This window comes from Streptomyces sp. NRRL F-5630, from assembly GCF_000719475.1.
Classification (GTDB): domain Bacteria; phylum Actinomycetota; class Actinomycetes; order Streptomycetales; family Streptomycetaceae; genus Streptomyces.
The window spans coordinates 1-56714 of sequence record NZ_JOGO01000069.1; the positions used below are offsets into that span (position 1 = coordinate 1).

Genomic DNA, 56714 nt, shown 5'->3' on the forward strand with positions numbered 1-56714 from the left:
CGCGGGGCGGGCGGAGGCCGGGGAGACGGGGGCGGAGGGGCCGGGTGACGTGGAGCGCGGTGCCGAGGCGCCGGGCGGTGCCGGGCCGGGCGGTGCGCGGCCGGGCGCTGGGGAGCCTGGGGCGAAGGCGGCCGGTGCGGCAGGTGCGGGGGCCGGCGGGGAAGCCGGTACGGAGGAAGAGTCGGGCACGGCGTTCGGGGAGGACGCGATGACGGACGGGACGGGCAGGACGAGCGGGACGGGCGAACAGCCGGAGGACGAAGGGCCGGAGAGCGCGCGGTCGGCGGAGCGGCCGGAGGGACCGGAGGAACCGGAGGGCGCGGCCACGGCTGAGGGGGCGGACAACGCGGAGGCGGCGAAGAGCGGGGACGACGCGGAGCCTGTGGAGCCTGCGGAGGCGTCGCGGGCCGAAAACGCGGCAGGGGCCGAGGGGGCCGAGGCCGCCGATGCGGGGGAGGGTGCGGGGGGCGATGCGCCGCAGGGCGCCCATGCGGGGGACGGCGCAGGGACCGGTGCCCCGGAGGCCGCTGACGCCGCTGACGCCGCGAAGGGGGAGGCCGTAGATGCCGGGGACACGTCCGCCTCCGCCGACACCGCGGACTCGGGGGACACGTCCGAGTCCGGTGACGACGACCTCCTCGGCATTGTGCCGGACACCCCCGCCTCCGTCTTCGAGACCGATGTCCCGCCGTCCTCGCTGGGCCGCGACGAAGCACGGCTCGGCGCCGAGGAGGGGGAACCACCGGCCGAGGCCGCCCATGCCCGCCGGACGATGATCGGCCGCAGCGCGGAGGAGGTCGACCACGCGCCGCCCCGGGGCCGGTACGCGCCCGAAGCGGTCGGTGGCGCGGGTTCCACCGCGAACACGCTGCGGTGGGCCGCCCCGGTGGCGGCGCTCGTCGTGGCCTCGGTGGTGGTGGCGGGGCGTGCGCTGCGTCGCAGGCACTGAGGGGTGAAGCGCGGGGCGCGGGCGCGGGAGCGCTGCGCGCGGGCGATCTCCTCGGTGCCCCGCGCCCCGCGTAAGGTCACCCCGTGACCACCGCACATGAGACGACGCTGACCACCCGCACTTCCTCCCTCACCGTGCGCCCGGACCTCGGCGCCCGGCTCGGTTCGCTGAGGGTGGGGGAGTACGAACTGCTGCGGCCCGGCGATCGCTACGGCTCCTTCCCGATGGCCCCGTTCTGCGGGCGCACCCGGGACGGGCGCTTCACCAACGGCGGGACGACCCATCAACTCCCGCTCAACGACGATCCCCACGCCATCCACGGCACCGCGCGCGACCACCGCTGGTCGACGGCGCCGGCCCCGGAGAGCGAGGACGGCCGGCCCACGGCCGCGTTCACGTACGACCTGGCCGAGCCGTGGCCGTACACCGGGCGGGTCACGCAGACGATGGAGCTGGGCGAGGACGCCCTCACGCTGCGCATGGGCATCGAGACCTACGGGGACTCGTTCCCGGGCCAGGTCGGCTGGCACCCGTGGTTCCGGCGGAACCTCGGCAAGGGCGGCCAGGACGTGAGGATCGATTTCCAGCCGGGCTGGCAGGAGGAGCGCGGCGCGGACCACCTGCCGACGGGCCGCCGCATCGACCCGTTGCCGGGGCCGTGGGACGACTGCTTCGGGATGCCGGACGGCGTGACGGTCCTGCTCACCTGGCCGGGCGAGCTGGAGCTGACCGTGACCAGCCCGGAGAAGTGGGTCGTGGTCTACGACGAACAGGCCGACTGGGTCTGCGTGGAGCCCCAGACCGGCCCCCCGAACGGCCTCAACACGCACCCGCGCCTCATCACCCCGATCGACCCGCTGGAGGCGTCGACGACCTGGAGCTGGCGACTGCTCTGACCCGGGACGGGGGGCGGGCCCCGCGCGGCGCCCCGTACCACCCCTCACCGTGGAGCGCCCCCGTCCCGTGCCCCCACCGTCGTGCCAGCCGTACCGCCCCCAGCGTGGAGCCAGCCCTACCGCCCCGCACGTGGGGCCCCGTCCGCCCTCCCCCGTGGAGCCAGCCCCACCGCCCCCACCATGCGGCGGCGCCTCGCCCTCCGGTGCCCCTCTAAGCTCGTGCCCATGACTGACGCACGTTCCGAGCTGCTCCAGCAGATCAAGGACAAGGCCGTGGTGCACGGCAAGGTGACGCTCTCCTCGGGCATCGAGGCCGACTACTACGTCGATCTGCGCCGGGTCACGCTCGACGGGGCCGCCGCGCCGCTCGTCGGTGAGGTCATGCTCGACCTCGTCGACAACCTCGACTTCGAGGCGGTCGGCGGGCTCACCCTCGGCGCCGACCCGGTCGCCGACGCGATGCTTCACGCCGCGCACGCGCGCGGGAAGCGCGTGGACGCCTTCGTGGTGCGCAAGGCCGCGAAGACGCACGGGATGCAGCGCCGGATCGAGGGCCCGGACATCACGGGACGGCGCGTGCTCGTCGTCGAGGACACCTCCACGACGGGGGGTTCGCCGCTCACCGCCGTCGAGGCCGTGCGCGAGGCCGGTGGCCACGTCGTCGCCGTCGCCACGATCGTGGACCGCGACACCGGCGCGGGCGAGAAGATCGCGGGCGAGGCGGGCGTCCCGTACCTGTACGCCTACGCGCTCAACGAGCTGGGCCTCTGAGGGGCCGAGCCTCCGACGAGCCGGTCTCCGCGGGCGTGTCCCGGAGGGCGATCGGTCTCCGGTGAGCACGCCGTTCATCTGACGAGCGGGCCCTCCGTGGGGCCCTCGGGCCCCTGACCTCCGCTGCTCGCCGGAAGGCGGTGTTTCGCGTGGAAAACACCGGGCCCCTCATGTTTCACGTGAAACATCGCCTTCGTCGTCTCACGCCACCGCTCCTCGCTGGGAGCAAAACGGTACGTCTGGAAAGATGGACCCGGCCGACACCGGCGTCGCCCCCAGGTCAGGGTCACTGCACACACCCGCACATCACAAGGAGCGGACACATGCCCATCGCAACCCCCGAGGTCTACAACGAGATGCTCGACCGGGCGAAGGCAGGCACGTTCGCCTACCCGGCCATCAACGTGACCTCCACGCAGACCCTGCACGCGGCGCTGCGCGGCTTCGCCGAGGCCGAGAGCGACGGCATCATCCAGATCTCCACCGGGGGTGCGGAGTTCCTGGGCGGTCAGTACAGCAAGGACATGGTCACCGGCGCGGTCGGTCTCGCGGAGTTCGCGCACGTCGTCGCCAAGAAGTACCCGGTCACCGTGGCGCTGCACACCGACCACTGCCCGAAGGACAAGCTCGACGGCTACGTCCGCCCGCTGCTCGCGATCTCCGCCGAGCGCGTCAAGGCCGGTCAGAACCCGCTCTTCCAGTCGCACATGTGGGACGGCTCCGCCGAGACCCTCGACGACAACCTGGCCATCGGGCAGGAACTGCTCGCGCTGGCGAAGGCCGCGAAGATCATCCTGGAGGTCGAGATCACCCCGACCGGTGGCGAGGAGGACGGGGTCTCGCACGAGATCAACGACAACCTCTACACCACCGTCGACGACGCGATCCGCACGGTCGAGGCGCTCGGCCTCGGCGAGAAGGGCCGCTACCTGCTCGCCGCCTCCTTCGGCAACGTGCACGGCGTCTACAAGCCGGGCAACGTCGTGCTCCGCCCCGAGCTGCTCAAGGACCTGAGCGAGGGCGTCGCCGCCAAGTACGGCAAGCAGCAGCCCTTCGACTTCGTCTTCCACGGCGGTTCCGGTTCCACCAAGGAGGAGATCGAGACCGCGCTGGAGAACGGCGTCGTCAAGATGAACCTCGACACGGACACGCAGTACGCCTTCACGCGCCCGGTCGCGGACCACATGTTCCGCAACTACGACGGTGTGCTGAAGGTCGATGGCGAGGTCGGCAACAAGAAGACGTACGACCCCCGCACCTGGGGCAAGCTCGCCGAGGCCGGTATGGCCGAGCGCGTCACCGAGGCGGCCCGCACGCTGCGCTCGGCGGGGCACAGCCTGAGCGTCTGACCCGGCGGTGACGGGCGGGCCCCCGTCCCTGCGGCTTCGGTCGTACGGGACGGGGGCCCGTTCGCGCGTGTACGGGGGCCGTTCGCGGGCGGACGGGGCCCGTTGCCGGGCGTACGGGCCCGTTCGCGCGTGTACGGGGCCCGTTCGCGGGCGGACGGGGGCCGCCGGGGCGGGCGGGGCCGCGCCTTCCGTCAGGCAGACTGGAAACCATGGCCATTCACCAGAACCTGCTCGGGGACGTGCCCCCGACCCATCTGCCCGAGGAGCCGGAGCCGCGTGAGCTGCTCGCCTCCGGGACCCCCGCCACCGAGGTCGCCGCGAAGTTCCCGGCCTCCTCGCTCCCCTGGGCCCTGCTCGCGGACGAGGCCTTCGAAGCGGGCGACCCCGTGGCCTCGTACGCCTACGCCCGCACCGGGTACCACCGCGGCCTCGACGCGCTGCGCCGCAACGGCTGGAAGGGCCACGGCCCGGTGCCGTGGGAGCACGAGCCGAACCGTGGCTTCCTGCGTGCCCTGCACGCCCTCGCCCGCGCCGCCCAGGCGATCGGCGAGAAGGAGGAGTACGAGCGCTGCACCGACTTCCTGCGCGACTCCTCGCCCACCGCGGCGCAGACCCTCGGCTGACCTCCCGGCGGCCTTTCTTTCCGGTACGGGCCCTCCCGCCTTGCCGTCCCCCGCCCCGGGGACGGAGGATGCGGGTGGGCCCGTCCGCGTACCGGACACGCGTGCCGGACGAGCGGAGCACGGGCCCGAGGGGACCGGAGCCCTCCGCCGGGACGCCGTACGACGACGGCGGGCGCGCAGCGCGGGCGGGGGCGGACCGCTACCCGGCAGCCGTCTCCACCGGAGAGATCGATGTCGTACGACCCCCTGAACACCCCGAACGACCCGCACACCGCGGACGCCGCGAGCCCCGTCACCGCCTCGGACGCCGCGACCGCCTCCGATGCCGCGAGCCCTGTGACCGCTTCGGACACCGCGACCGCCTCGGACACCGTGACCCCCGCCGGCCGCACGGACGCCGCGGGCACCCCGGACCCCCGGGACAACGCCCCCGAAGCCCCGCACCTCGACTTCGCGGGCAGCACCCCGTACGAGGACTACGTCCACGCCGACGTGCTCACGCACCTCCAGGAGCTGCGCTCCGAGGACCCCGGCGAGATGGTCTTCCTGGTGACGACGCAGGTCATGGAGTTGTGGTTCACCGTCCTCGTGCACGAGTGGGAGACCGCCGCGCGGGTGCTGCGCGAGGACGACCTGCCGCGCGCGCTCGACGCGCTGCGCCGCTCCCGCCGCGAGCTGGAGGCGCTCAACGCCTCCTGGCTCCCGCTCGCCGGGCTCACCCCCGCGCAGTTCAACAGCTACCGGGGCGCGCTCGGCGAGGGCTCGGGCTTCCAGTCGGCGATGTACCGGCGCCTGGAGTTCCTGCTCGGCGAGAAGTCCGCGGCGATGCTCGTCCCGCACAAGGGCACGGCGCGCGCGCACGCCGAGCTGGAGAAGGCGCTCCACGAGCCGGGCCTCTACGACGAGGCGCTGCGCTTCCTCGCCCGGCGCGGCCACCCCGTGCCGCCCTCCGTGCTCGACCGCGACCTGAGCCGCCGCTACGAGCCGTCCGACGAGGTCGAGGCGGTGTGGGCGGAGATCTACCAGGGCGACCAGCGCGGTGAGGAGGTACGGCTCGGCGAGGCGCTCACGGACGTGGGCGAGCTGGTGTGGCGATGGCGCAACGACCACCTGACGGCGACCCGCCGCGCGATGGGCTCCAAGCAGGGCACAGGCGGCTCGGCGGGCGTCGCGTGGCTGGAGAAGCGCGCCGCGAAGAGCGTGTTCCCCGAGCTGTGGACGGCGCGCGGCCGTGTCTGAGCACCCGCACCCCGACCCCACGGACACCGGGACCACGGGCACCGACCCCAGCACGGGCGGCACGCCCACGAACCCCCGGAACCCGGACACCGAGACCACGGAACCCGAGCGCATGACCGTCGAGAGCCCCCACGCCGCCCAGCTCCGCGCCACCGCCCACCGCCTCGACGCCGAGGACGCGCTGCGGCCCGTGCGCGAGCGGTTCACGCTCCCCGAGGACGTCGTCTATCTCGACGGGAACTCGCTCGGCGCGCTCCCCAGGGCGGTGCCCGCGCGCCTCGCCCACGTCGTCGGGCACGAGTGGGGCGCGCTCGGCATCCGCTCGTGGACGGAGAGCGGTTGGTGGGAGGCGCCCGAGCGGGTCGGCGAGCTGATCGCGCCGCTCGTCGGCGCGGCGCCCGGCCAGGTCGTCGTGGGCGACTCGACGAGCGTCAACCTCTTCAAGGCGCTCGTCGCGGCCGTCCGGCTCGCGGGCGCGGGCCGCGACGAGGTCCTGGTCGACTCCTCGGCCTTCCCGACGGACGGCTACATCGCGGAGGCGGCGGTACGGCTGACGGGTCACCGCCTCGTCCCCGTGCTGCCCGCCGAGGTGCCCGGCCGGCTCGGTCCCCGTACCGCCGCCGTGCTCCTCAACCACGTCGACTACCGCACCGGGCGCCTGCACGACCTGCCCGGACTCACCGCCGCCGTGCACGAGGCGGGCGCGTACGCCGTCTGGGACCTGTGCCACAGCGCGGGCGCGCTGCCTGTCGGGCTCGACGCGCACGGCGTCGACCTGGCCGTCGGCTGCACGTACAAATACCTCAACGGCGGACCGGGTTCCCCGGCCTTCCTGTACGTGCGCGCCGCGCACCAGGCGGCCTTCGACTCGCCGCTGCCGGGCTGGAACTCGCACGCGGAGCCCTTCGGTATGCGGCCCGCCTACACGCGTGCGGACGGTGCGACGGCGGGGCGGGTCGGGACCCCCGACATCCTGTCGCTGCTCGCCCTGGAGGCCGCGCTCGGCGTGTGGGAGGGCGTGGACCTCGCGGCCGTGCGGTCCAAGTCGCTCGCGCTCACGGACTTCTTCCTGGAGTGCGTCGACCGCTATGTGCCGCCCGGGCGCCTGGAGTCCGTCACCCCGGCGGCGCACGAGGAGCGCGGCAGTCAGCTCGCGCTGCGCACCCCGCTCGCCGCCGAGCTGATGCCCCGCCTCATCGCGCGTGGCGTCGTCGGCGACTTCCGGCCGCCGGACATCCTCCGCTTCGGCTTCACGCCGCTGTACGTGGGATTCGCGGACACGGAGCGCGCGGCGCGCATCCTGGCGGAGGAGCTGGGCGCGGCGGGCTGAGCCCGGGGGGGGCGCGTCGGACGGCTTGGCTGCACCCGGCGGAGGGGAATCGGTCGGCGGGGCGGCCTGCGGCGGGGGCACGCCGAGCGGCGGGTTGACGTCCGGCGGGGGCTCCGTGGTGTGGAGGGGCGGGGCCCCGCCGGGGAATCCCGCGCCGCGTACCGGCTTCGGCCCGCCGATTCCCCCCTTTCGGGTGGATTGCCGCAAGGCTGAGGTTTGCCCCGCTCTCCTGCGGTCAAACGGTCTCGTGCTGTTCCCGTCCGTGCACGGTGTGTGCGCGAGGCCGCCGTGCGCGGCGGGAACGGCACCAGGGCGGGCCCCGAGCCCGCAACGATCACCTCACACCCGTATCCGCGCACGTCACCCGCCTGATAGCGTCCCGGCCGGTCGGAGGGGGCCGCCCGTGAGGCCCCGGGATACCCGTGGACGCGCCTGGGGCACGGGAGTCCGTGGGCCAGGACCGTGGACCGCGAACGCTGAGAGGTCGCAGATGCCGGACGACGCCGTTGCCCGCGAGGCCGCCGAGGCCGACTCGCTCTTCGCGCATCCCGCGGTACCGCCCGAGGCCACGCTCCCCTACGGCGAGCACCCCGACCAGCTCGTCGACTTCTACGCCCCGCGCGGCCCCGGGCGTCCCGGCGGCCACCCCCTCGTTTTCGTCCTGCACGGCGGCGCCTGGCGGGCCACGTACGACAGGGCGCACCTGACGCCGTTCGCCGGGCTGCTCGCGCGGCGCGGCTTCGCGGTCGCGCTCGCCGAGTACCGCAGGGGAGCGGGGCTGCCGGGGCAGGGCGCGAAGGCCCGCCCCGGGCGCTGGCCGGAGACCTTCGACGACATCGCGACGCTGCTCGACGCGCTGCCCCGACTCGCCCGCGAGGCACTCCCGGCGGCGGACCCCGCGCGCACGGTGCTGTGCGGGCACTCCTCGGGCGGGCACCTCGCGCTGTGGGCGGCGGCGCGCCACGTCCTCCCGGCCGACGCGCCGTGGCGCCGCGCCGAACCCCCCTCGCTGCGCGGCGTCGTGGCGCTCGCACCGCTCGCCGACCTGGCGCTCGCGCGCGAACGAGGCGTGTGCGAGGGCGCCGCTGAGCCCTTCCTCGGTGGTCCGGCGACGTTCGACGAGCGCCTGCCGTACGCCGATCCGGCCCGTCTGCTGCCGACCGGCATCGCGACGACACTCGTGCAGGGCCGCGACGACACCGAAGTCCCCTCCGCCGTCGCCGAGTCCTTCGCCGACGCGGCCTCGGCGGCGGGCGAACCCGTGGGCATGACGCTGCTCGAAGGCATCGGCCACTACGCCCTCGTCGACCCGGCTGCCGACGCCTCGGCGGTCGTGGCGGAGGAGATCGCTCAACTCGCCTGGTGAGAGCGGGGGTTGGGGGCGCGCGAGACGGAGCGGGTCGCTCGTCCGGGGCCCGCCTCCCGCCGGACTCGCAGGAGCCCGCCTCCCGCCGGGCGTACGCGCCGCCAGGCTCCGTCCGGGTCTGTTTCCGGGGCCGCCCCGAGGCGGACCGGTGGGGTGACGCGTCGGGCGTGATCCCTCCCAAGTCGCCCGGGTCCTCCTTGAGGGGGACGGCGGAAGGGGATACGTGCGAGGGACGTCCCAAGACGCCTGGCGCCCTAGCGTGGGGGGCATGAATGAGACTTCGGCTCCGGACGGGAGGAGCGCCGCTCCCGGCCTCGCGACGGAACGGCGCATCGCCGAGTTCGTGACACGTGTCATGCGGGAGGACCTGATCGCGGATGCCTTCGCGTTCCGGCCACTGCCCGTGCGCGAGGTGCCGGGGCGGTCGGCGCGCTGGGCGTGGACGCGCTGGCTGCCGCAGGCGGTGGTGGGGTTCGCGGCGCTCGTGTGCTTCGCCATCTCGGCGACCGCTCCGTACGGCGCCTTCCTGGGCCCCGTCGGCGCGTGCCTCGTCCTGCTGGCGATGTTCCGGCCGGTCGGCGCCTGGTGGCTGTCCCTTCCCCTGTGCCTGCTGCCGGCTTCCCTGGATCTCTGCCTGGAGGCGTTCGGCGCCGCCTTCGTGACCCTGGTGGTGGGCGCCTGGCAGGCGCGGCCCCGCACGGCGTTGAGCATGTGGCTGGTGAGCGCGTTCCTCGCGTTCGGGCTCAACGGCGTGCTGAACAGGGGCAACGAGGGGAACATCGGCGCCTACCTGTTCCTGAGCGCTCTCGCGCTCCTCGTCACGGCCTCGCTGCGGGGCTGGTGGCAGGCGCGCCAGCAGGTCGCGGTGAAGGAGGCGGAGGTCGCCGAGAAGGCGGCCGAGGTCGCCCGCAAGGAAGAGGTGACCCTCGTGGAGCGCTCGCGCCGCACGCTCCTGGAGGAGCGCACCACGATCGCCCGCGAGCTGCACGACGTCGTCGCGCACCACATGTCGGTCGTCGCGATCCAGGCCGAGGCCGCGCCCTACCGGGTCGTCGACCCGCCGCCCGAACTCGTCGCGGCCTTCGCGACGATCCGGGAGAACGCGGTGGTCGCGCTCACCGAACTGCGGCGCGTGCTCGGCGTCGTACGGGCCGAGGACGCCGAACTGCCCCACACCCCGCAGCCCTCGCTCGCCGACCTCGACGCGCTGCTCGACAACGTGCGGGGGGCCGGTCTGGAGGTGACGAAGCTGGTCACGGGCCGGGTGAGGGAACTGCCGCAGGGCGTCGAGCTGTCGGCGTACCGCATTGTGCAGGAGGCGCTCAGCAACACCCTGAGGCACGCGCCGGGTGCGGAAGCGGTGGTCGAGTTGTCGTACGTGCTCGGTGGCTTCGGGCTGCGCGTCTTCAACTGGGCGCCGCCCGTCCGCCCGGACGGGGAGGGCGCGTGGGACGAGGAGACCCGGGGGGAGGCAACGGCTCGTGCGGACGGGCCGCTTTCCGCGCCGGCCTCCGCGCCGGTCTCCGCGCCGGTCTCCGCGCCGGTCTCCGCGCCGGCCTCCGCGCCGGTCCCCGCGCCGGTCACCGGCGGCAGCGGGCACGGGCTCACGGGGATGCGCGAGCGCGTCGCGATGCTGGAGGGCGAACTGACGGCCGGGCCCACGGAGTCGGGGGGCTTCGAGGTCGCGGTGTGGATTCCCGTCCCGGCGGAACCCGAGGCGGAACGGGTGCCGGAGAAGGCGCCGGAGGCGGGACGACCGGCTGCGGAGCGGACCTCTCGGCAGGGGCCGGGAGCAGGTGCGGGGCGAGAGCAGGGAACGGGCCCGGCGCAGGGCGTGGAGGCGGGGCCCGGTGGGACGCGGACCCCACCGCCTCCCCCCGCCGCTCGTCCCACCTCCGCGCCCGGCGCGTGGGACGGGGCGGGTGACCGGGCGGCGGCGCCCACGCTGTCGTTCCGCAAGGACTCGGCGCCCAGGGAGGGCAGCGGATGAGTATCACGGTGCTGATCGCCGACGACCAGATGATGGTCCGGGAGGGCTTCTCGGTCCTGCTCGGGGCGATGCCGGGCATCGAGGTCGTCGGCGAGGCGGTCGACGGGCGCGAGGCGGTCGAGCTGACCGCCCGTCTCGCCCCGGACGTCGTCCTCATGGACATCCGGATGCCACGGCTCGACGGCATCGGGGCGACCCGCGAGATCGTCGCGAGCCCGGCGGGGACGAAGGTGCTCGTCCTGACGACGTTCGACCTCGACGAGTACGTGTACCAGGCGCTGCGGGCCGGGGCCTCCGGCTTCCTCCTCAAGGACGCGTCGGCACGTCAGCTCGCCGAGGCCGTGGAAGTCGTCGCCCGGGGCGAGGCGCTGCTCGCGCCGAGCGTGACCCGGCGGCTGATCACCGAGTTCGCCCGGGTCCCCGAGACCGTCCTGCGCGGCCCTGTGAGCCCTCATCCGGGGGGCGCCTACGGGGAGTTGACCGAGCGCGAGACGGAAGTCCTCGTGCATGTGGCGCGCGGCCTGTCGAACCAGGAGATCGCCGAGAAGCTCTACGTGGCCGAGTCCACGGTGAAGACGCACGTGAGCCGGATCCTGGTGAAGCTCGGCCTGCGGGACCGCACCCAGGCGGCGGTGTTCGCGTATGAGAACAGGCTGGTGGAGCCGGCATAGGGGGCGTCCGGGCCACGGCGGCGGGGCCCCGGCGGGCCGCTCGGGCGGCTCGCGCGGGCCCCGTGGTGCGGGGCTCAGGTCACCACGATGCTCCATATCCCTCGCCGCACCGTCCAGGTGCGGCTGCGGACGGGGCCGGCGGGGGAGCCGTCGACGAGGTAGTGGAAGTCGGGGCCCGAGACGGTGACGGTCCGGGCGCGGGCGAGGACGGGATCGGCCGCGCCCGCTGCGGGGACGAGGCGGACCCCGGCGTAGCCGGTGGTGTCGGTGCGGGGGGCGGCCGAGGTGGCGCCGACCGGGCCGAGCGGGGCGCGGGCGGGGGAGGGGGTGACGGTGAGGGAACGCAGCGGGGTGGCGAGGTCGGCGAGGAGTTCCCCGTCCGCCTCGACCCGCAGCCCGGCCCGTGCGGTGGCGCCCGGGACCTGGTCCGGGGCCGCGCGCAGCCCCGGTATCCGCCGCCACCAGCCGCGTCCCCCGTCCGGCCGCTCCGGCTCCGTCTCCTCGCCCGGCGGTGTCCCGCCCGTCCCGGAGCGGGGGACCTCCGTCTCGGACCGGGGCATGGCACCGGCGACCGCCCCGCCCGTGGCCCGCACCCCGAGGCGCCGCAGTGCGCCGCTCCTGCCGCGCGGGCCGGGCACGGGCAGAACCAGGGCCCCGAGGACGACGCCGTCGCTGTCGTCGACCAGCAGGTCGCGTGCCACCGGCCGTCCCTCCAGCACCGCCCGCGCCGCCGCGACCGGATCGGCGGGTACCCCCAGCGCGCGGGCGAGCGCGGCCCCCGCGCCGTCCCCGGCGGAAACCGGTACCCACCCCACCACCTGCTCCCGGCCCCGTCGGCCTCCCGCCCGGCGGCCCTGCGAGCTCCCGCCGCCCTTGCCCAGCAGCCGCCCCCGGTAGAGGACCCCCACCGCCCGGACCAGTGCCGTCTCGTCGCCCACGACGACCACGGGTCTCCGGCCCGCCCGGCGGACCGCGTCCGCGTACTCCTCCGTCGTTTCGGGAAGACAGACCTTCACTTCCGCTCCCGCGTTCAGGACGTCGCGGGCGATGCGGACGGACTCGCCGTCCGTACGGCGGGCTGTGGGGTCGATCACGAGCAGCAGGGAGGGGCTTGCGTACGCCGAGGGCTCCGGAGCCGGCACCGCTGTCCTTCCTCGGGTAGTCGGGTAGCATCTTTGTGCAAGAGCCCCTTGCGCTATTGCGCCAGGGGCTTCGTCTATTCCGGGGCACCGGTCCGACGGCTCGCGGCCGATGACGGTCGCCGGTACACGCCCGCGCACTCTCCGGCGCGGCACGTACCGGAAGACGGTGTACGTCGTAACCACGTACGCCCCGACCATGGACATGCCCCACCCGGAAGGGGTGTACGCCTGTGCCCGCACTTGTGCTGCTCGGTGCTCAGTGGGGTGACGAGGGCAAGGGGAAGGCGACCGATCTGCTCGGCGGCTCGGTCGATTACGTGGTGCGCTACCAGGGCGGCAACAACGCCGGCCACACGGTCGTCGTCGGCGACCAGAAATACGCGCTCCACCTGCTCCCCTCCGGCATTCTCTCGCCCACCTGCGTGCCTGTCATCGGCAACGGTGTCGTCGTCGACCCGGCGGTCCTGCTCTCCGAGCTGAGCGGGCTGAATGAGCGCGGCGTCGACACGTCGAAGCTCTTGATCAGCGGAAACGCCCATTTGATCACGCCCTACAACGTGACGATGGACAAGGTCTCCGAGCGCTTCCTCGGCAAGCGGAAGATCGGCACGACGGGCCGCGGCATCGGTCCGACGTACGCGGACAAGATCAACCGCACCGGTATCCGCGTGCAGGACCTGTACGACGAATCGATCCTGCTCCAGAAGGTCGAGGCGGCCCTCGACATAAAGAACCAGATGCTCGTCAAGCTCTACAACCGCCGGGCGATCGACGCCCAGCAGATCGTGGGGGAGCTGCTGGAGTACGCGGAGGCGCTGCGGCCGTACGTCACGGACACCTCGCTCGTGCTCAACAAGGCGCTCGACGAGGACAAGGTCGTGCTCATGGAGGGCGGTCAGGGCACGCTCCTGGACGTCGACCACGGCACGTATCCCTTCGTGACCTCGTCGAACCCGACCGCGGGCGGTGCCTGCACCGGTTCCGGGATCGGGCCGACGAAGATCAGCCGCGTGATCGGCATCCTGAAGGCGTACACGACGCGCGTCGGCGCGGGGCCGTTCCCGACCGAGCTGTTCGACGAGGACGGCGAGGCGCTGCGCCGCATCGGCGGCGAGCGCGGTGTGACGACGGGGCGCGACCGGCGCTGCGGCTGGTTCGACGCGCCGATCGCCCGCTACGCGACCCGCGTCAACGGCCTCACGGACTTCTTCCTCACGAAGCTCGACGTGCTCACGGGCTGGGAGCGCATCCCGGTCTGCGTGGCCTACGACATCGACGGCACGCGCGTCGAAGAGGTCCCGTACAACCAGACCGACTTCCACCACGCGAAGCCCGTCTACGAGTACCTGCCGGGCTGGAGCGAGGACATCACGAAGGCGAAGTCCTTCGCCGAGCTGCCGAAGAACGCGCAGGCGTACGTGAAGGCGCTGGAGGAGATGTCCGGCGCCCCGATCTCCGCGATCGGCGTCGGCCCGGGCCGCGACGAGACGATCCAGATCAACTCGTTCCTGTAGGACGCCAAGGCCCAGGGGCTTCCTCCACGAGGTGGGCGCGGTGCGCTCGGCTCGCGGAGGGGCCCTTCGGCCTCTTCCGAGGGAGAGCGGGACCGCTTGCCCGCTTGCCCTGCTCGCTCGGGAGGGTTACGCCGATTCGAGCAGCTCCTTCAGGCGGGCCAGGTCCGCCGTGACCATCTCGGCGTCGCGCTCGAACTCGGCGTCCGTCGCCCCGGCCGGGCGGCGGAGGGTGAAGACGACGAGGCTGCCCGTGCCGTCCGTGATGACGCGCAGCGGGTTGTTGAAGACCTCGCCGTCCGGGAGGGTCACGTCGTGGTCGAGGACGCCCAGGTCGTTGGGCGGGACGAAGGCGACCGTGACGCGGCCCATCGGGGCGTCCGACGCGACCCACTCGTCCCCCTCGCGGACGAGGGAGCCACCGAGGCCTAGAGCCCAGGCGGGCAGGTTCTCCGGGTTCGAGGCGAAGGCGTAGACGTCGTCGCGGGTGCGGTCGATGTGGATGCTCAGGTGGCGGATGCTGTCAGTCATGGCGGCGACGATAGCGCCGGCGGGTGGGGGACTTGAGCGCGTCGGACGCGGCGGGGCGGGGCGCGGGACGGTCGCGCGCCCGGGGATCGCCGCCTGCCGTACGGAGCGCGTCGCGCTGCTCGACGCGCACCCGCCGTCGGGACGGGCCCCGGCCCGACGGCGGCCGCCCGTACGACACTGTGTCGCCCCCGCCGCCCGCCCCGGCGACGCATCGCCCGTACCGGCCGCCCGCCCCCGTCTCCTAGCCTGGCGGCATGACCGCTCAGCAGCCGCAGCAGCTTCCGCAGGCACAGGCCCCGCAGGCGCCCTCCGTCCCCCGGCCCGACCCCGCGCGGGGCGCCGCCGTCAAGGCCGCCGACCGCGCGCACGTCTTCCACTCGTGGTCCGCGCAGGAACTCATCGACCCGCTCGCCGTCGCGGGCGCGCGGGGCTCGTACTTCTGGGACTACGAGGGCCGCCGCTACCTCGACTTCACCAGCGGCCTCGTCTTCACGAACATCGGCTACCAGCACCCGAAGGTCGTCGCGGCGATCCAGGAGCAGGCGGCGGCGCTGACGACCTTCGCGCCCGCCTTCGCGATCGAGGCGCGCTCCGAGGCGGCGCGGCTCATCGCGGAGCGGACGCCCGGCGACCTCGACAAGATCTTCTTCACCAACGGCGGCGCGGAGGCGGTCGAGAACGCGGTCCGCATGGCACGGGTGCACACGAAGCGCCCGAAGGTCCTGAGCGCGTACCGCTCGTACCACGGTGGGACCGCCGCGGCGATCAACCTGACGGGGGACCCGCGCCGTTGGGCGAACGACCAGGGCTCGGCGGGGACCGTCCACTTCTGGGCGCCCTTCCTCTACCGCACCGCGTTCTACGCCGCGAACGAGGCCGAGGAGTGCGAGCGCGCGCTCCAGCACCTGGCCGACACGATCGCGTACGAGGGCCCCTCCACGATCGCCGCGATCGTGCTCGAAACCGTGCCCGGGACGGCGGGGATCATGGTGCCGCCCGCCGGATACCTGCGCGGGGTGCGGGAGTTGTGCGACCAGTACGGGATCGTGTTCGTGCTCGACGAGGTGATGGCGGGCTTCGGGCGTACGGGCCGGTGGTTCGCGGCGGAGCACTTCGACGTCGTGCCGGACCTCCTGACCTTCGCGAAGGGCGTGAACTCGGGGTACGTGCCGCTCGGCGGAGTCGCGATCGGGGGGCGGATCGCGGACACCTTCGCGCGTACGCCGTACCCGGGCGGCCTCACGTACTCCGGGCACCCGCTGGCCTGCGCGGCGGCGGTCGCGACGATCGGCGTGATGGAGGAGGAGGGGATCGTCGAGGGGGCCGAGCGGCTCGGGCGCGAGGTCGTCGGGCCCGCGCTGCGGGACCTCGCCGAGCGCCACCCGAGCGTGGGCGAGGTGCGGGGCCTCGGCATGTTCTGGGCGCTCGAACTCGTACGGGACCGCGCGACGCGCGAGCCGCTGGTCCCGTACAACGCGAGCGGTGAGGCGGCGGCCCCCATGGCGGCCTTCGCGGCGGAGGCGAAGAAGCACGGCCTGTGGCCGTTCGTGAACATGAACAGGACGCACGTGGTGCCGCCCCTGAACGTGACGGAGGAGGAGCTGAAGGAGGGTTTCGCGGCCCTGGACGCGGCGCTGCGGGTGGCGGACGGGTTCGTGGGCTGAGGGTGGTCCCCTCCTCCCTGATGGTTCGGCTCGCCGTCCGGGGCGGAGTGGACGGAGGGGGCGGGAACCGAGAGCGGTCGCGTGGACGACCAGGGGTCACGGCAACGCCGGAGGAGCCCATCTCTCCGGCGAGTCTCACGGCGGCTCCCGCCGCGAGTCCACGGCGGCTTCCCGCTCAGGGCGCCGGGTGGCGCGGGTGGAGATCTTCTCCGGGAAGACCCGCGTCACCCCCGTCCCGGCGAGGGAGCCGAGCGGTGCGTCGAGGGGCTGCCGGGCAGCCGAGGCCGGGTCATGGCCGAGGCGGACGACCTCTCCGGTGCCATGCCCTCCGTGACGCTCAACTCCTGGGTGCCCAGGACAGACAGCAGTTTTAGCTGCTCGGCTCCCGGGCTTCCGGGCTGCGCGGTGAACCACAGCAGACGCTGCCGTCCGTCCTCACTGAGGAGGTTGTAGCAGTCGAGTGCGATGACGCCCAGCATGGGGTGGACGATCTTCTTGTGGTCCATGCGGCGCACCGCGACGTCGTGGGTGTCCCAGAGGGCTGCGAACTCCTCGCTGCGGCGGCGTAGCGCGGCGACCATTTTCGCGACCTCAGCGTCCCGGCCGCGCCGGGCGGCCGCTGCCTGGAGGTGGGCCACGAACACCCGGGAGTGGTGCGGGTGATCCTCCTGCGGGTACCTCTCGCGTGCCCGCGGATCGGTGAACCAGCGGTACACGAAGCTCGCCGCCGGCCCGCGCTGTGCCGGGGACTTGCCGAGCAGGGCCAGGGCCAGGTCGTTCTCCACCAGGGTTTCGTGCAGGTCCGTGATAACGCGCGCGGGGGTGTTGGACAGCCGGTCCAGGAGTCCGAGAAGCGCGGGCTGGGCCGTTCGTGTGGTCCGGACCTGGCTCCCCGCCCGCCGTCTTCGCTGTCCTGACCTCGCTCGTTCCCATGTGAATTCATGCGGGGGCGGTGCCCGCGGGTAGGGTGACCGGCGTGTCATGACGGGCTCCGGCAGGGGGGCCGGGTGGGAAGGACGTGGGATGCGCGGTGGTGAGGGCGCGGGCGTGGTCACGCGCAGCACGCTGCGGCAGCAGATCGCGGACGCCTTACGGGACGAGGTCCTCTCGGGACGGCTCGCTCCCGGGCAGGAGTTCACCGTCAAGGAGATCGCCGAGGGCTTCGGGGTCTCCGCGACGCCGGTGCGCGAGGCGCTCGTGGACCTCTCCGCGCAGGGGCTGCTCGACTCCGTGCAGCACCGGGGCTTCCGCGTGCACACCTTCTCGCTCGACGACTTCCGCACCATGATCGAGGCGCGTTGCCTCATCTCGGACGCGGTCTTCGGCGGGAGAGCCGCCGAGGCGCTGCTCGCGGCCGCCCCAGGCGTCCTCGCCTCCGTGCGGCGCAGGGGCGAGGAGGCGCAGCGCGCGGCGGCGGCCGGGGACCTCGACGTGCTCATCGGCTACGACCTGCGGTTCTGGCGCGAGCTGAGCGCCGTCTTCGGCAACGCGTACCTCACCGACTTCCTGCACCGTCTGCGCGTGCAGTCCTGGGTCAGCACGGTCCCGTTCCTGCGCCGCCAGGACGACCTGCGCGGGCTCCTGTGGACCGGGCACGGCCGCCTCGTCGAGACGCTGCTCGGCGGGGACGTCCAGGCGGCCCGCGAGATCATCGCCACCTACAACCAGGAGTCGCTGCGGCTCGTCGAGACGCTCGCGAGCGGCGGGACGGGCAACGGGGTGCGGAAGTAAGGGTTCTGAGGGGACGTCACGGCGGTACGGGTGTGAAGCGGGTGTCGCACGGGCCGGTGGTCGCCGGTGTCTCGCCGGTGCGGGCGGATCGCGGGGCCCGGGGCACGGGACGCCCCGTGCCGCACTACGCTTGCGGGACCCGCCCGCCCGTGGAGAGCGAGGAGACGTCTCTTGGCCTGTGACCTGTGGCTCGTCCCCCTGGTCGACGTGCTGTGCCACAGCCCCGACAACCCCTTCGCCCAGGAGATCGCGAGTTACGACAAGGCGCTCGGCGAGGCGGGGCTGCCGCCGGTCCCCGTGTACGCCTACATGCCGGGCCTGAGCGGGGACGTCGCCCCGGTCGCGGGCTTCGACTACGAGGCGCTGCACTTCCTGCGCCGCGCCTACCTGCTGAAGCTGTGCGGGCTCGAAGTGACGCCGGTCGACGAACTCGGCGGGGACTACGAGCAGTTGCTGGAGATGTTCGAGGAGGCGGCGCAGCAGTCGCACCTCGTGTGGCACTACGACCACGCGGGGGCGTACGTGCCGCTCGACTTCCCGGCCCCGCTGGCGAACGACGAACTCCTGGCGGGCGGCGGCCCGTTGGGGTCCGCGCACGGACTTCTGCGTGAACTGGAACTGGTCGGCCCCGACTTGGGCATCGACCCGGCCAACCCACCGGCCCCGCCCCCGCCGCCCCCGGGCCCGACGGACCTGGAGGAACCGGCCGCGCCCCCACCTCCGGACGACAGCCCCTTCGCCCGCGAACGCCACGTGTGGCTGGGGCTGCACACGGCGGCGACGAGGAGCCTGGCGCAGGGGTCGATGATCGTCTTCAGCTGACCCCCTCGCAGGGGCGTCGGCCGAGCCGGGGGCTGCGCCTGTCCCCTCGCAGGGGCGGGCCGAGCCGGGGGCTGCGGCCCCGAGGCCCCGGTTTCGGGGGCTGCCGCCCCCGGGCCCCGGTTCTTGAGGGTCCCCCCGCGCCTCCGGGCCCGCTCTGCTGCTTCTCCCGGCGCCGCTCCGGGGCTGGTTTCCCCGGCTCTTGTCGGGTGCCCTGCGGTGGCTCTCGCGGGGCCGTTCCGATGCCCGAGTTCCGCTTCGGGGTTTCGGTCCGGCTCTCGACGCCGAGGGCGTTCCCGGGAGCGTGCTGGCGGGGCTGCCTTCCGGGGTCGGCGGGTTCGGCTTCCGCGGGCCGGGGGCCTTCCGGCGCGGGCGTCGCTCCGCCTTCTACCTCGGTTCCGGCGGCCGTTGCCTCGGCATGTTCGGCCTCGCTCCCGGGGGGAGGGGGAAGCGGCCCTGCGGCAGGGGGTCCGGCCGTCCGGCCAGGGGGCCCGCGCCCGGTGCCGACTGCGTGGCGAGCGGGGTCGGTCCCGTGCCGAACTCCACCATCCAGTCCGCCGTCTCCGCCCGCACCAGCTCCGTCACGTCCTCCGTGAAGCGCCGCAGGACCGACAGGCACCGCTCCGTCGCCTCCGAGGCCGTGCCCTCCGCCGGGCCCAGTACCTCCCGGACGCTCTCCGAGGCCCAGTCGAACTGGAGGATCTGGAGCCGGCGCTGCACCGCCTGCGCCGTCGCCACGTCCCGCATCCACCCCGAGCCGAGCCCGAGGTACCTGTCGAGCCCCACGCACCCCGCCGCGAGCAGCAGCGCCAGGTACCCCCACGGCGCGAGCCCCGTCAGCGCCCCCGCCAGGTCGAGGATGGGCAGCGCGGCCCCCGTCATGACCCCGAGCGCGGCGGCGAGGCGGAGCAGCCGGGCCAGGTGCCGCTTCCAGTAGCGGTCGTGCAGGTACCACTCGGCCGTCGCGAGTGCCCCCGCCTCCACCCACTGGTACAGCTCGTCGAGCCGCTCGGCGGGCTCGCCCCAGTCCCCGAGCGGGAAGGGCCGCCCGGTCAGGTCGGGGCGGGAGGCCGTGGGGCCCCCTCGCCCGGCCCGCCGCGCTCGGGGGTCCTGGGGGGGACCCTCGGGCTGCATGTCCGGCTGACTCACCCGTCCACTCCCTCTGCCTGCGGTACCGCGCCGCGTTCCGCGGGCGATTGGTGCGATTGGTGCAAGGCTCCTTCCTACCGCCGGGCGAGTGGCGAGGAGCGCCGATCCAAACCTTTTCCGCCCGGACGAGCGGTCTGGTCAGGTAGAGGACCGTGTCGGGGATCACTCGAAAGAGTGCCGGGGCATGGGGCACGCTGCTCACGTAGGCTCGGGGCGGGTGGAACCGGCGGCGGTGGTACGCCGATCGCGAGCGCCGCACGAGTCCGCCCTGTCAGCCGTACGACCCCGTACGGGCCGTGCGACCGCACGGCCCGACCCAGCAGCCAGGAGAGCTGATCGTGATTCCCGGTGGTGGCCAGCCCAATATGCAGCAGCTGCTCCAGCAGGCCCAGAAGATGCAGCAGGACCTCGCCCGCGCTCAGGAAGAGCTGGCGGCGACCGAGGTCGACGGGCAGGCGGGCGGTGGCCTCGTGAAGGCCACGGTCAACGGCTCCGGCGAGCTGAAGGGCCTGGTCATCGACCCCAAGGCGGTCGACCCGGAGGACACCGAGACCCTCGCGGACCTCGTCGTCGCCGCCGTGCAGGCGGCGCACGAGAACGCGCAGCAGCTCCAGCAGCAGAAGCTCGGCCCGCTGGCCCAGGGGCTCGGCGGTGGCGGCATCCCCGGCCTGCCCCTCTGAACCCGGGGAAACACCGGGGGTGATTCAGGGATACCCCTGAGGTCTCCTCAGGGGTCCACCCCGAAGGAACCCGGATCTTCACCGAAGCGGGTTCCCCCGGGCCCTCCGGGCCCCCTACCGTGAGACACGACCGTCCGCTCCGGACCGGCGCGCGACCACCGCGTGCCCCGGCGCGGACACAGGAAAGGCGATCCGTTGTACGAAGGCGTGGTCCAGGACCTCATCGACGAACTGGGCAGGCTCCCCGGCGTCGGTCCCAAGAGTGCGCAGCGGATCGCCTTCCACATCCTCCAGACCGAGCCGGCCGACGTGCGCCGGCTCGCGAACGCGCTGATGGAGGTGAAGGCGAAGGTCCGCTTCTGCGCGGTCTGCGGGAACGTGGCCCAGGAGGAGCGCTGCAACATCTGCCGCGACCCGCGCCGTGACCCCGCCGTCATCTGCGTCGTGGAGGAGCCGAAGGACGTCGTCGCGATCGAGCGGACGCGCGAGTTCCGGGGCGGGTACCACGTGCTCGGCGGGGCGATCAGCCCCATCGAGGGCGTCGGCCCCGACGATCTGCGCATCCGCGAACTGCTCGCCCGTCTCGCCGACGGCACGGTGACCGAGCTGATCCTCGCGACGGACCCGAACCTGGAGGGCGAGGCCACGGCGACGTACCTCGCCCGCATGATCAAGCCCATGGGCCTGCGCGTCACACGGCTGGCGAGCGGCCTCCCGGTCGGCGGTGACCTGGAGTACGCGGACGAGGTCACGCTCGGCCGGGCCTTCGAAGGGAGACGACTCCTCGATGTCTGAGACCACGAGCAGGCCGGAAGCCGGCGCGCCCCTCGCACAGGTGGTGCGCGCGGACGGCTCCGACCCCGCCGACTTCTCCACACAGATCGCCGACCAGATCGAGAGCTTCCTCCTCGCGGTCACCGAGATCGCCAAGGGCGACGACCCGGACAGCGCCGTCCCCTACCTCCTCCTGGAGGTCTCGCAGCTTCTGCTCGCGGGCGGCCGTCTCGGCGCGTACGAGGACATCCTTCCCGACGAGCGGTACGAGCCCGACCTCGGCGACGAGCCGGACAGCGACCGGCTCCGCGAGGGCCTGGCCGCGCTCCTCGACCCGGTCGACGTCTACTCCGAGGTCTTCGACCCGTACGAGCCCCGCAAGGCCCCGGTCGCGCACCGCCTCTCCGACGACCTCTCGGGCATCGTCACCGAGCTGCGCCACGGCCTCGCGCACTACCGCGCCGGGCGGGTCTCCGAGGCGCTGTGGTGGTGGCAGTTCTCGTACTTCACCAACTGGGGCCCGAGCGCGTCCGCCGCCCTGCGCGCCCTCCAGTCCCTCGTCGCCCACGTCCGCCTCAACCAGCCCCTCACCCCGCTCGACGGCCTCGACACGGACCAGGAGCTGGTCGGCGAGGACGAGCTGGCGGAGGAGGCGGGTCGCGTGATGCGCGCGGAGATCCTGGGCCACGAGCTGCGCTGAGCGGTGGAGGCGGCGGGCGCGCCCGCCCCACCGGTCCCGTGCCACCGCCTCCCCACCCGTCGAGGTGGGCGGGGCGAGCGGCCTCAGAGGCGGCAGCCCGGTGGCACCTCGCCGGGCGCGGCGGTCACCTCTCGGCCGGTTGCGCGAGGCGCCGTGTGGCGGTGGCGAGGCGCCGGTCGAGGAGCGGGAGCGGCTGCACGGGGTGGACGGTCCACGTCCACAGCGCCTCGGGTCCGCCGAGCCGCAGCGCGTACGGGAGCCCGGCCCGCAGTGAACGCCGGTCCGCCTCCGTGCGCCGCCAGTGGTCCCCGAGCCACGACCACGCCCGGTCGAACTCCTCGGCCGTCAGCTCCGCGACGACGTCCCGTACGCCCTCGCGCACCCACTCCAGCGCCTCCCCCGGCGTCAGTGCGAGAATCCCGCGCGGCGCCGAGGGCGCCGGCGTCCGCTCGCACCGGCACCAGTACCGGAGGGGAAGAGTGGCGGCCAGCATGAACCCTCCAGCGGGGCGGGCGAGTTGGCGGAACGGGGAGCCTTCCGCGCTTACGAGAGTGGACCGTACCCATTCCCTGAGGCAAGTTATTCCGCCGCACTCATCACTCGAAGGGATGAGTTGGCCACGGGGCCTTGTGGCCCTGTGAAACAGCAGCTCATCATGTCGCCATGGCTCAGAGCGACATGCCGACGATGCGCAGCCGCCGCCTAGGCGCCGAACTCCGCCGCCTCCGCCTGGAGGCCGGGCTGAAGGTCAACGACGTGGCCGCGGCCCTGGAATGCGGCCAGCCCAAGATCAGCCAGATCGAGAACGGGAAACGCGGTATACGACCACTCGATCTGACGACCTTCTTCAATCTGGTCGGCGTCGAGGACGAGCAATACCGCAATAACGTTCGGAGGCTGGCGAAGCAGATCCACAAGCGGGACTGGTGGTCGGGAGAGGGGCCGTTGCTCTACGACACCCTCAAGGACTTCCTGACCCTGGAGGCGGACTCGGAGCAGATGCGCTCCTTCGAGAGCAGCGTCCTGCCCGGCCTGCTCCAGACCGAGGCGTACATGCGGCAGATCTTCGAGGCGAACAACCGGCCGGTCAGAGCGGAGGACCTGGTGCGGGTGCGCCTGAAACGCCAGGAACGCCTGAACGAGGAGCTGGACTTCCGCTTCCGCGCGGTCATCGACGTGTCGGTCCTGCACCGCATCACGGGCGACCGCGAACTCGTCGTCGGTCAGCTGGCGCATCTCGTCCAAGCCGCGGACCGCCCCAACGTCACGCTCCAGATCCTCCCGCTCGAAGCGTCCCTCCCGACGAACCAGCACGTCCCCTACAACATCTTCAGCCAGCGCGGCGAACCGCCCGTGGACGTCGTGTGGTTGGAGCACCTGACCGGTGGTAGCTTGCTCGAACGCCGATCCGACGTCGAGGTGTACCGCTCCTCGTGGGACGAGCTGACAGCGGCGGCGCTGCCCCCTGCGGCCTCACGGCGCTACATGCAGGACATGATCAAGGAACGAGAGCGCGATGACGCGGGAATCCCGCCCGGTGGCCCCTGTGACCGAACTGGACGGCCTTGCCTGGCACAAGAGCACGTACAGCGGTGCTGACAACGGCTGCGTCGAGCACGCCGCCACCCCCACCGGCTCGGCCGCGGTCCGCGACACCAAGGACCGCTCCCGCGGGGCGCTCCTCTTCTCCGCCACGAGCTGGACCCGCTTCCTGCGCGCCACCGTCTGACGCCCCGGACGGCCACCGGCGCCCAGGAGGGCACGGCGGGGGGCTTCGTCGCGGGGTACGGGGTGACGTGTCCGTGCTGTACGGCCTCCAGGCGCGGGCTGCCGGAGGATGTGGTCAACCCGCCGTCCGTGCCGTTCACCTTTCCGGTGGAAGCACGGAGTGGCTGGTCGGGCGATCGCGGCCTGGGGGCCGCCGGTCCGGCGGCCCCCAGGCTCCGCTACTTCTCCGGTGCGTCGTCCAGGCGGGCGATCCGGTCGGAGACGTCGCTCGCGAGGCGGGACAGGAGGCGGGTCAGCTCGTCGCGGTCCTCTTCGGGCCAGTCGGCGAGCACGTCGGTGAACCAGGAGAAGAGGGAGGCGCCGTAGCGCTCGATGCCCTCGCGGCCCGTCGGGGTCAGCTCGATGAGGCTCGCGCGGCGGTCCTCCGGGTCGGTCACGCGGTGCACGAGGCCGCGCTTCTCCAGTACCTGCACGTGTCGCGTGACGTGCGGGCCCACGACCGCCATGCGCTCGGCGATCTCGCCGATGCGCAGGGCGCGGTCGGAGGTGCGCAGGGTGAAGAGCACGCCCATCGCCGGCTTGTCGAGGTGCAGTCCGGACGCCTCGGCGGCCCGCTCGGGGAGCCTGCCCTTGGTGAAGGCCGCGTTGAGCTGCGTGAGCCTCGGCAGGGCGAAGACGAAGCCGGAGATCGCGGCGGACTGGGGAGGGCCCGCGCACCATTCCGTTCCGCTCGCGGCGGGCGCCCCGGGGGACTCGGGGGTCATGATCGCCTCCATTTGCATACCTGAGTTACGTATCTATAGTGTGGGGAGGCCGAGCGGGGCAGCGGTCCCGTGCGGCTGACATAAGGATACCTAAGGTACGTATCTTCTGCCGGAAGGGTGCGACATGCCGCCGTCCTCTCCCCGCCGCGTCCTCGTCTCCGGCGCGGGCATCGCCGGGTCCGCGCTGGCGTACTGGCTCGGCCGTCACGGCTTCGACGTGACCGTCGTCGAGAAGGCCGCCTCCGCCTTCGCGCCCGGTCGCGGACACGCGGTCACGCTCGGCGAAGCGGGGCGCGAGGTCGCGGAGCGGATGGGCCTCCTCCCCGCCCTGCGCGCCGCGCACGTCGGGCAGCGGCTGACCACGCGCCTGGACGCGGCGGGGGAGGTGCGCGAAACGGTACGGCCCGTCGGCGGGGAACTCCGGGTCCGGCGCGGGGACCTCCTCGCCGCGCTGCGCGGCGCGCTCGAAGGGAGGGCCGAGGTCCTGGCCGGTGACTCGGTCGCGACGCTCGACGACGACGGCGAGGCGGTCCATGTCGCCTTCGACAGCGGCGACTTCCGCACGTACGACCTCGTGATCGGAGCGGAGGGCCCGCACTCCAACACGCGGCGTCTCGTCTTCGGCCCCGAGCGCCCCTTCCACCACTACTCCGGCCAGGTCTTCGCCGGTTTCTCACTCCCGAACGACTTCGGGCTCGCGCACGAGACGGTCGAGTGGGAGGCCCCGGGCCGCCGCGCGCGCCTCACCGCCTACGGACCGGGCGAGCCCGCCCACGCCTGTCTCACCCTCACCCGTGAGGACCCGCCTTACACGGTCTTCGGCGACCCGTGGGCCCAGCGCGAGCTGGTACGGGGGTACTTCCCCGAGCAGGTGTGGCACCTGCCCCGGCTGATGCGAGCGATGTGGCGGGCCGATGACCTGCACGTCGACGTCGTGGGCGAGATACGGATACGGGCGTGGTCGCACGAGCGGTTCGCGCTGGTGGGGGACGCGGCGTGGGGCGGCTCGCTGCTCGCCGGTGAGGGGGCCGGAAAGGCGCTGGCCGGCGCGTACGTGCTGGCCGAGGAGCTGGCGGTGGGGGGTGCGCACGAGGGGGCGTTCGCCCGGTACGAGGAGCGCTTGCGCGCCGGTGCGGAGAAGCTGTCTCCGCCGCGCGGGTGAAGCGCTACGAGGAGGGGCCGGAGTCCGGTGTCCGCGCCGAGACGATCGTGCCCTGGGCGACCGCCACCAGGGTCTCCTCCCCGTCCTCCTCCAGCGACCACACCTCGCAGCGGCACACCGCCTGCCTCCGGCTCGTCGCCACCGCGTCGGCGCGGGCCGCGAGGACCGAACCCGTCGCCGGGCGCACGTAGTTGACCTTGAACTCGGCCGTCAGGGCGTCACCGCCCAGGGCGAGGCCGCCCGCGAAGGTGAGGGCGTTGTCGGCGAGGTAGCTGAGGACTCCGCCGTGCACGAATCCGTGCTGCTGCCGCAGGTCGGGGCGGTTGGCGAGGCGGATCTCGGCGGCGCCCGGCGCGGCCGAGACCAGTTCGGCGCCGAGGAAGCGGGTGAAGGGCTGCGCGGCGAAGACCCGACGGGCGAACTCCTCGGGCGGGACGGCGTCTTCGGTCATCCCGCCACGATAGCGGCGGGCGCGCGGCCCCTCACGGTGTCCGGCGCCGGTCCCGGCCGCCGCCCGGTCCCGCGCCGCCGCCCCGGTCCGGGCCGGGCTGTCGCGGGCGCCGCTCCCCGAGCGCTGTTCCGCTAAGTGCACACGTCCGGCAGGTTTGGGTGGACAGTTTGTCCGTCCCCGACCCCGGGTGACTGGGCAAGGTGAACAGGGTGCCCACTCGTGGGCGCGTCCTCTTGCCGCGCCCCCCGCGCGAGGGCTGTCCTGGCCCGTATGAGCATCCAGGACACCCTCACCGACCAGGAACGACTGGCCGAACTCGACCTCCCCCAACTGCGCAAGCTCGTCGGGCTCGTGGAGTACGACGACAACGCCGACCCGTTCCCGGTCACCGGGTGGGACGCCATCGTGTGGGCGGTCGGGAACGCGAGCCAGGCCGCGCACTACTACCAGTCCGCCTACGGCATGGAGCTGGAGGCGTACTCGGGGCCCGAGACGGGCAACCGCGACCACCACTCGTACGTACTGCGCAGCGGCGCCATCCGCTTCGTCCTCAACGGCGCCGTGGACCCCGCGAGCCCCGTCGCCGACCACCAGCGCGCGCACGGCGACGGCGTCACCGACATCGCGCTCGAAGTGCCCGACGTCGACCGCTGCGTCGCCCACGCCCGAGCGCAGGGCGCCCGCGTGCTCGAAGAGCCGCACGACGTCACCGACGAGCACGGCACCGTGCGGGTCGCGGCGATCGCCGCGTACGGCGACACACGGCACAGCCTCGTGGACCGCTCCGGCTACGACGGCCCCTACCTGCCCGGGTACGTCGCCCGCACCTCCACCCACGTGCGGCGCCCCGGCGCGCCCAAGCGCGTCTTCCAGGCGCTCGACCACGTCGTCGGCAACGTCGAACTCGGCCACATGGACGAATGGGTCGACTTCTACAACCGCGTCATGGGCTTCACCAACATGGCCGAGTTCATCGGCGACGACATCGCCACCGAGTACTCCGCGCTCATGAGCAAGGTCGTCGCCAACGGCAACCACCGCGTGAAGTTCCCGCTCAACGAGCCGGCGCCCGGCAAGAAGAAGTCGCAGATCGACGAGTACCTGGAGTTCTACGGGGGCGCGGGCGCCCAGCACCTCGCCCTCGCGACCAACGACATCATCGCCTCCGTCGACGCGATGCGCGCCGAGGGCGTCGAGTTCCTGGACACCCCGGACTCGTACTACGAGGACCCCGCGCTGCGCGCCCGCATCGGCGAAGTACGGGTGCCGATCGAGGAGTTGCAGAAGCGGGGCATCCTCGTGGACCGCGACGAGGACGGCTACCTGCTCCAGATCTTCACGAAGCCGCTCGGTGACCGGCCGACGCTGTTCTTCGAGATGATCGAGCGGCACGGGTCCCTCGGCTTCGGGAAGGGGAACTTCCAGGCGCTGTTCGAGGCGATCGAGCGGGAGCAGGAGAAGCGGGGGAACTTCTAGGCCCTGTCTTCCATCTCGCCTCTGCCGCGCGACGCCCGGTACGCACTCTCGCCGCACCGGCCGAAATCCCAAGTACGCCCAGTACGACGGATTCCGGCCGGCACGCCGAGAGCCCCGTTCGCGTCGCTCCGCCCCGCGCCCCGCTCCTCCATCGCCGGAGGGGCTTGATCTCTGCCCCGTGGCGTCGGAGTGAGCTGTCCCACAATCCGAGTGCTCGGCGGTGGCCTGGGCAAGGTCGGTAGGGAGTGGCACCGGGTGCCGTGTGCGGTTCGGGGGCTGGGCAGGGCGTCTCAGCAGCCGATACGTACCGGGTGAAAACCGGCCGCTCGCTAAACTGAGCCGATCGCAGGACTGACTACCGAGGAGCGCGCACGTGGGCCTTGTCGTGCAGAAGTACGGAGGCTCATCCGTTGCCGATGCCGAAGGCATCAAGCGGGTCGCCAAGCGGATCGTGGAAGCCAAGAAGAACGGCCATCAGGTCGTTGTCGTGGTGTCCGCGATGGGTGACACGACGGACGAGTTGATCGATCTCGCGGAACAGGTGTCCCCGATGCCTCCCGGCCGCGAGATGGACATGCTGCTGACCGCGGGAGAGCGGATCTCCATGGCACTGCTCGCCATGGCGATCAAGAACCTGGGGCACGAGGCGCAGTCCTTCACGGGCAGCCAGGCCGGGGTGATCACCGACAGCTCCCACGGCAAGGCGCGCATCATCGACGTCACGCCCGGCCGTATCCGTACGGCCGTGGACGAGGGCAACATCGCCATCGTGGCCGGTTTCCAGGGCGTGTCCCAGGAGAAGAAGGACATCACGACGCTGGGCCGCGGCGGCTCCGACACCACCGCCGTCGCGCTCGCCGCCGCCCTCGACGCCGAGGTCTGCGAGATCTACACGGACGTCGACGGCGTGTTCACCGCCGACCCGCGCGTCGTGAAGAAGGCCCGCAAGATCGACCACATCGGCTACGAGGACATGCTGGAGCTGGCAAGCTCCGGGTCGAAGGTGCTGCTCCACCGTTGTGTGGAGTACGCCCGCAGGTACGACATCCCGATCCACGTCCGCTCCTCCTTCTCGGGGCTCCAGGGCACGTGGGTCGGCCGAACGCAGGGGAACGAAGCGATGGAGCAGGCACTCATCTCCGGGGTGGCGCACGACACCTCCGAGGCGAAGATCACCGTCGTCGGGGTGCCGGACAAGCCGGGCGAGGCCGCCGCGATCTTCCGCGCGATCGCGGGCGCCGAGGTCAACATCGACATGGTGGTGCAGAACGTCTCCGCCGCGTCCACCGGCCTCACCGACATCTCCTTCACCCTCCCCAAGGCCGAGGGCCGCAAGGCGATCGACGCCCTGGAGAAGCTCAAGACCACCGTGGCCTTCGAGTCGCTGCGCTACGACGACCAGATCGCGAAGATCTCCCTCGTCGGCGCCGGCATGAAGACCAACCCGGGCGTCACGGCGACCTTCTTCGAGGCGCTGAGCCGCGCCAACGTCAACATCGAGCTGATCTCGACCTCCGAGATCCGCATCTCGGTCGTGACGCGCGCCGACGACGTCAACGAGGCCGTACGCGCCGTGCACACCGCCTTCGGCCTCGACAGCGACAGCGACGAGGCCGTGGTCTACGGGGGCACCGGGCGATGACCCACCCGCACGGGCCGCACGGCGCACGCACGGAGGTGCCGTGACCGGGCGGCCCGTGCTCGCCGTGGTCGGCGCCACCGGAATCGCCGGTGGCGCCGTTCTCGGCATCCTCAGCCAGCACGCCGACATCTGGGGCGAGATCAGGCTCTTCGCCTCCGCCCGCTCCGCCGGGCGCGTCCTGAGCGTGCGCGGCACGCCCAACCGGGTCCGCGCCCTGGAGCCCGGCGTCTTCGACGGTGTCGACCTCGCGCTGTTCCTCGTTCCCGAGGACGTCGCCGAGAAGTGGGCGCCGCGCGCCGTCGAGGCGGGCGCCGTCGTCGTCGACACCTCGGCGGCCTTCCGCACCGACCCGGACGTGCCGCTCGTCGTGCCCGAGGTCAATCCGCACGCGGTACGGGCCAGGCCGCGCGGCATCGTCGCGGGTCCCCAGTGCACGACCCTCGCCATGATCGTCGCGCTCGGCGCGCTGCACGGCGAGTTCGGCCTCACGGGCCTCGTCGTCTCTACGTACGAGGCCGTCAGCGCGGCCGGCCGCGCGGGCACCGAGGCGCTGTGGGGCCAGCTCGGGACGCTCGTCGCCGAGGAACGGCGCGCGAGCGGCGCGGGGACTCCCGGCCCCGGCACGGTGCCCGGCGACGTGCGCCGCGTGCTCGGCCGGGACACCGGGCCCTTCCCCGACCCCGTCGCGCTCAACGTCGTGCCGTGGACGGGCGCGTACGCCGCCGACGGCTGGACCACGACCGAGCGGATGCTCCGCGACGAGCCCCGCCGCGTCCTCGGCCTCCCGGCGCTCCCCGTCTCCGCGACCTGTGTGCGCGTCCCCGTCGTCACGACCCACTCGCTCACCGTCCACGCCCGCTTCGAGCACACCGTCTCCGCCGGGCGCGCCCGCGAGATCCTGGCCACGGCGCCCGGTGTCGTCCTCATCGACGACCCCGGGAACGGCGAGTACCCGACGCCCGTCGACGCGGCGGGGACCGACCCCGCGTGGGTCGGGCGCGTGCGCGCGGACGCCGACGACCCGCACGCGCTCGACTTCTTCGTGTGCGCCGACAATGTGCGCAAGGGAAGAGCGCTCAACGCGGTGCAGATCGCCGAGCTGGTCGTGGGAGCCCGCTGACGGGGCGTGAGCGGGCGCTGATCAGGGCGAACGCCCGGGGACGCGCGGGAGGGACGGGCGCGGGCCGTACGTCCCTCTCCGCCCGAAATGGGGGCCCGTTGTGACGAAGTCGTGACGTTCCCGTGTGCGACTGTGCCCCGGTCGCCCTTGTGCCGCCTCGCCTCCACCACGGACGATGCGAGTTCGCTCTCCCGCAACCGCGCACGGTGGGCCCGACGTCTCCCCCCACATCAGGAACGCCGCACGGTCCCCACGACGCGAGGGGCGCGCAGGGGGGCGTGAGCACGGGGGTGTTCCGACACGGGGAGGAAGAAGCGGGTGCGGGTGAGGGTGAGGGGGGCGGAAGGGGCCGGTCGGCGACGTCTCGGATCGCCGTACAACCCCGAGGGGGGCAGCGGTGTCAAACAACCGTGGCTGAGGTTCTCGAATTCACGACGGCGCGCGTGGCGCCCCTCCCGCTGCGTCCTCCGGGCCGCCGCAGGCCGGTCCGCGCTCCCGGCAGCATGCCGGTGATCGCGCCGATGCCCCTGACCAGGCCCTCCGTTCCGCGGCAGCGGGCCGCGGACGAGACGGAGACGGAGGCCCCGGCGGTCGGCACGACCGTGGACCACCTCACCGAGACGTACCGCGCCCACTACCGCTCGCTGCTCGGCCTCGCCGCGCTGCTCCTCGACGACACCGCCTCGTGCGAGGACGTCGTGCAGGAGGCGTTCATCCGCGTGCACTCCGCGCGCAAGCGCGTGCGCGATCCCGAGAAGACCCTCGCCTACCTGCGCCAGACCGTCGTGAACCTCTCGCGGTCCACGCTGCGCCGCCGCATCCTCGGCCTCAAGCTCCTCTCGAAGCCGATGCCGGACATGGCGAGCGCGGAGGAGGGGGCGTACGACCTCCTGGAGCGCGACGACCTCATCAAGGCGATGCGCGGGCTCCAGCGCAGGCAGCGCGAGGTGCTCGTGCTGCGGTACTTCGCCGATATGACGGAGGCGCAGGTCGCCGAGACGCTCGGTGTCTCGGTCGGTTCCGTGAAGGCGTACGGCTCGCGCGGGATCGCCGCGCTGCGCGTCGCGATGGGAGCCGTGAAGTGACGGCGGGCGAGGGCACCAGGAAGGACGGGACCCGGCGGGAGGGGTCCCCGGAGGACGGAGCCCGGCGGGAGGGGCCCCGGGAGGAGAAGGGCACGGCGGTGAGCGGCGGCAGGACACCGGGGGCGGCAGGAGCTTCGGAGGAGCCGGGAGGGGGCGACGAGAGGGAGACGCCCGTTGCCGGTCCCGGGTCGGCGGACTCCCCGTCAGCGGACGCAGCCCCCGTGGACCCCGCCCCGGAGGAGGACCCCGTCCCGGCAGCCCCCGCCGCGCCCGATCCGTCCTTCGACGAGGACGACGTGCGCGCCCTGTTCCGGGGCGCGGTGGGCGGCCTCACGCCCGGTGAAGGGGCGCTCGACCGGCTCCAGGCCGCCGTGCCGGCCCGCCGGGCCCGCAAGCGGCAGACGCTCGTCGGGGTCGCGGCGGCCGTGGTCCTCCTCGGTACGGCGATCCCCGCCGCCGTCCACGTCGCCGCGGCGCCGGGCCACGAGGCCGACCCGGCGATGGCGGGCAGCAGCCAGGACGCGCGCACCCCGTACTCGGCCGGGACGGAGCGGCACGAGAGCGACGAGCACGAGGAGAACGGCGGCCGGAGCGCCTCGCCGCACTCCTCCGCGGGCGGGAGGCACCGGGACACCGGGAGCGGCGCACCGGAGCCGGGCACGCACCCCTCCGCCGGTACGGTCTTCGCCGACGCCCCCCGCTGCGAGCCGACGCAACTCGGCGACGCCGCGGCGGACCGCGGCTCCCCGGCCGCCGACGGCACCGTCTACGGCAGCTTCCGCGTCGCGAACATCTCCGGCGAGAAGTGCGCCGTCACCTCGCCGGGTGAGGTGCAGGTCGTGGTCCTCGGCGGCGCGGCCCGTACGACCGTGCCCGTCGTCCAGCACCAGGAGGGCGACGCGGCCGGGGGCCTCCCCGGCCCCTCGCGGTCGGTCCAGGCGCTGCTGCTCGATCCGGGGCAGTCGTACGAGGTGCGGTTCGCGTTCGTACCGGACGCCACGTGTCCGAGCGGCGGCCCGACGCAGGCCCCCGGCGATCCCGATCCCTCGTCCCCGCCCCCGGTCGATCCGTCCCAGCCCCCCGCCGAGGGCGGCGGCTCGGGCTCGTCCCCCGACAACGCGGCGCCGCTCGACCAGACCACGACCCAGTTCTCCCGGCGCGTCCCGGTCGACGACACCCCTCCGACCGCCACGGTCGAGGTCACGCACAACGCGGCCCCGGGCGGCCCCGTCACCAACACGACGATCCCCGACTCCTGCCCCGGCACGCTCTACCGCACGGGCCTCCTCCCGGCAGACGGCGGCTGAGCGCGGCAGACGGCGGCTGACGGCAAGGCGGCCCCCCGTCAGGGCAGCTCGCCCTCGCCCACCTCGCGCCCCTCAAGGCGGTTGGGCGGCCGGGTGGTGTCGCCGCCGCTCCCGGCCCGCGCGCCGCCGCCTCCCGCCCTGCCCTGCCCTCGCCGGTTCGCCCCCGTCCCGCCGCGTGCCGGGGCCTCTTCCCCCGGCCCCCCTTCGGCTGTCGCGGGTTGTGGGCATAAGGTAAGCCTTACTTATTTGTAAGCCTTACGTATGTGCTCGACAGTTGAACCACAGCGAGGACCCCATGTCTTTTCGGCGCCGTTCCACGGCAGCGGCGGCTCTCGCCGTCGTCGCCGCCCTGTCCCTGACGGCGTGCGGCGGTGGTGACTCCGGCGACGCGAAGAGCGCGAGCGGCGACAGCTCGGCCGCCGCGGGCACGAAGGACTCGAAGTCCGTCGCGCAGGGCGGCAAGGACTTCGGGGACGCCGCCGCGCAGACCGCCGCGCTCGGCACCGACGCGAAGGCCGGGCAGTTCCCGCGCACCGTCAAGCACGCGATGGGCAGCACCGAGATCAAGTCCGCGCCGAAGCGCGTCGTCGTCCTCGATGTCGGCGAGCTGGACAACGTCGTCTCGCTCGGCATCGAGCCGGTCGGCCTCGCGCCCACCGAGGGCTCGCCCGAACTGCCCTCGTACCTCAAGGGCAAGGCGGGCAAGCCGAAGAACGTCGGCACCATCAACAGCCTCAACCTGGAGGCCATCGCCGCCCTCAAGCCGGACCTGATCCTGGGCAGCCGGCTCCGGGCCGCCAACTCCTACGACGAGCTGTCGAAGATCGCCCCGACCGTCTTCTCGATCCGCCCCGGGTTCACGTGGAAGGAGAACTACCTCCTCAACGCCGCCGCGCTCGACAAGACCGCCCAGGCGAAGGCGAACCTGGCCGCCTACGAGAAGCGCGCGAAGTCCCTCGGCGACAAGCTCGGCGCCCACAAGCCGACCGTCTCGATGGTCCGTTACCTGCCCGACGGCGTCATCCGCCTCTACGCGAACGACTCCTTCATCGGCACGATCCTCAAGGACGTCGGCATCCCGCGCCCGAAGAACCAGGACATCCCGGACCTCGCCGCCGAGATCAGCGCCGAGAACATCGACAAGGCCGACGCCGACTGGATCTTCACGGGCGTCTACGGCGACCCGAAGGCCACCGACAAGACCAAGGCCCAGGGCAACCCGCTGTGGAAGAACCTGAAGGCCGTCAAGGACGGACACGCCTTCGACGTCCCCGACGAGACCTGGTACCTGGGCCTCGGCGTCACGGCCGCGAACGCCGTGCTGGACGATCTCGCGGAGCACCTGACAGCCTGAGGCCGCACCAGCGAGGGCCGGACGGCCGGGCGGCGACGGCCGGGCGGCGGCAGCAGGGGAGGGAAAGTACGCCATGGGGTCACCTGCCCCACGCACCGGGGCGGGCGCCCCACGACCGGGAGTGCCCGAACCCCGGACCGGCGGTCCCGCGGCCGGCACCGGCGACCGCGCACCCCGTCCGGGCGGTCCCGCGCCCCGTCCGGGCCCGGCCCCCCGCGCCGTGCCCGCCACCCGGCGCCGCCTCGCGTGGTTGCTCGCCGGGACGCTGATCTTGCTGCTCGCCGTGCTCCTCAGCCTCGCCGTGGGCAGCCGTCAGGTCGCTCCCGGCGAGGTGTTCTCGGCGCTCCTGCACGGCGGGACGAGCGACGACGCGCAGGTCGTACGGGCCTTCCGCGTGCCCCGCACCGTCCTCGGCGTCCTCGCCGGAGCGGCCCTCGCGCTCGCCGGGACCGTCATGCAGGGCGTCACGCGCAACCCGATCGCCGAGCCGGGCGTCCTCGGCGTGAGCCAGGGCGCCTCGGTGGGCGTCGTGTGCGCGATCGCCTTCGCCGGGGCGCACAGCCTGACCGGGTACGTGTGGTTCGCCTTCGCGGGCGCGGGCCTCGCCTCGGCCGGCGTGTACGCGGTCGCGAGCAGCGGGCGCGGCGGCGCCTCGCCCGTACGGCTCGCGCTCGCTGGCGCCGCGATGAACGCCCTGCTCGCCTCCGTCACCTCCGGGATCGTCACGACGAACGCCCGCGCGCTCGACGAGTTCCGCTACTGGCAGGTCGGTTCGCTCAACGGGCGCGGCAGCGAGATCATCGGCCAGATCTGGCCCTTCCTGCTCGCCGGGGCCCTCCTCGTCCTCGCCATGGCCCGCGGTCTCGACGCGCTCGCGCTCGGCGACGACGCCGCGAAGAACCTCGGCCACCACGTCGGCCTCCTGCGCGTCCTCGGCGCGCTCGGCGCGACCGTCCTCACCGGGGCCGCCGTCGCGGCCGTGGGCCCGATCGCCTTCACCGGGCTCGCCGTGCCGCACATCGCGCGCGCCCTCGTCGGCACCGCGCACCGCTGGGTGCTGCCGCTCGCGGCGCTCCTCGGGCCCGCGATGATCCTGCTCTCCGATGTCGTCGGGCGCGTCCTCTTCCCGCCCTCGGAGGTCCCCGTGGCCGTCATGACCGCGCTCATCGGCGTGCCCTTCCTCATCGTCCTGGTGCGCCGCAAGGGGGCGGTCTCGGCATGAGCACGACCCCCGTGCCGGGCCTGCGCCCCGTCGGCCACCTCCTCGTCCGGCGCCGCCGCGCGAGCTTCCTCGTCCACCGCCGCACCGTCCTCGTCGCGACCGCGCTCGCCGTGCTCCTCGCCGCCGCCGTCGTGCTCTCGCTGTGCTGGGGCGAGTTCTGGGTCGCGCCGCGCGAGGTCGTACGGGTCCTCCTCGGGCAGCCGAGCCAGGCCGAACTGGTCGTGGGCACCCTGCGCCTGCCCCGGCTCGTGCTCGGGCTCCTGGCGGGCGCGGCCTTCGCCGTCGCGGGCGCGCTCGTGCAGACCGTCGCGCGCAACCCGCTCGCGAGCCCCGACGTCATCGGCGTCACGCACGGCGCGGGCGCGGCGACCGTCGCCGCGATGAGCTTCGGCCTCGTACCGGCCGGGCAGCTCCCGTACGTGTCCATCGTGGGCGGGCTCGCCGCCGCGCTCCTCGTCCACGTCTGCGCCTGGCGCGGCGGGCTGCGATCCTCGCGCTTCGTCCTCATCGGGATCGGGGTCTCGGTCGCGCTCGGCTCGGTCATCCAGCTACTGCTCACGAAGGGGGACTACCTCGTCGCCCAGCAGTCGAAGGTGTGGCTCACCGGCTCGCTCAACGGGCGCGGCTACCAGGAGGCGTGGCCGCTGGTCGTCACGCTGCTCGTGGCCGTCCCCGCGACCGTGTGGGCCGCGCGCGCCCAGCGCGGCGCCTCCTTCGACGACGACACGGCGACCGCGCTCGGCATCAGCCTGAACCGCACCCGTCTGGGCCTGACCGTGATCGGCGTCGTCCTCGCCTCGGTGGCGACGGGTGCCGCGGGCCCGGTCGACTTCGTCGCGCTCCTCGCCCCGCAGATCGCGCGGCGGCTGACCCGTACCGCGCAGATCCCGCTGCTCACGGCGGCGTTCACGGGCGCGCTCCTCGTCACCGTCGCCGACCTGCTCGCCCGCCGCCTCTTCTCGCCCGTCGAACTGCCGGTCGGCGTGCTCACCGCGGCCGTGGGCGCCCCGTACCTGATGTGGCTGATCATCCGCACCCGCGGCCGTACCGGAGGTGTTCCCTCGTGAGCCGACCCCCCGCCACCGCGGTGGCCGCTCCCGCCACCCGTCTCGCCGCGCGCGGCCTGCGCCTCGGCTACGACACCGGCCGTGTCGTCGTCGACGACCTCGACGTCGAGATCCCCGACGGCAAGGTCACCGTCGTCGTCGGCCCCAACGCCTGCGGCAAGTCCACGCTCCTGCGCGCGCTCGGCCGGCTCCTCAAGCCGCGCGCGGGCACGGTCCTGCTCGACGGCGCCGACCTCGCCCGCGCCCCCGGCAAGGAGACCGCCCGCACGATCGGCGTCCTGCCGCAGACCCCGCAGCCGCCGGACGGCATCACCGTCGCCGACCTCGTCGCGCGCGGCCGTCAGCCGCACCAGAAGTGGTGGCAGCAGTGGTCCGAGGACGACGAGCGCGCGGTGACGGAGGCGCTGGAGCGCACCGGCACGGCCCAGCTCGCCGAGCGCCTCGTCGACGAGCTCTCGGGCGGCCAGCGGCAGCGCGTGTGGATCGCGATGGCCCTCGCCCAGGAGACGGACCTGCTCCTGCTCGACGAGCCGACGACGTACCTCGACATGGCCCACCAGGTCGAGGTCCTGGACCTCGTCCGCCGCCTCAACCACGAGCGCGGGCGCACGGTCGTCGCTGTCCTCCACGACCTCAACCAGGCGGTCCGCTACGGAGACCACCTGATCGCAATGAAGGCGGGCCGGATCATCGCGCAGGGCGACCCCGCGGAGATCATCACGGCCGAGCTGGTGCGGGAGGTCTTCGGCCTGGACGCGGTCGTGGTCCCGGACCCGGTGACGGGCGGCCCGCTGGTGGTGCCGGGGATGGGGTGGCGCAAGGGGGAGTGAGCGGTACGGGGGCACGCGTGCCGCGGGCGCGGGTGTCAGCGCGCGGGAGCCGGGTACCCCCTCGGTGACCGGCTACGACGACGAGCGGAAGGAGCACCACGTGCCGCACGACGCGAAGCAGGAGAAGCCCGGGGACGGGAAGACACCCCGCACGGCCGCGCAGGAGATCCGCGAAGAGGCCGAGAAGGCCGCCGAGGACGTCGGGGGCGCGCACCCGCGCCACCCGGGCGAGAGCGGAGACGCCCTGCGCCCGAACGTGGAGCAGGAGGAATCGGCCCGCGAGGAGACGTGAGCGGAGCCGGCCGACGAGAGGGCCTGAGCCGAGCCCGCCCGCGAGGGGAGGCGATCCGCCGCCTCAGACCCTCGTCGGCTCCGGCTCCGGCTGGGGTTCCTCCTCCGCCGCGATGCCGAGTTCCGCGTCCCTGCGGGCCTCCGCCTCGCGGCGCACGAGCCGGTACCACATGAAGACCACGAACCCCGCGAACACGAACCACTCGCCGGTGTAGCCGAGGTTCTGGAACGCCTTGAGATCCAGGCCGTGCCCCTCCGGCGTCTTCGCGGGGACGGGGGTGAGGCCCGCCTCCGCGCGGTCGAGCGTGATCCAGCCGTCGTACACGTCGTACGAGGTGAGGTTGACGAGCGAGGCCGCGCCGATGATGCCGACCTGCCCGGCGGGGAGGCCGCCGGACGCGTGCACGCCCGTGCTGCGCGCGTCCTCGGAGGGCTGGAGCGCCCCGGTCACAGTGACCGTGCCGGTGGGGGCGGCGGGGGCCTTCGCCGGGGCCGGGCCCTCGTGCCAGCCGCGGACGACGGGCAGGACCTTGTCCTCGCCGGTCCGCAGGAGCCCGAGCACGTAGTAGCCGTCGCGGTCGTCGAGCCCGCGGTCGGGCACGAGGAGCTGCTCGACGTACCGGCCCGTGGCGCGGGTGCGCTGCCCTGAGGTCTCGCTCGTGACGGGAAGGACCTCAGCGAGCGGCCTGGCCGCCCCGTCGGCGTGGGCCTCGGCCGTGGCCTCGGCGTCCTTGTGCGTGTCCACCCGGTCCTCGAAGCGGCTCAGCTGCCAGGACCCCATGAAGACGCAGAACGGGATCGCCAGGAGGACGAAGACGTGGATCCCCCACCACCGGGGAGTCAGCAGGAACCGGTACACACCCCCACGGTACGGGGCGGGCGGGGACGCCGGGCGCCCGCCCCCGTACCACGGACGGCGGCTCAGGCCCCCGGCACGTACCGCCGGACGAAGTCCAGCTCCATCCGCACCTGCTTCACGCGTTCGTCCACGACGAGCGAGCCGTGCCCCGCGTCGTAGCGGTAGACCTCGTGCGGGTGGTCCCGCGCCACCAGCCGGTCGACGTAGTTCTCGACCTGCTTGATGGGACAGCGCGGGTCGTTGACCCCGGCGGAGATGTAGACGGGCGCGCGCACGTCGTCGACGTAGGTGAGCGGCGACGAGGCCGCCCACCGCTCGGGCAGCTCCTCGGGCGTACCCCCGAAGAGCGTGCGGTCCATCGCCTTCAGCGCCTCCATCTCGTCGTGGTACGCCGTCACGTAGTCCGCCACCGGCACGGCCGCGACGCCCGCCGCCCACGCGTCCGGCTGCGTGCCGATCCCGAGCAGCGTGAGGTAGCCGCCCCACGAGCCGCCCGACAGGATCAGCCGCTCGGGGTCCGCGAGCCCCGAGCCGACCGCCCACTCGCGCACCGCCGCGATGTCCTCCAGCTCGATGAGCCCGACGCGGTGCTTGAGCGCGTCGGTCCAGGCCCGCCCGTACCCCGTGGAGCCACGGTAGTTGACCCGGACGACGGCGTACCCGTGGTCGATCCAGGCGGCGGGCCCGGCGGCGAAGGCGTCGCTGTCGTGCCAGGTGGGGCCGCCGTGGATCTCGAAGACGGTCGGGAAGGGACCGTCCCCCTGCGGGGTCTGCACGAGCGCGTGCACGCGCCCGCCGGGGCCCTCCACCCACGCGTCCGTGACCGGCACGGAGGCCGGGGCCCTCATGCCGGGCGGGTCGAGGACGACGCCGCTCGTCGTGGAGCGGACGACGGGCGGCTCGGCGGCCGAGGACCACAGGTACTCGACGCTGCCGTCCGGGCGCGCGCCCGCCCCGGAGACGGTGCCGCGCGGGGTCTCGATCCGGTCCAGGCGGTGCCGCGCGAGGTCGTAGCGGTACAGCTCGCCGCGCGCCTCGTGGCTGTGCGCGACGAGCAGCGCGGACGCGTCCTCGTACCAGTCAGCGCTGACGTCGCCCGGCAGGTCGATGGCGAGCGCGGTCTCGGTACCGGCGACCGGGTCCCAGATCATCGGCAGCCAGCGGCCCTCGCGCTGGGTGCCGACGAGGAGCCGGGAGTCCCCGGCGAGAGGCGCGAAGCCCATGACGGAGAGGCCGAGTTCCTTCGTCCCGCCCTCGCTGTCGTCGAGTTCGGCGACCGTCCGCGAGACCTCCCCCGTCTCCCCGAGTTCCAGCACCCGCAGCGCGGAGTGCATCGCGTCCCCGTGCTCGGTGTGCTCGACGACGAGGAGGCCGCCGTCGTACGAGAGGTCCCCGACGCCCGCCGACTCGCGGTGCCGGTAGACCTCGACGGGCGCGCCCCCGTCGCGCACGACGTGGACGAGCGAACCGTGCTCGTCGCTCGAACTGCCGACGACGACGGTCCGCCCGTCCCGCCCGAGCGCGAGCCCGGCGGAGTAGGCGGGGGCGACGCCGGGCAGCGCCTCGGTGTCCTCGCCCCCGGCGAACGGCTGCCGCCGCCACACCCCGAACTCGTCCCCGTCGTGGTCGTCGAACCACCAGATCCACTCGCCGTCCGGGCTCAGCGTCCCGTCGGTGGTGCCGTTCTCGCGGTCGGTGACCTGCCGCTGCGCCCCGTTGGCCCGGTCCCACGCGTACAGCTCGTACGTCCCGGTCGCGTTGGACACGAACAGCGCGCGGTCCGGGGCGTCCTCGGCCCACTCGGGGAGGGAGACACGGGGGGCGCGGAACCGCTTCTCCCAGTCGGGCATGGCTGCTGCGTCATCCGGCATGGCTGCCTCGTCGGTCGTCATGGGCCCATTCAACTCCCTTCCACGGGGGGAGCGGGGCGCCGGTCCCGGTGGCGCGGCGGCGGGCGGCGCGGTGCGGCCGTGCGGCCGTGCGGGTGGCGTTCCGGGGTGGTCTGTCCCGGGCTTGTCACGACGCCGTCGCGAGGTGGGGACGGCGGGAACGGGTGGGACGTCCACGGGGTCCCCGTACAGGTAAGCGGTTCGCACCCCCACACCTCGACGGAGGAAAACGTATGCACTCCCGCAAGCTCGCTCTCGCCGCCCTCGCTGTCCTCACCGGTCTCTCGCTCACCGCCTGCCAGAGCGACGACGGCGACGACAAGGCCGCCGCGGCGGAGAACACCGCCGCCGGCTCCTCGGCGCCGACGGGCGGGCAGGACGCGGAGAAGTCCTCCGCCTCGACCGGCGACTCCCCGGCCACCTCGGGTTCCTCCGGCTCGTCGGGTTCCTCCGGCTCGTCCTCGGGCGCCTCGGGCGCCTCGGGCTCCTCCGGCGCCTCGGGCGGGGACGCGAGCGCCAAGACGGGCAAGTGCCTGACGAGCGACCTCAAGATCTCCGCCTCGGACGCCACCATCGGGGACGACGACCCGGCCACCGTCGCGCTCACCTTCGAGAACAGCGGGAGCGCCCCCTGCTCCCTCAACGCCTACGCGGGCGCGGACCTGAGCACCAACGCGGGCGCGCTCTCCGCCGAGCGCGGCGGCAAGGCGTCCGTCCCGGACCGCCCGGTGGTGCTGAAGCCGGGCGAGAAGACGTACGCCCCCCTCACGTACCCGGTCAACAAGAGCGGCGGCAGCGGCGTCCGCGTCACCGGCCTCACCGTCACCCCGCCCGACGAGACCCACTCCGTGAAGCTCTCCTGGCCGGGCCGCCCCTCGCTGCCCGTCTCGGACGGCGACAAGGGCCAGGCCGTCGTGATCGGCCCGATGGGGAGCATCGGCCAGGGCGAGGGCTGATCAGGCCCGCCCGCACCTCACCCGAGCGCGCCGCCACTCCGCCGCTTCAAATGCCCCCGCGCGGGGCAACCGGTGGTGACGGAAACAAACGGCGGAACAGTGGAAAGGTGGTGCCTGGTGCGGACGGTCGGCGTCGAGGAAGAACTTCTGCTCGTGGACGAGGGGACCGGGGAGCCGAAGGCACGAGCGGCGGCGGTGCTCGCCTCGGCCGACGCGGCCCCCCGGGAGACCTCGGTGGAGAGCGAACTGCACGGCCAGCAGATCGAGTTCGCGACGAGCCCGCGCGCCGACGTCGGTGAGCTCGCCGAGGAGATCAAGCGCCTGCGCACCACGACGGACGCCCTCGCCCGCCGCGCGGGCGCGCGCGTCGCGGCGCTCGCCACCTCGCCGCTCCCGGTGAGCCCGCAGGTCAATGACGGGGAGCGCTACCGCTGGGTCACGGACAAGTTCGGCGCCCTGGCCCAGGAGCAGCTGACGTGCGGCTGCCACGTGCACGTCTCCGTCGCCTCGGACGCGGAGGGCGTCGCCGTCCTGGACCGCATCCGCCCCTGGCTCCCCCCGCTCCTCGCCCTGAGCGCCAACTCACCGTTCTGGCAGGGCAAGGACACCGCCTACGGCAGCCACCGCGCCCGCGTCTGGAACCGCTGGCCCTCGGCGGGCCCGTACGACATCGCGGGCAGCCCGGAGGCGTACGAGGACCAGGTGCGGGCGATGCTCGGGACGGGCGTGCTGCGCGACAAGGGGATGGTCTACTTCGACGCGCGCCTCTCGCACCGCTGGCCCACGGTCGAGATCCGCGTCGCCGACGTGTGCCTTGACGCGCGCACCCCCGCGCTCCTCGCCGCCCTGTGCCGCGCCCTCGTCGACACGGCCGCCCACGAGGCGGCCGGGCGCGTGCCGCCCGCGCCCGTCCCCACCGCGGTCCTGCGCCTCGCCTCCTGGCAGGCCGCCCGCTCCGGCCTCGACGGCGACCTCCTCCACCCCGTCCACCTCACGCCCGCGACCCCCGGCGAGGTCGTCGAAGCGCTCCTCGCCCACACGCGCGACGCACTCAAGGAGAACGGCGACCTCGACCTCGCGGAGGCCGAGACCTCCCGCCTGCTGCACGAGGGCAACGGCGCACGACGCCAGCGCGCGGTGTACGAGGAGACGGGCAGCCTCGGCGACGTCGTCCGCGAGTGCGCGAGGCACACCGTAGGGGAGTGAGACCGGGCGCGGGGCGCCGGACGCGTGCCGCTCGGGACCGCGGCACCCGGGGGGCGGAGCGGACGCCCCGGGGGGTCCCCGGGGGCGGGCCCGCGCCCGGCGGCGAAACGGCGCGGGCGCCGCCACCGCCCCCGCGCTCACCCGTCCCCCGCCCGCCCCCAAGCGCACGAGCAGCCGCACACAGGGGGGCGTGGAAGCCGTCGGTAGCGGGCGCGGTCATAGGCGAGGGCTGTCCGCGCCACGAGGTCGCTGCGCGGTCAGCGCCGGCCGATCACGTCCGTCAGCAAGGCTGTGAAGACCGTGGGCCTGACGAGGCGGTGAGAGCCTCTAACAGAATGCGCTGGTCGAGGCGGCCGGGTGGTTCCTGCATGATGGACCGGAGGGTCTTCCATCTGAGGAGTGCGCGTGACCGAGGACACGGCGGAGCTGGTCCCCCGTGCCGCTCATGAGAACAGCGTCGTGCTCAGCGTGCTCGGCCGCCGTGACCCAGGCGAGACCGACGCCGACGGTGCGACGCGGGTCTGAACAGAGGAGGCGCATGGACGGCTTCGCCGCTCCGGGCAGGGGCGATGGTCCCCCGTCCCGGTGGCAGGCGCGTTCTGGCGCCCTGCTCGACGAAACGTTGCGGAACCTGCGGGCGCCGGCCGTCGCAGTCGACGAGGACGGCCTCATCGTCGCTGTCAACAGCGCGGCGCTGAGCCTGCTGGGCCGGGATGCCTCCGCGCTGGTCGGCCAGGACTCCCACGACCTGCTGCACCGGGACAGATACGGGCACTCGATGCCGCGTACGCGCTGCCGGATAAGAAAAGCGCTCCTCACGGGGGACACCGGGCAGGGCGACGGGGAGTGGTTCGTCCGGGGGGACGGAACTCTCGTCCAGTTGTCCTGGCTGGTCACGCCCTACACCCCCGATCCGGGTGGCGAAGGCGCGTTGGCGCTGCTGTACGAGCCGAAGCAGCCGGACGTGCGCCCCGGCGACGGTGAGCAATCCGTGCCCTTGACGGAACTGGACCGCCTGGCCCTGCTGGCGGAGACGACCACGCAGCTCACCTCCACCCTGGACGTGGACGAGGCACTGCGCCGACTCGCGGCCCTGACCGTGCCCCGGCTCGCGGACTGGGCCGTGTTCGACCTGCTCACCGAACGTGACGAGGTGCGACGTGTTCTCGTGATGGAGCACAAGGACGGCGTTCTCATCGAGCGGGAGGACCTGCGAGGGCCGATGCCCCCGGTGCCCGCGGAGTCGCCGATGCCTCTGTCCCGGGCGTTGCGCGGTGCCTCCTCCTCCCTCGCCGGCCCTGCCACCTACCAGGGTCCGCCCGATTCGGGCATCGCGGTCGAGCAGCAGCGTCTCTTCACCGCGACAGGTATGCATTCCGCCCTGATCGCCCCCATTCGGGGCCTGCGCGACGTTCTCGGTGCCCTGACCCTGGGGCGCGCGCAGCGTCCTGACGCCTTCACCCCCGCCGACCTGCCGCTGCTGGAGGACCTCACCCGCCGGGCGGGCCTGGCACTGGACAACGCGCGCCTGTACCAGCGTCAGCGCAAGGTCGCCGAGACCATGCAACGCCACCTGCTGCCCCAGTTGCCCGTCCTGCCAGGCGTGGAGATGACCGCGCGGTATGTACCCGCTCCGGACGCCTCCTCCGTGGGCGGTGACTGGTATGACGCCTTCGCCCTGACCGAGCCCGTCCACGCCCTGGCCATCGGCGACGTCGTCGGACACGATCTCGACGCCGCGGCGGGTATGGCGCAGATCCGCAACATGCTGCGCGCCTTCGCCTGGTCCCACCCCGAGGCCGCGCCCAGTGCCGTCGTCACACAGCTCGACGAGGCGGTGATGCACATAGCCGAGGTACCCGTGGCCACCATGATCCTTGCCACGCTCACACGCGGTGACGACCAGTTCTGGCGCCTGCGCTGGACGAACGCCGGCCACCCGCCGCCCCTGCTCGTCACTCACGACGGCCGGACCCGCTACCTCGACGAGGCGCACGGCATGCTCCTCGGCACCGGAGCCACCAGATCTCGCTCGGACGCCGTCACCGTCCTGCCGCCCCAAGCCACCCTCCTGCTCTACACCGACGGGCTGGTCGAGTCCCGGCACCACTCCATCGATCGCGGACTCGACCGGCTGCGTCGACACGCCGCCTCCCTCGCCCACCGCCCCCTCAACCCGTTCTGCGACCAGCTTCTGGACCAGGTCCGCCCCAGCGACAACGATGACGACGTCGCCATGATCGCGCTGCGCACACCCTCTGCCGACCGGTCAGGCTGAAAGTCGCTCTCACGTGGACGCCTCCACATGCCGGCTTTCCGCCCCACCGGCCCCGTCGGGCGGCGCCGTGGCAGCGTGGGCGCGTCACATCGGTGGTGGGGGGGGCGGTGCGTGTCACAGGCGTGTACGAGAGGGGGGAGGGGCGGAACGGTTCGGGGCGGTCCCGTGATCCTCTTGACCGGAAAGGCGCACCGAACGAACGAAGGAAGTCCCATGCGGGTCAAGAAGCTCCCCCTCGCCGCCGTCGCGCTCCTCGCGGGGCTCTCCCTCACCGCCTGCGGAGGCGGCTCCGGCGACGACGCCGCCGGGGGCGACTCCTCGTCCGCCGCCACGGGCCGCCCGCAGACCGGCTCCGGCACCGACGCGGCTTCCGGGGGTGGCGGCAGCGCCACGGGCGGGGCCAAGGCGGCCGGCACCTCCCACGGCTCCGCGAACGACTCCTCCGGTTCCGGTGCCTCCTCCGGCGCCGACGTGTCCCAGGGCAGCGACGGCGGCCAGATCAGCGCCGGGGCCTGCAAGACCGAGAACCTCGCCTTCGACACGGCGCACGGCATGGGCGAAGGCACCCTCGTCGTCAGTATGCGCAACACGAGCGGCGACGCCTGCGCGCTCAAGGGCTTCCCGGGCATCGACATCCGCTCCGACGAGGCCGGGGCGCCGCTCAGCGCCGAGCGCAGCGCCATGACGCCGCCCGCCGTCACCCTCAAGTCCGGTGACACGACCCGCTTCACGCTCCACTACCCGCCGAGCCGGAGCGGCAACTCCGGCGTCTTCATCAACGCCGTCGACGTCACCCCGCCCAACGAGACCCACACGCAGCGTCTCTCGGTCGGCTTCAGCATCGAGGCGGGCGCCGACAAGCCCGGCCTCCTCGTCGTGGACCCCGTGGGCGCGGGCAAGCAGTGAGCTACGCGGCCGACTCCGGCCCCGCGCGCACCCGAAGCTCCGGCCGCGCCTCCCGCCACCGCGCCGCCTTCCCCTCGCGGACGCAGCCCGCCCTCACGTACCAGCCGGGCAGCCCGCGCCCGCCGCGCGGCGCACGACCTCCGCGACGACTTCTCGCGGGTCAGGATCTGCCGCAGGGCGGAGAGTTGGGCGTCACGGGGGAGGCGGGCGAGGACAGCCGAGCCCGGCGTCGGCCCCCCGTGCGAAATCCCCTCGCCCCGTCGTGACCGCGCGCTTACCCTGCCCGGGTGATGACCGCCGAGCAGGTTCTCGCCGTGCTCGCTCTGCTGCGCCGGGCCGACGCGCCCGTGTGGGTCGCGGGGGGCTGGGGGATCGACGCGCTCCTCGGTGAGCGGACCCGGACGCACCAGGACGTCGATCTCGCCTACCGGCGTCAGGACGAGGCCGCCGTCGTGGCCGCGCTCGGGGCGGACGGCTTCGCGGAGACGGAGGACCAGCGGCCCGTACGGCATGTCATGACCGCCCCGGACGGCCGCGCGGCCGACCTGCACCCGCTCGTCTTCGCCGCCGACGGCTCGGCCCGGCAGGAGTCCTTCGAGCCCGGCCGCCCCTTCCCGTACCGGGCGGAGTGCTTCGTGACGGGCACGATCGCGGGGACGCCGGTCCCTTGCCTCTCGGTGGCGCAACAGGTCCTCTTCCACACCGGCTACGAGCCGAGGCCGCACGACGTGGCGGACATGGCCCGGCTGCGGCAGGTGTTCGGGGTGCGCACCCCGTACTGAACGACCCACGGGACGAGGCCAGGACGGTGCCGGGACGAGCCCCGAAGGGGTCCCGCGAGGTGAGCGGGTGGTCACCTCGCGGAGCCGCCCCCGCGCCCTCGTCCCGCGCCCCGCCCCGCGTCCCGTCACCCCGCCCCACGTCCGGACCCCGGTCCCGCGCGCGCCGTGCCGTTACCGCGACGGCGGCTTGATGAGCGCGAACCGCGCGCCCTCGGGGTCGGCGACGACCGCCATCCGGCCCGCCACCATGTCGAAGGGCGCCGCGAGCACCGTGCCGTCGCGGCGGATCAGCGCGTCCGCCGTGGAGTCGACGTCGTCCACGGAGAAGTACGTCAGCCAGTGCGCCGAGGTGCCGGGCGGATCGTTCTTGAGCTGCGTCGCGCCGCCCACCGTCTTCCCCGCGACCTTGATCGCCCAGTACGCCTCGACGCCCTCCACCGGCTCGAAGTTCATGCCGAACACCTCCCCGTAGAAGGCGGCGGCGGTGGGCACGTCGGCCGTGTGCAGCTCGTTCCAGATCAGCGTGCCCGGCTCGTTGACGAGCCGCGCCCCGGCGAACTCGCCCGCCTGCCAGACGCCGAAGGCCGCGCCCTGCGGGTCGGCCGCGATGAGCATCCGGCCCAGGTCGCCGACGTCCATGACCGGCGCGAGGAGCGAGCCGCCCGCACCGGCGATCGTGTCCTGCGTCGCCGGGGCGTCGGTGGCCGCGAAGTAGGTGGTCCAGACGTTCGGCGTCTCCGGCTGGTCCTCGGGGACCGCGCCGATACCGGCCACGGCCTTCCCCCGCAGCTCGCAGATCGCGTACCCGCCGGACCCCGGCCGCCCCTGCCAGCCGAGCAGGTCGCCGTAGAAGTCGATCGCGTTCTGCTGGTTCTTCGCCATCAGGTCGACCCAGCACGGCGTGCCGGTCGCGTACGGGCTGGTGATTTCAGGCACCTTGCGCCCCTTTCGTGGGATTCGTCCCACACCCTGACGGCCTGGACGAGTCCGCTGCCACCTGACACGCCGCCACCTGGGCGCACGTCAGTACGGCGGTCGCGGGGGCGCGCCCGTACGGTCCGGGCGCCTCCTCGGTACCGTGCGGGAGCCCCCGCCGACCGGGGGACCGGGGCCGGCCCGGGCGCCCCCGCCGACCGAAGAGCCCCGCCCCGCCGACCGGGGAGCAGCCGGCCCAGGAGCCTCCCGCCGACCGGGGAGCCGTTCCGTTGCCCCCGCCGAGGAGTCCCCCCGTGCCCCCGTACCTGCGTCCCGTCGCCATCACTCTCGACTGCGCCGACCCGCTCGCCCTCGCGGCCTTCTACCGGGAGGCGACGGGGCTCGCCCCGCACCCGGAGTCGGGTGCGGAGTTCGCCGCGCTCACCGGACCCGACGGCTTCGTCCTCGGCTTCCAGCCCGTCGAGGACTACCGGCCGCCGAGCTGGCCGGGGCAGGACGTCCCGCAGCAGGTCCACCTCTGCTACGAGGTCGACGAGGACCTGGCCGAGACGGAGGCCCGCCTCCTCGCCCTCGGCGCCGCCGTACCCGGCCACCAGCCCCACGACCCGGCCCGCGCCCGCGTCCTCACGGACCCGGCGGGCCACCCCTTCTGCATCGTCCGGAAGGAGGGGGAAGCGGAGGGCTGAGCGGTGCTGCCGTCACTCCACCCGCCGCGCGAGCACGCAGAACTCGTTTCCCTCGATATCGGCGAGGGTCACCCACGACACCTCGTCCCCCTGGCCCACGTCCACGTGCCGCGCCCCGAGCGCGAGCAGCCGCTCGACCTCGGCGGCCTGCTCGCGATCGCTCGGATTGACGTCGATGTGCAACCGGTTCTTGACCGCCTTGCCCTCGGGAACCCGCGCGAAGGCGAGCGAGGGCGGCGCGTCCCCGGGGCGCCGGGCCCCCGTCCCGGGCGCGCCGATCGACACGTACTCGCCGCCCTCGTCCTCGTACACCTCGTAACCGAGCACCTCGCACCAGAACCGCGCGAGCGCGCGCGGATCGACGCAGTCCACGGCGAGTTCGGTGAATCGGCTGGTCATACGTGATCCTCTCGACGGGCCGGGGCCGGTACCACCGGATCGATGGGTGAAGGGCCGTCCCCACCGGGGGTGGGGGGCTGGAGCCGCTCGGCCGTCTCCTGGTGCCCCTCCCCGGCCGGGCGAGTCCGCCCCCGGAGGGTCCCCGTCCGCCGACGCCACGGCCGCACACCGACGCCCGGCGGCACGCGGCGGGACACCTGGCCGGGACGCGGGCGAACTGCTCGGCGACGGCCATGGCGGCAGTATCCCGGCGCCGGGTCGCGCCGGGCGAGGCGTTTACCCGGGGCCTGTGCGCGGAGGCGGGGCTGTCGTCACCGCTCCGCTCGTCCGGCGGACCGGGGTCGGGTGGAGGAGCTTGTGGGCAGGCTGGGCAGGTCCAGGTGGCCGGGCGCGGCGGAGGAAGTGCGAGCCCGGGCTACTGCCCGGGCGCGAACGCCTCGGCGACGGCGGCCTCGGCGTGCAGGCGGGTGGTGGGGAAGACAGGGACCGGGCTGTGCTCCGGGCCGATGAGGAGTTCGATCTCGGTGCAGCCGAGGATGACGCCCTCCGCGCCGGAGGCCACGAGCCGGCTGATCACCTCGCCGTAGGCCGCGCGGGACTCCTCCCTGACGATGCCCAGGCAGAGCTCTTCGTAGATCACCTTGTGGACGAGGGCCCGGTCGTCCGCGTCCGGCACCAGGACCTCCAGGCCGTGCCCGGCCACGCGGTCGCGGTAGAAGTCCTGCTCCATGGTGAACGCGGTGCCCAGCAGCCCCACCCGGCGCAGACCAGCGGTCCGCACCGCGGATGCCGTCGCGTCGGCGAGATGCAGCAGCGGAACGTCCACCGCAGCCTCCACCTGACGGGCGACCTTGTGCATCGTGTTGGTGCAGATCAGCAGCAGGTCCGCACCAGCCGCCTGGAGGGACCGGGCGGCCTCGGCGAGTACGTCGCCGGCCTCGTCCCAGAGCCCGGCTACCTGCAGCCGCTCGATCTCGGCGAAGTCGACCGAGTACAGGACGCACTTGGCGGAGTGGAGGCCGCCCAGCCGCTCCCGGACCCGCTCGTTGAGCAGCCGGTAGTACTCGGCCGTCGATTCCCAGCTCATGCCGCCGATCAACCCGATGGTCTTCATCACCCCACTCTCCCACGCCCTCCCCCGCCCGAGGAGCGAGAGCCCGACGGCAGCGGGACCGCCCGCCCTCGCGGCACCTGTTGTCCGGTCTCGGACAAGTCCGCGTGAGACGGTGCCCCGACCTGCGGCGCCCGGCTTCGAGTGCGCCCGGCTTCGAGTGCGACTGGTTTCGCGAGGTCGTCTCACTCAAATCTGAGCAAACGGCCTTCTTGGTCAGAGGTGCAGTTCGGGCGGGAATCCGGTCCAGCGCAGTTCTGCGGGCAGGTGCCGCATGTCGTTGTAGAACAGCACGGAGGCCGGCCTGCCGGGTGCGTATCGGATGACGGTCAGAGCTGCGTTGCCGTGGTCGAGGCCCATCCAGCGCCATTCGGGTGCGTCGAAGGCGGCTCGGATCAACCATCCGATGAGGAAGTTGTGCGTGACGACCAGTTCATGGCGGGGACGATCGCCGTCTGCCGGACCCGTGAACTCTGCGAGTGCTTCTCAGGCCAGTGCCGGACCGCGGGTGCGTTCTTCCTCCGGGACCAGGGCGAGGAAGGTGAGCATGGCGTCGGCCGAATCCGGCGGCAGTTCGTCCTTCTTCAGCAGGTGGGGGATGTAGTCGCCTGCTAACTCTGACTGGTGCAGTGGGGTGTCGCCCCGTTGTGCGCCGATCAGCCGGGCCGTTTGCTCCGCCCTGGGCAGCGGACCGTGGTAGATCGCCGAGAGCGGGGTGTTCCGGAGCCGTTCACCGAGCAGAACGGCTTGGCGCCGGCCGCTCTCCGTCAGCGTCGTCTCGTCCTCTGACGCTTCACCGTGCCGAGTGAGGTAGAGGTAGCGAGTGGTTGTGGCCACGCAAGCTCTCGCCGCCCGAATCGCTTGGGTGAGTTGGGTGTGCTTCCTGGGGCCCCACTGCTGTCCGCAGCTGCCCTCGCTTACTTGAGTCAGGCCGGACGGTCACGCACCATGTTCTTCAGCAGGAATTGGAACCAACAAGGCGAAGGCGAAGGCGACGGCCTGGCGGGTTGGTCAGGTAGTCGTTCACGCGGCCCCAGTCCCTACGATCAAGAGGGAGACGTTCCCGTCGCAGGCCCACAAGATGTCGCGCGGCAAAGGGATTCCGCATGAAGCTCACATCTCCCGACGGCAGCGGGGAGTGTCGACTCCGCTCTGGCGGTGAGGGATGCAGCCTCTCTCCCAGGGCTTGGCCCACCCGCTCTCCTGTCGCAACGTCCGGCGTGCGGCGAGTGGTTGACCAACGAGCCTGCCAGGTCGTTTGGGAACGCCTGCGGACAGCGGTCTCAAACGACCTGGCAGCAGCCGGAGAACATCGTCCTCCATGAGTGCCGCGATGTGGAAAGCCCCGAACCCGCCCTCGCAGTCTCGGATCTGCACGTGGTGATGTGCTGTGCTATGTGCACCTTTACCTGTACACGGTGCTGAGCTGCGCTGTCTGATGGGGAGTCGAACCCCCGCGTTGCTCTTCACGCGCCAGGAGTGGGTTGGAAAACCGCCAGCCCTCGGTGTGTGCACGCCTCCGAAGCTGCTACCCGCTCCACATCGTCCCGGACAGCTGGACTGCTCAGTCCATCAGATCGACTTCCCAGTTCGTACGCTGGATCCGCACATCGACCTCGCGGATCTCCCGGGCGAGTGCATCCGCCTGACTACGCAGTTCCGCGACCGGAAGCGCGGAAAGCATCGTCAGCTCGGACCGGAGCTGTCGGCCGTATCCCCGGTCACCCTTACCCGCGGCCGCGTCCGCCGCTGCGGTGACCACCGAGTGACGCAACCGCAGGATGTCCCGGCGCGCGAGCGCATCGGTGAGCGTGCCGTCCGGACCCATCTCCACCGTGGCATTGGTCCGGTTGATCTGTCGAATCAACGCTTCCAGGGTATTGAGCACCTCACTGGCCTCAGCCAACAGCTGAGCCGCGTCCTCGGCGGGTGTCTCCCCCTCCTGGTACCGCGCACTGCTGACGACGCGCGCTCGCAGCTGTTCTACGCGGCGCGTTGCCTCCGCGCGTTCTGCCAGTGCCTCAGCAAGCTTCACTGTCCCGCCTCCCTTCCATGGACTCGCACGAGTATACGAATGCGAACCGGCTTGTACGCATCCAAATTTTGATCTCTCGGAGCTCTGGCCAGCCATGAGAGGAGGGCAGGGGCGGCCACGCGAAGGGTCATGAATGAGAATCCGACAGCACGGACGAGAACGAGTGGTAGTGGGAAGGCGACTGGCTCAGTGCGACAGGGCATCCGTCTCGCCGCGCAGGGCATGGTCTAAGGCCGTGTCCTACATGGTCAGTTGGCAGTTGTGCGGGACATGTGGAGACAGTTCCGGATGGCCTGTGGGAGACCGCGAGGCCGCTGCTGCCACCGACGCGAGTGCGTCCGCAGGGCGGTGGGGTTGCGAACATCGATGACGAGGCGGTCTTCGCTGCGGTCATTTACGTGCTGGTCAGTGGCTGCGCCTGGCGGGCCCTGCCGCCGTGTTTCGGGGCCTCGAAGTCGACCGTGCATCGCCGGTTCCTCATCTGGTCCCGGGCCGGGGTGTGGGGGCAGCTGCATCAGAAGGTACGCCAGCTCCTGGATGGCCAGGACCTGCTCGATCTGTCGCGCGCGGTCCTCGACTCGGCCCATGTCCGCGCTAAAAAGGGGGCGAACTTGCAGGTCCGAGCCCCGTGGACCGGGGTAGGCCCGGTTCCAGGATGCATGTCCTGTCGGATGCGAACGGACTGCCCCTACGCGTCGGGCTCTCCGCGGTCAACATCCACGACAGCCTCGCCCTGAAGCCGATGGTGTCCCATTTCCACATGGGACACGAATCCCATGCGAACGAGTCCAAGCCTCAACGCCTCCCTGCTGACAAGACGTACGACGTGCCTCACCTGCGGCGATGGCTATGGGGCAAGCACATCGGCGTCCGCATTGCCCGCAAGGGAGTGGAGTCCGGCGAGCGACTCGGCCGCCTGAGGTTGGTCATCGAACGCGCCATGTCCTGGCTGACCGGCTACCGCCGGCTCAACCACCGCTACGAGCGCGCCCCTGGCAACTACCTGGTTTCCTCGGACTGGCCGCAGCCCTCTGCTGCTACAAACGGCTCCGAAAAACTGACCATTTAGGACGGTCTTAACTAAAAGTCCGGACAGCTTGAGTGGACGCTGTCCGGGCTGTTCGGGCACAGACGGCTGCAACACTCTAGAACTGCAGCCGCTCGGCGGAGCCGTCCTCTCAATGGGAGCAGGCGCAAGAGGCGAATCCGATTCGATCGTTTCGGGAGGAAAGAACTCCCTGTCTGGGAAAGGGCCGGCTCTGCGACTTGCGCCAGCCAGTGCGCTGCTGCAGTGGCCAGGTGGCCTGCCCATGTGACTCCAGTGATTCTTCCCCGGCCGTTCAGCTGACCCCAATGTCATCAAATGAGAGTCGGCGAGCTAGATGTTGGCCAGGGCACATCCGCGACCTTGATTCAGCCTAGCCAGCGCACGGCTGTAGCTCGAAGTCCCTTCTGCCCTTCGTCGGGATAGAAGGCAATGGATGAGCCGGAATCGAGATAGGACCACTCCCCCTCGTCCAGCAACTCCTTCACATGAAAGAAGTAGTCTCTCCCCCATGACCGCGTGAACCCGTACATCTTCTCTTGGAGGACTCGCGTAACCGTCCCCACGCGCCGCTCTACGAGCGCCGGATCAGTTGCTCGCAACCGATCTTTGAGCCGAGCTGAAAAATTTTCGAGACTCTCAATTAGAAAGTCATCATCCATCCTCCGAAGCAAACGCTCGCTCAAATCGATCAACTGCACCGCTCGGTCCGCTGGTTCGCCGACCAGCATCTCGCTCCGGCCCGAATCTGCGAGATTCGCCGCTGCCTCAATTATCTCCACTGCAGATTCATATTGAGCATTGGTGACTCTTTTTTCTGCTTCATAGACGCCAGCCCGCATACCAATAGCCATCGCCACTGAACCTTCATATGAGTCCGGCTTCAACGTAATGGCGTGTGATGCACTGGTGATTGCCGCGTCGAAATCACCCAACTGAATATGGGCCCACGCAATCTCATTCGCCACCGCTGGCGGGACTTGCGCAAGTTTAGCGGCGCTCTGCAGAAGTTTAAGCCCCAAGCCAGGATCCACTCCCTCGTTTACAAGGAAAGACCCGTATAGGTAGCACAATGTGGCTGATTCAGGGGCAATCTCATTCGCCCGCTCGTATGCAGCACGAGCTGAGCTTACGTCGCGTAGGCCAGTCTGGATGTAGGCTTCAATGCGCCATGACTCGTGGTATCCCGGCGATAGCATCTGTGCTTCGTGGCAGATTAGCAACGCCTCATCAGCCTCACCTCGATCGTAACTTCTCAAGGCATCACGGAGGAGCCGGGCGGTGCTGAAATGGCCCGGCCCTTGAACATCAAGAGTTCGAGGATCGTAAGGGGATGCTGTACTTTCCGCCTGAAGTCTCATACCGAGGTCCGAAAGCTCTCGGCTCCGCCCCTCATACATAACTCGCTGTAGCGATCCTACCGAATGCCTCTTATCCAGGTACTGTTTACCAAAATCTGCGAGTTGGTAAGTAGATTCTGTGGCTTGATCCGTTGACGTGCCTTGCATTTGAATAAAGTTTGTGGACATCAGCTCCAGCAAGCTTGTTTGGATTTCACCCGCAGAATATTCGTTGAGGAACGCCAGCTCGGCTTGGCTTCGTCTCCCGGGGAGCACTTGCATCGACCGCAGGACGGAACGAGCGCTCTCGCTCAGGTGTCCATATACGTTCGACATGCAGAAGTCGAGTAGAAGATCATTCTCGCGCAGTAGATCTTCAGGGCGCAGACCCGACTGCACGCCGGCCACGAACCATCTAATGTAAGCCGGGTGCCCCTTCATGGCTTGCACCATGCCGTTCAAGGAGTGAGGGCGGAGCCCCTGCAGAGCATCAACATTACGAACGCGAGCAAGTTTCAGCAAAAGTCGAGTCGAATCATCATTCGACAGCGGTTTCAAGGAGACTGGGTTTTCGATGCCCAATCCGATCCGACTGGTAATAATTACCTTGCTCCCCATGGGGAGATCGAGCAAGAAGTCACGGAGCCTCTGATCTAGAACGGTCTCCATGTTGTCCAGGATAAGGAGCACCTTAAAATGCTCCAGGTACGACAGAACCTCAGCAGCTGGGTCGGCTGCCCGCTTGGCTTCAGCCCCTCCTAGCTGTTCGGCCGCAGAGGCGAAGAGGCCCAAAGAATTTTCGATGGCTCCACTGATTCGCTGGATCTCGTTCACCGTAAGCATGGTTGCTTTCGCGGTTACCCAAACGAGAGCTTCGAACGGATTCTTGGGATCATCCAGCAGCTCGTATGCGGCCTTCAACGCGATAGATGTCTTGCCAATTCCACCATCTCCCAGGATGGAAACCACCGGATAGGCGCCCTTAATTGCTTTTTTTATTCGATCGAGTTCCGCTCGGCGACCAAAGAATCCAGTCTCATCAAAATCTGGCGCCGGAAGGTTGTGTTGAGGGGCGGTGTCTGGATCTGTTACTAGGTTAATGGTCAGACCCAGGACGTATGCAGGGTCCGTCTGGAGCTTGGAAAGCGTACCGCTAAGGTGAACCCAGAAGCTCGACGCCACGGAAAAGGCGTTTCTGGCTACGTCATGCACGACTGCTAGGTCGTCGATTTCCATGGGCCGCGTGTGTGCAACCCTATTTCGAACCTGCGTCAACTGCCCTAGATAGGGTGCAAAAATGCGCAGAGACTCTTGAGCCTGCTCAGGGAGCTCTTTCTTTTTCTTGGAAAGAACTTCATACGATTCAGCAAAATCTAGATAGGGAACCAAGCTGGCTATTGAGAGTTGCGCTTTGGCTCCCATTTCTCGTGTAATGCGGATCGCCGCTCGATCGTAACTGTCTACGCCCAGGGCGACTCGGGGATCCTCACCTTCCTCATGCGCCCCCAGAATAGCATTTCGCAGATCCTCTTCCATGGCGGAGAGGAGTGCGAAGCAAGTGAGTCGAGTGGCGCTTGAACTCATGTATCCCCCAGGACTTGTCTGTCTCTTGACGCGATGAGAGGCAATGATAGGTGACCTTGAGGTGATGTGCATCACCTTCGGCCTATTCCTTCAAAAGCGCCCTCTCTGGGCCGGACTATGCTGCGAGGCTTGAGTGTTCAAGGGCGAGCCAGGTGGAAGAACGGCTGAGCATCCGGGACCACGGCTTCGTGTGCGCCAAACCAGTGGGTGCGCAGTTGACCACCATCCCCAGCTCACGATCTTGATCGTGGACAGGCTCCATCGGTTCGTCCACGACGAGCACCCTGGCGGAGCCCTCAGGCAACGCCGCTTCCCGGTGACCCGTGAAGGGCGTCCTGAGTACGCCTGCACCGAGAGGCCGGGCCCGGATGACGACAGTTATCGCGCAAATGCGACATCTATCGCGCTGTCTCACCCCTGCCCGGCCTCGGCTGCTAGCCGCCGCTAGCAGGGCGCTTGCAATAGTTAGCAAGGTGGGGCAGCATCGGGGCATGGTTTCGCTTGATGTGGGGGGACTTGGGGAGTTCCTGCGGGAGCAGCGGCGGGCGGCGCGGTTGTCGCTGCGCCAGCTCGCCGACGCGGCCGGGGTGTCGAATCCGTATCTCAGCCAGATCGAGCGCGGGCTGCGCAAGCCCAGCGCCGAGATCCTCCAGCAGCTCGCCAAGGCCCTGCGGATCTCCGCCGAGACGCTCTACGTGCAGGCGGGGATTCTCGACGAGCGGGAACGGGCCGAGGCCGAGACCCGGGCCGTGCTGCTCGCCGACCCCACGCTGACGGCGCGCCAGAAGGAAGTACTGCTCCAGATCTACGACTCCTTCCGCAGGGAGAACGGCGTCCCCGTGGAAGACGACTGACCGGCACCCGTACTGCCAGGCACTCACCCTCACTCGTGTTCCGGGAGGACCACGCCATGGCCATCACCGACGATCTGCGCACGACACTCACCGACCCGACCCCCCTCTATTTCGCCGCCGGTACCGCCGAACTCGCGGTCCAGCAGGCGCTCCGGCTGCCCGCCCTGCTCGACCAGATCCGCGCCGAGGCGCCCGCCCGTGTCCAGGCGGTGCGCGAGAGCGACCCCAAGGAGATCCAGGACCGCGCCGTCGCCCGTGCCCGCGAGGCGCAGGCCGTCGCGCGGGCCGCCGTCACCGAGGTCGTCTCCGCCTTCTCCTCGCGGGAAAGCCGCGAGGCGGAGCTGAAGCGGATCCAGGAGAGCGCGCAGGGCATCGCGCTGCGCGGCTTCGGGCTCGCCGCCGAGTACGCGGTGCGCGCGCGGGAGACGTACGAGAAGGTCGCCGAGCGCGGCGAGGAAGCGGTA

50 protein-coding genes and 4 pseudogenes (1 of these 54 running past the window's edge) are annotated in these 56714 nt (G+C 72.1%); 39 read left to right on the forward strand and 15 right to left on the reverse strand.

Annotated elements, in window-relative coordinates; all coding sequences use genetic code 11:
- From IF99_RS34475 to IF99_RS0124600, 10 genes and pseudogenes are all read left to right on the forward strand, one after another.
- A pseudogene (locus tag IF99_RS34475) lies at nucleotides 1-949 on the forward strand (hypothetical protein); the annotation flags it as partial.
- Between the two features lie 83 nt (nucleotides 950-1032).
- The gene (locus IF99_RS0124560) at nucleotides 1033-1845 is read left to right on the forward strand and encodes an aldose 1-epimerase (protein WP_420705716.1); all 813 of its coding nucleotides are present in this window, start codon (nucleotides 1033-1035) and stop codon (nucleotides 1843-1845) included.
- Nucleotides 1846-2070: 225 nt separating this feature from the next.
- On the forward strand, nucleotides 2071-2616 hold the full coding sequence (gene pyrE / locus IF99_RS0124565) for an orotate phosphoribosyltransferase (protein WP_030999412.1): 546 nt from the start codon (nucleotides 2071-2073) through the stop codon (nucleotides 2614-2616).
- Nucleotides 2617-2939: 323 nt separating this feature from the next.
- Nucleotides 2940-3965 carry a class II fructose-bisphosphate aldolase gene (gene fbaA, locus IF99_RS0124570; RefSeq protein WP_030999414.1) on the forward strand — a complete coding sequence of 342 codons (1026 nt, stop codon included), beginning with the start codon at nucleotides 2940-2942 and terminating at the stop codon, nucleotides 3963-3965.
- A gap of 209 nt (nucleotides 3966-4174) precedes the next feature.
- Entirely contained in the window at nucleotides 4175-4588 is a 414-nt protein-coding gene (locus tag IF99_RS0124575) for a DUF3151 domain-containing protein (RefSeq protein WP_030999416.1), read from the forward strand.
- Between the two features lie 231 nt (nucleotides 4589-4819).
- On the forward strand, nucleotides 4820-5827 hold the full coding sequence (locus IF99_RS0124580) for a tryptophan 2,3-dioxygenase (protein ID WP_030999418.1): 1008 nt from the start codon (nucleotides 4820-4822) through the stop codon (nucleotides 5825-5827).
- Nucleotides 5828-5939: 112 nt separating this feature from the next.
- Entirely contained in the window at nucleotides 5940-7157 is a 1218-nt protein-coding gene (kynU, locus tag IF99_RS0124585) for a kynureninase (RefSeq protein ID WP_030999419.1), read from the forward strand.
- 490 nt (nucleotides 7158-7647) lie between these two features.
- Entirely contained in the window at nucleotides 7648-8523 is an 876-nt protein-coding gene (locus IF99_RS0124590) for an alpha/beta hydrolase family protein (protein WP_030999421.1), read from the forward strand.
- 268 nt (nucleotides 8524-8791) lie between these two features.
- Entirely contained in the window at nucleotides 8792-10513 is a 1722-nt protein-coding gene (locus IF99_RS0124595; RefSeq protein ID WP_037827537.1) for a sensor histidine kinase, read from the forward strand.
- Nucleotides 10510-11184, forward strand: coding sequence for a response regulator (locus IF99_RS0124600; RefSeq protein ID WP_030999425.1), 675 nt, complete (start codon nucleotides 10510-10512; stop codon nucleotides 11182-11184). Before IF99_RS0124595 ends, IF99_RS0124600 begins: the two co-directional genes overlap by 4 nt.
- 74 nt (nucleotides 11185-11258) lie before the next feature.
- Here the strand turns inward: IF99_RS0124600 and IF99_RS35185 are convergent, their stop codons facing one another.
- A complete protein-coding gene (locus tag IF99_RS35185) occupies nucleotides 11259-12326 on the reverse strand; it encodes a diacylglycerol kinase (RefSeq protein ID WP_234340837.1) in 1068 nt (355 codons plus the stop codon).
- A 230-nt stretch (nucleotides 12327-12556) separates the two neighbouring features.
- Here IF99_RS35185 and IF99_RS0124610 point away from each other — a divergent pair, with 230 nt between their 5' ends.
- Nucleotides 12557-13840 (forward strand): adenylosuccinate synthase, encoded by a 1284-nt coding sequence (locus IF99_RS0124610; protein ID WP_030999429.1) that lies wholly within the window; start codon nucleotides 12557-12559, stop codon nucleotides 13838-13840.
- A gap of 126 nt (nucleotides 13841-13966) precedes the next feature.
- On the opposite strand, the gene IF99_RS0124615 is transcribed toward IF99_RS0124610, so the two are convergent.
- Nucleotides 13967-14368, reverse strand: a complete 402-nt coding sequence (locus IF99_RS0124615; RefSeq protein ID WP_030999431.1) for a polyketide cyclase — start codon at nucleotides 14366-14368, stop codon at nucleotides 13967-13969.
- Between the two features lie 254 nt (nucleotides 14369-14622).
- Between IF99_RS0124615 and IF99_RS0124620 the strand changes: the two genes are divergently transcribed.
- Entirely contained in the window at nucleotides 14623-16032 is a 1410-nt protein-coding gene (locus tag IF99_RS0124620) for an aspartate aminotransferase family protein (protein ID WP_030999437.1), read from the forward strand.
- A gap of 224 nt (nucleotides 16033-16256) precedes the next feature.
- Here IF99_RS0124620 and IF99_RS0124625 read toward each other — a convergent pair.
- A pseudogene (locus IF99_RS0124625) lies at nucleotides 16257-16895 on the reverse strand (hypothetical protein); the annotation flags it as partial.
- Nucleotides 16896-17055: 160 nt separating this feature from the next.
- Between IF99_RS0124625 and IF99_RS0124630 the strand changes: the two are divergent.
- Nucleotides 17056-17763, forward strand: coding sequence for a GntR family transcriptional regulator (locus IF99_RS0124630; protein ID WP_030999441.1), 708 nt, complete (start codon nucleotides 17056-17058; stop codon nucleotides 17761-17763).
- A 171-nt stretch (nucleotides 17764-17934) separates the two neighbouring features.
- The gene (locus IF99_RS0124635) at nucleotides 17935-18585 is read left to right on the forward strand and encodes a hypothetical protein (RefSeq protein ID WP_030999443.1); all 651 of its coding nucleotides are present in this window, start codon (nucleotides 17935-17937) and stop codon (nucleotides 18583-18585) included.
- A gap of 384 nt (nucleotides 18586-18969) precedes the next feature.
- Here the strand turns inward: IF99_RS0124635 and IF99_RS0124640 are convergent, their stop codons facing one another.
- Complete coding sequence (locus tag IF99_RS0124640) at nucleotides 18970-19716, reverse strand: SLATT domain-containing protein (RefSeq protein ID WP_078655265.1); 747 nt, start codon at nucleotides 19714-19716, stop codon at nucleotides 18970-18972.
- Nucleotides 19717-20069: 353 nt separating this feature from the next.
- Between IF99_RS0124640 and IF99_RS0124645 the strand changes: the two genes are divergently transcribed.
- The 3 genes from IF99_RS0124645 to IF99_RS0124655 all read left to right on the forward strand — a co-directional run bounded on the left by IF99_RS0124645 (nucleotide 20070) and on the right by IF99_RS0124655 (nucleotide 21885).
- Nucleotides 20070-20411, forward strand: a complete 342-nt coding sequence (locus IF99_RS0124645) for a YbaB/EbfC family nucleoid-associated protein (protein WP_078655266.1) — start codon at nucleotides 20070-20072, stop codon at nucleotides 20409-20411.
- 195 nt (nucleotides 20412-20606) lie between these two features.
- Nucleotides 20607-21206, forward strand: a complete 600-nt coding sequence (gene recR, locus IF99_RS0124650) for a recombination mediator RecR (RefSeq protein WP_030999454.1) — start codon at nucleotides 20607-20609, stop codon at nucleotides 21204-21206.
- The gene (locus IF99_RS0124655; protein WP_030999455.1) at nucleotides 21199-21885 is read left to right on the forward strand and encodes a DUF5063 domain-containing protein; all 687 of its coding nucleotides are present in this window, start codon (nucleotides 21199-21201) and stop codon (nucleotides 21883-21885) included. The genes recR and IF99_RS0124655 overlap by 8 nt, the downstream gene beginning before the upstream one ends.
- Before the next feature lie 124 nt (nucleotides 21886-22009).
- On the opposite strand, the gene IF99_RS0124660 is transcribed toward IF99_RS0124655, so the two are convergent.
- Entirely contained in the window at nucleotides 22010-22378 is a 369-nt protein-coding gene (locus IF99_RS0124660; RefSeq protein ID WP_030999458.1) for a hypothetical protein, read from the reverse strand.
- A gap of 170 nt (nucleotides 22379-22548) precedes the next feature.
- On the opposite strand from IF99_RS0124660, the gene IF99_RS0124665 reads away from it, so the two are divergent.
- On the forward strand, nucleotides 22549-23484 hold the full coding sequence (locus tag IF99_RS0124665) for a helix-turn-helix domain-containing protein (protein WP_234340838.1): 936 nt from the start codon (nucleotides 22549-22551) through the stop codon (nucleotides 23482-23484).
- On the forward strand, nucleotides 23402-23614 hold the full coding sequence (locus tag IF99_RS0124670; protein ID WP_030999462.1) for a DUF397 domain-containing protein: 213 nt from the start codon (nucleotides 23402-23404) through the stop codon (nucleotides 23612-23614). The genes IF99_RS0124665 and IF99_RS0124670 overlap by 83 nt, the downstream gene beginning before the upstream one ends.
- 217 nt (nucleotides 23615-23831) lie before the next feature.
- Here the strand turns inward: IF99_RS0124670 and IF99_RS0124675 are convergent, their stop codons facing one another.
- Nucleotides 23832-24389 carry a MarR family winged helix-turn-helix transcriptional regulator gene (locus tag IF99_RS0124675; protein ID WP_030999464.1) on the reverse strand — a complete coding sequence of 186 codons (558 nt, stop codon included), beginning with the start codon at nucleotides 24387-24389 and terminating at the stop codon, nucleotides 23832-23834.
- Between the two features lie 112 nt (nucleotides 24390-24501).
- Here IF99_RS0124675 and IF99_RS0124680 point away from each other — a divergent pair, with 112 nt between their 5' ends.
- Nucleotides 24502-25539, forward strand: a complete 1038-nt coding sequence (locus IF99_RS0124680; RefSeq protein WP_037827540.1) for an FAD-dependent monooxygenase — start codon at nucleotides 24502-24504, stop codon at nucleotides 25537-25539.
- Nucleotides 25540-25543: 4 nt separating this feature from the next.
- Here the strand turns inward: IF99_RS0124680 and IF99_RS0124685 are convergent, their stop codons facing one another.
- Nucleotides 25544-25990: a PaaI family thioesterase gene (locus IF99_RS0124685; protein WP_030999468.1), complete on the reverse strand. Its 447-nt coding sequence runs from the start codon at nucleotides 25988-25990 to the stop codon at nucleotides 25544-25546.
- Nucleotides 25991-26260: 270 nt separating this feature from the next.
- Here IF99_RS0124685 and hppD point away from each other — a divergent pair, with 270 nt between their 5' ends.
- From hppD to IF99_RS0124735, 10 genes are all read left to right on the forward strand, one after another.
- Nucleotides 26261-27466 carry a 4-hydroxyphenylpyruvate dioxygenase gene (hppD, locus tag IF99_RS0124690; protein WP_030999470.1) on the forward strand — a complete coding sequence of 402 codons (1206 nt, stop codon included), beginning with the start codon at nucleotides 26261-26263 and terminating at the stop codon, nucleotides 27464-27466.
- A gap of 373 nt (nucleotides 27467-27839) precedes the next feature.
- Nucleotides 27840-29108, forward strand: a complete 1269-nt coding sequence (locus IF99_RS0124695; protein ID WP_030999473.1) for an aspartate kinase — start codon at nucleotides 27840-27842, stop codon at nucleotides 29106-29108.
- A gap of 40 nt (nucleotides 29109-29148) precedes the next feature.
- On the forward strand, nucleotides 29149-30228 hold the full coding sequence (locus IF99_RS0124700; RefSeq protein WP_030999475.1) for an aspartate-semialdehyde dehydrogenase: 1080 nt from the start codon (nucleotides 29149-29151) through the stop codon (nucleotides 30226-30228).
- Nucleotides 30229-30638: 410 nt separating this feature from the next.
- Nucleotides 30639-31313 carry a SigE family RNA polymerase sigma factor gene (locus IF99_RS0124705; RefSeq protein WP_078655267.1) on the forward strand — a complete coding sequence of 225 codons (675 nt, stop codon included), beginning with the start codon at nucleotides 30639-30641 and terminating at the stop codon, nucleotides 31311-31313.
- A 221-nt stretch (nucleotides 31314-31534) separates the two neighbouring features.
- Nucleotides 31535-32620 carry a hypothetical protein gene (locus IF99_RS0124710; RefSeq protein ID WP_234340839.1) on the forward strand — a complete coding sequence of 362 codons (1086 nt, stop codon included), beginning with the start codon at nucleotides 31535-31537 and terminating at the stop codon, nucleotides 32618-32620.
- Between the two features lie 295 nt (nucleotides 32621-32915).
- Nucleotides 32916-33974 carry an ABC transporter substrate-binding protein gene (locus IF99_RS0124715; protein WP_030999481.1) on the forward strand — a complete coding sequence of 353 codons (1059 nt, stop codon included), beginning with the start codon at nucleotides 32916-32918 and terminating at the stop codon, nucleotides 33972-33974.
- A 73-nt stretch (nucleotides 33975-34047) separates the two neighbouring features.
- Complete coding sequence (locus IF99_RS0124720; protein ID WP_234340840.1) at nucleotides 34048-35196, forward strand: FecCD family ABC transporter permease; 1149 nt, start codon at nucleotides 34048-34050, stop codon at nucleotides 35194-35196.
- Entirely contained in the window at nucleotides 35193-36263 is a 1071-nt protein-coding gene (locus IF99_RS0124725) for a FecCD family ABC transporter permease (protein WP_030999485.1), read from the forward strand. Before IF99_RS0124720 ends, IF99_RS0124725 begins: the two co-directional genes overlap by 4 nt.
- Nucleotides 36260-37093: an ABC transporter ATP-binding protein gene (locus IF99_RS0124730; protein ID WP_078655268.1), complete on the forward strand. Its 834-nt coding sequence runs from the start codon at nucleotides 36260-36262 to the stop codon at nucleotides 37091-37093. The genes IF99_RS0124725 and IF99_RS0124730 overlap by 4 nt, the downstream gene beginning before the upstream one ends.
- A 64-nt stretch (nucleotides 37094-37157) precedes the next feature.
- Nucleotides 37158-37385, forward strand: a complete 228-nt coding sequence (locus IF99_RS0124735) for a hypothetical protein (RefSeq protein WP_030999488.1) — start codon at nucleotides 37158-37160, stop codon at nucleotides 37383-37385.
- 63 nt (nucleotides 37386-37448) lie between these two features.
- Here IF99_RS0124735 and IF99_RS0124740 read toward each other — a convergent pair whose 3' ends face one another.
- Both IF99_RS0124740 and IF99_RS0124745 read right to left on the reverse strand, forming a co-directional pair.
- Nucleotides 37449-38243, reverse strand: coding sequence for an SURF1 family protein (locus tag IF99_RS0124740; protein WP_030999490.1), 795 nt, complete (start codon nucleotides 38241-38243; stop codon nucleotides 37449-37451).
- Between the two features lie 62 nt (nucleotides 38244-38305).
- Nucleotides 38306-40135 carry a S9 family peptidase gene (locus IF99_RS0124745; protein WP_037827544.1) on the reverse strand — a complete coding sequence of 610 codons (1830 nt, stop codon included), beginning with the start codon at nucleotides 40133-40135 and terminating at the stop codon, nucleotides 38306-38308.
- A 230-nt stretch (nucleotides 40136-40365) separates the two neighbouring features.
- Here IF99_RS0124745 and IF99_RS0124750 point away from each other — a divergent pair, with 230 nt between their 5' ends.
- From IF99_RS0124750 to IF99_RS0124775, 5 genes are all read left to right on the forward strand, one after another.
- The gene (locus tag IF99_RS0124750; protein ID WP_030999494.1) at nucleotides 40366-41088 is read left to right on the forward strand and encodes a DUF4232 domain-containing protein; all 723 of its coding nucleotides are present in this window, start codon (nucleotides 40366-40368) and stop codon (nucleotides 41086-41088) included.
- Nucleotides 41089-41202: 114 nt separating this feature from the next.
- Nucleotides 41203-42294, forward strand: coding sequence for a glutamate--cysteine ligase (locus IF99_RS0124755; protein WP_199806558.1), 1092 nt, complete (start codon nucleotides 41203-41205; stop codon nucleotides 42292-42294).
- A 538-nt stretch (nucleotides 42295-42832) separates the two neighbouring features.
- Nucleotides 42833-44572 carry a SpoIIE family protein phosphatase gene (locus IF99_RS0124765; protein ID WP_030999497.1) on the forward strand — a complete coding sequence of 580 codons (1740 nt, stop codon included), beginning with the start codon at nucleotides 42833-42835 and terminating at the stop codon, nucleotides 44570-44572.
- Nucleotides 44573-44785: 213 nt separating this feature from the next.
- Nucleotides 44786-45478 (forward strand): DUF4232 domain-containing protein, encoded by a 693-nt coding sequence (locus IF99_RS0124770; RefSeq protein ID WP_030999499.1) that lies wholly within the window; start codon nucleotides 44786-44788, stop codon nucleotides 45476-45478.
- A 290-nt stretch (nucleotides 45479-45768) separates the two neighbouring features.
- Nucleotides 45769-46260, forward strand: coding sequence for a nucleotidyltransferase domain-containing protein (locus IF99_RS0124775; RefSeq protein WP_030999501.1), 492 nt, complete (start codon nucleotides 45769-45771; stop codon nucleotides 46258-46260).
- A 171-nt stretch (nucleotides 46261-46431) separates the two neighbouring features.
- Here IF99_RS0124775 and IF99_RS0124780 read toward each other — a convergent pair whose 3' ends face one another.
- Nucleotides 46432-47196 carry a VOC family protein gene (locus IF99_RS0124780; RefSeq protein ID WP_030999503.1) on the reverse strand — a complete coding sequence of 255 codons (765 nt, stop codon included), beginning with the start codon at nucleotides 47194-47196 and terminating at the stop codon, nucleotides 46432-46434.
- Between the two features lie 293 nt (nucleotides 47197-47489).
- Here IF99_RS0124780 and IF99_RS0124785 point away from each other — a divergent pair, with 293 nt between their 5' ends.
- A complete protein-coding gene (locus IF99_RS0124785) occupies nucleotides 47490-47882 on the forward strand; it encodes a VOC family protein (protein WP_030999505.1) in 393 nt (130 codons plus the stop codon).
- A gap of 12 nt (nucleotides 47883-47894) precedes the next feature.
- Here the strand turns inward: IF99_RS0124785 and IF99_RS0124790 are convergent, their stop codons facing one another.
- From IF99_RS0124790 to IF99_RS0124805, 4 genes and pseudogenes are all read right to left on the reverse strand, one after another.
- A complete protein-coding gene (locus IF99_RS0124790) occupies nucleotides 47895-48281 on the reverse strand; it encodes a VOC family protein (RefSeq protein WP_030999507.1) in 387 nt (128 codons plus the stop codon).
- 415 nt (nucleotides 48282-48696) lie between these two features.
- The gene (locus IF99_RS0124795; protein ID WP_030999509.1) at nucleotides 48697-49395 is read right to left on the reverse strand and encodes an aspartate/glutamate racemase family protein; all 699 of its coding nucleotides are present in this window, start codon (nucleotides 49393-49395) and stop codon (nucleotides 48697-48699) included.
- Between the two features lie 213 nt (nucleotides 49396-49608).
- Nucleotides 49609-50229 (reverse strand): annotated as a pseudogene (locus IF99_RS31135) (histidine phosphatase family protein).
- A gap of 727 nt (nucleotides 50230-50956) precedes the next feature.
- Nucleotides 50957-51427 carry a DIP1984 family protein gene (locus IF99_RS0124805; RefSeq protein ID WP_030999511.1) on the reverse strand — a complete coding sequence of 157 codons (471 nt, stop codon included), beginning with the start codon at nucleotides 51425-51427 and terminating at the stop codon, nucleotides 50957-50959.
- A 272-nt stretch (nucleotides 51428-51699) separates the two neighbouring features.
- On the opposite strand from IF99_RS0124805, the pseudogene IF99_RS33685 reads away from it, so the two are divergent.
- A pseudogene (locus IF99_RS33685) lies at nucleotides 51700-52507 on the forward strand (IS5 family transposase).
- A gap of 333 nt (nucleotides 52508-52840) precedes the next feature.
- Here IF99_RS33685 and IF99_RS0124815 read toward each other — a convergent pair.
- On the reverse strand, nucleotides 52841-55348 hold the full coding sequence (locus IF99_RS0124815; RefSeq protein WP_234340841.1) for an ATP-binding protein: 2508 nt from the start codon (nucleotides 55346-55348) through the stop codon (nucleotides 52841-52843).
- 539 nt (nucleotides 55349-55887) lie between these two features.
- Between IF99_RS0124815 and IF99_RS0124820 the strand changes: the two genes are divergently transcribed.
- Together IF99_RS0124820 and IF99_RS0124825 are read left to right on the forward strand one after the other, a co-directional pair.
- Nucleotides 55888-56250 (forward strand): helix-turn-helix domain-containing protein, encoded by a 363-nt coding sequence (locus IF99_RS0124820; protein ID WP_030999515.1) that lies wholly within the window; start codon nucleotides 55888-55890, stop codon nucleotides 56248-56250.
- A 56-nt stretch (nucleotides 56251-56306) separates the two neighbouring features.
- Nucleotides 56307-56714 carry the 5' end (the start) of a hypothetical protein gene (locus IF99_RS0124825; RefSeq protein WP_030999518.1) on the forward strand. Its footprint extends 555 nt past the window's final position, so the window shows 408 of its 963 coding nt (coding positions 1-408); its start codon is at nucleotides 56307-56309; its stop codon lies off the right edge, out of view.

What these genes read in the sequence shown, in the direction of transcription:
- IF99_RS0124715 (WP_030999481.1), top strand. Translation starts at nt 32,916, where the DNA reads ATGTCTTTTCGGCGCCGTTCCACGGCAGCGGCGGCTCTCGCCGTCGTC.
- IF99_RS0124660 (WP_030999458.1), bottom strand. Translation starts at nt 22,378, where the DNA reads ATGCTGGCCGCCACTCTTCCCCTCCGGTACTGGTGCCGGTGCGAGCGG.
- IF99_RS0124590 (WP_030999421.1), top strand. Translation starts at nt 7,648, where the DNA reads ATGCCGGACGACGCCGTTGCCCGCGAGGCCGCCGAGGCCGACTCGCTC.
- IF99_RS0124795 (WP_030999509.1), bottom strand. Translation starts at nt 49,395, where the DNA reads ATGAAGACCATCGGGTTGATCGGCGGCATGAGCTGGGAATCGACGGCC.
- pyrE (WP_030999412.1), top strand. Translation starts at nt 2,071, where the DNA reads ATGACTGACGCACGTTCCGAGCTGCTCCAGCAGATCAAGGACAAGGCC.
- IF99_RS0124595 (WP_037827537.1), top strand. Translation starts at nt 8,792, where the DNA reads ATGAATGAGACTTCGGCTCCGGACGGGAGGAGCGCCGCTCCCGGCCTC.
- hppD (WP_030999470.1), top strand. Translation starts at nt 26,261, where the DNA reads ATGAGCATCCAGGACACCCTCACCGACCAGGAACGACTGGCCGAACTC.
- kynU (WP_030999419.1), top strand. Translation starts at nt 5,940, where the DNA reads ATGACCGTCGAGAGCCCCCACGCCGCCCAGCTCCGCGCCACCGCCCAC.
- IF99_RS0124580 (WP_030999418.1), top strand. Translation starts at nt 4,820, where the DNA reads ATGTCGTACGACCCCCTGAACACCCCGAACGACCCGCACACCGCGGAC.
- IF99_RS0124670 (WP_030999462.1), top strand. Translation starts at nt 23,402, where the DNA reads ATGACGCGGGAATCCCGCCCGGTGGCCCCTGTGACCGAACTGGACGGC.
- IF99_RS0124665 (WP_234340838.1), top strand. Translation starts at nt 22,549, where the DNA reads ATGGCTCAGAGCGACATGCCGACGATGCGCAGCCGCCGCCTAGGCGCC.
- IF99_RS0124820 (WP_030999515.1), top strand. Translation starts at nt 55,888, where the DNA reads ATGGTTTCGCTTGATGTGGGGGGACTTGGGGAGTTCCTGCGGGAGCAG.
- IF99_RS0124725 (WP_030999485.1), top strand. Translation starts at nt 35,193, where the DNA reads ATGAGCACGACCCCCGTGCCGGGCCTGCGCCCCGTCGGCCACCTCCTC.
- IF99_RS0124770 (WP_030999499.1), top strand. Translation starts at nt 44,786, where the DNA reads ATGCGGGTCAAGAAGCTCCCCCTCGCCGCCGTCGCGCTCCTCGCGGGG.
- IF99_RS0124790 (WP_030999507.1), bottom strand. Translation starts at nt 48,281, where the DNA reads ATGACCAGCCGATTCACCGAACTCGCCGTGGACTGCGTCGATCCGCGC.
- fbaA (WP_030999414.1), top strand. Translation starts at nt 2,940, where the DNA reads ATGCCCATCGCAACCCCCGAGGTCTACAACGAGATGCTCGACCGGGCG.
- IF99_RS0124640 (WP_078655265.1), bottom strand. Translation starts at nt 19,716, where the DNA reads ATGCAGCCCGAGGGTCCCCCCCAGGACCCCCGAGCGCGGCGGGCCGGG.
- IF99_RS0124620 (WP_030999437.1), top strand. Translation starts at nt 14,623, where the DNA reads ATGACCGCTCAGCAGCCGCAGCAGCTTCCGCAGGCACAGGCCCCGCAG.
- IF99_RS0124680 (WP_037827540.1), top strand. Translation starts at nt 24,502, where the DNA reads ATGCCGCCGTCCTCTCCCCGCCGCGTCCTCGTCTCCGGCGCGGGCATC.
- IF99_RS0124655 (WP_030999455.1), top strand. Translation starts at nt 21,199, where the DNA reads ATGTCTGAGACCACGAGCAGGCCGGAAGCCGGCGCGCCCCTCGCACAG.
- IF99_RS0124720 (WP_234340840.1), top strand. Translation starts at nt 34,048, where the DNA reads ATGGGGTCACCTGCCCCACGCACCGGGGCGGGCGCCCCACGACCGGGA.
- IF99_RS0124750 (WP_030999494.1), top strand. Translation starts at nt 40,366, where the DNA reads ATGCACTCCCGCAAGCTCGCTCTCGCCGCCCTCGCTGTCCTCACCGGT.
- IF99_RS0124765 (WP_030999497.1), top strand. Translation starts at nt 42,833, where the DNA reads ATGGACGGCTTCGCCGCTCCGGGCAGGGGCGATGGTCCCCCGTCCCGG.
- IF99_RS0124685 (WP_030999468.1), bottom strand. Translation starts at nt 25,990, where the DNA reads ATGACCGAAGACGCCGTCCCGCCCGAGGAGTTCGCCCGTCGGGTCTTC.
- IF99_RS0124815 (WP_234340841.1), bottom strand. Translation starts at nt 55,348, where the DNA reads ATGGAAGAGGATCTGCGAAATGCTATTCTGGGGGCGCATGAGGAAGGT.
- IF99_RS0124575 (WP_030999416.1), top strand. Translation starts at nt 4,175, where the DNA reads ATGGCCATTCACCAGAACCTGCTCGGGGACGTGCCCCCGACCCATCTG.
- IF99_RS0124675 (WP_030999464.1), bottom strand. Translation starts at nt 24,389, where the DNA reads ATGGAGGCGATCATGACCCCCGAGTCCCCCGGGGCGCCCGCCGCGAGC.
- IF99_RS0124630 (WP_030999441.1), top strand. Translation starts at nt 17,056, where the DNA reads ATGCGCGGTGGTGAGGGCGCGGGCGTGGTCACGCGCAGCACGCTGCGG.
- IF99_RS0124600 (WP_030999425.1), top strand. Translation starts at nt 10,510, where the DNA reads ATGAGTATCACGGTGCTGATCGCCGACGACCAGATGATGGTCCGGGAG.
- IF99_RS0124775 (WP_030999501.1), top strand. Translation starts at nt 45,769, where the DNA reads ATGACCGCCGAGCAGGTTCTCGCCGTGCTCGCTCTGCTGCGCCGGGCC.
- IF99_RS0124745 (WP_037827544.1), bottom strand. Translation starts at nt 40,135, where the DNA reads ATGACGACCGACGAGGCAGCCATGCCGGATGACGCAGCAGCCATGCCC.
- IF99_RS0124615 (WP_030999431.1), bottom strand. Translation starts at nt 14,368, where the DNA reads ATGACTGACAGCATCCGCCACCTGAGCATCCACATCGACCGCACCCGC.